The organism is Mangrovibacter plantisponsor (genome assembly GCF_003182475.1).
Classification (GTDB): domain Bacteria; phylum Pseudomonadota; class Gammaproteobacteria; order Enterobacterales; family Enterobacteriaceae; genus Mangrovibacter; species Mangrovibacter plantisponsor.
This window is the reverse complement of sequence record NZ_QGTS01000008.1, coordinates 1-57,671: the sequence shown is the minus strand read 5'-3', so window position 1 is coordinate 57,671 and position 57,671 is coordinate 1. Positions and strand designations below refer to the sequence as shown.

The 57,671-nt window shown below is 48.1% G+C and carries 56 protein-coding genes and 2 pseudogenes (1 of these 58 running past the window's edge); 33 read left to right on the top strand and 25 right to left on the bottom strand.

All coding sequences use genetic code 11. The annotated features are described in order from the left end of the window. The 4 genes from DES37_RS14125 to pabB form a co-directional block, all read right to left on the bottom strand. On the bottom strand, nt 1–443 hold the 5' portion of the coding sequence (locus tag DES37_RS14125) for an EAL domain-containing protein (protein ID WP_110026301.1). It extends 1,129 nt beyond the left edge of the window; only the first 443 of its 1,572 coding nucleotides appear in the window; it begins with the start codon at nt 441–443; its stop codon lies beyond the left edge, outside the window. 168 nt (nt 444–611) lie between these two features. Then, complete coding sequence (gene sdaA / locus DES37_RS14120) at nt 612–1,976, bottom strand: L-serine ammonia-lyase (protein ID WP_036107293.1); 1,365 nt, start codon at nt 1,974–1,976, stop codon at nt 612–614. Between the two features lie 165 nt (nt 1,977–2,141). Next, nucleotides 2,142–2,720 (bottom strand): CoA pyrophosphatase, encoded by a 579-nt coding sequence (locus DES37_RS14115; protein WP_036107296.1) that lies wholly within the window; start codon nt 2,718–2,720, stop codon nt 2,142–2,144. Between the two features lie 3 nt (nt 2,721–2,723). Continuing rightward, a complete protein-coding gene (gene pabB, locus DES37_RS14110) occupies nt 2,724–4,082 on the bottom strand; it encodes an aminodeoxychorismate synthase component 1 (protein ID WP_110026300.1) in 1,359 nt (452 codons plus the stop codon). A gap of 106 nt (nt 4,083–4,188) precedes the next feature. Between pabB and DES37_RS14105 the strand changes: the two genes are divergently transcribed. Next, nucleotides 4,189–4,377: a YoaH family protein gene (locus DES37_RS14105; protein ID WP_036107300.1), complete on the top strand. Its 189-nt coding sequence runs from the start codon at nt 4,189–4,191 to the stop codon at nt 4,375–4,377. A gap of 35 nt (nt 4,378–4,412) precedes the next feature. On the opposite strand, the gene DES37_RS14100 is transcribed toward DES37_RS14105, so the two are convergent. Then, complete coding sequence (locus DES37_RS14100) at nt 4,413–4,757, bottom strand: RidA family protein (protein ID WP_036107303.1); 345 nt, start codon at nt 4,755–4,757, stop codon at nt 4,413–4,415. A 142-nt stretch (nt 4,758–4,899) separates the two neighbouring features. Between DES37_RS14100 and yoaA the strand changes: the two genes are divergently transcribed. From yoaA to rnd, 5 genes are all read left to right on the top strand, one after another. After that, entirely contained in the window at nt 4,900–6,810 is a 1,911-nt protein-coding gene (yoaA, locus tag DES37_RS14095) for a DNA repair helicase YoaA (RefSeq protein ID WP_110026298.1), read from the top strand. Nucleotides 6,811–6,878: 68 nt separating this feature from the next. Next, nucleotides 6,879–7,574, top strand: a complete 696-nt coding sequence (gene tsaB / locus DES37_RS14090; protein WP_110026297.1) for a tRNA (adenosine(37)-N6)-threonylcarbamoyltransferase complex dimerization subunit type 1 TsaB — start codon at nt 6,879–6,881, stop codon at nt 7,572–7,574. Between the two features lie 31 nt (nt 7,575–7,605). After that, on the top strand, nt 7,606–8,193 hold the full coding sequence (locus DES37_RS14085; protein ID WP_036107311.1) for a Slp/YeaY family lipoprotein: 588 nt from the start codon (nt 7,606–7,608) through the stop codon (nt 8,191–8,193). A 216-nt stretch (nt 8,194–8,409) separates the two neighbouring features. Continuing rightward, nucleotides 8,410–10,095 (top strand): long-chain-fatty-acid--CoA ligase FadD, encoded by a 1,686-nt coding sequence (gene fadD, locus DES37_RS14080; protein ID WP_146211516.1) that lies wholly within the window; start codon nt 8,410–8,412, stop codon nt 10,093–10,095. Nucleotides 10,096–10,173: 78 nt separating this feature from the next. Next, nucleotides 10,174–11,292 carry a ribonuclease D gene (gene rnd / locus DES37_RS14075; protein WP_110026294.1) on the top strand — a complete coding sequence of 373 codons (1,119 nt, stop codon included), beginning with the start codon at nt 10,174–10,176 and terminating at the stop codon, nt 11,290–11,292. Nucleotides 11,293–11,372: 80 nt separating this feature from the next. Here the strand turns inward: rnd and minE are convergent, their stop codons facing one another. Genes minE through minC form a run of 3 tightly spaced genes read right to left on the bottom strand, consistent with a single transcriptional unit; the run spans nt 11,373 to nt 13,184 of the window. Continuing rightward, on the bottom strand, nt 11,373–11,639 hold the full coding sequence (minE, locus tag DES37_RS14070) for a cell division topological specificity factor MinE (protein ID WP_064594084.1): 267 nt from the start codon (nt 11,637–11,639) through the stop codon (nt 11,373–11,375). A 3-nt stretch (nt 11,640–11,642) separates the two neighbouring features. Continuing rightward, nucleotides 11,643–12,455 (bottom strand): septum site-determining protein MinD, encoded by an 813-nt coding sequence (minD, locus tag DES37_RS14065; RefSeq protein WP_036107324.1) that lies wholly within the window; start codon nt 12,453–12,455, stop codon nt 11,643–11,645. Between the two features lie 27 nt (nt 12,456–12,482). Continuing rightward, the gene (minC, locus tag DES37_RS14060; protein WP_036107325.1) at nt 12,483–13,184 is read right to left on the bottom strand and encodes a septum site-determining protein MinC; all 702 of its coding nucleotides are present in this window, start codon (nt 13,182–13,184) and stop codon (nt 12,483–12,485) included. Nucleotides 13,185–13,308: 124 nt separating this feature from the next. On the opposite strand from minC, the gene DES37_RS14055 reads away from it, so the two are divergent. The 5 genes from DES37_RS14055 to DES37_RS14035 all read left to right on the top strand — a co-directional run bounded on the left by DES37_RS14055 (nt 13,309) and on the right by DES37_RS14035 (nt 15,535). Further along, nucleotides 13,309–13,584, top strand: coding sequence for a YcgL domain-containing protein (locus tag DES37_RS14055; RefSeq protein ID WP_036107333.1), 276 nt, complete (start codon nt 13,309–13,311; stop codon nt 13,582–13,584). A gap of 137 nt (nt 13,585–13,721) precedes the next feature. Then, a complete protein-coding gene (locus DES37_RS14050; protein ID WP_110026292.1) occupies nt 13,722–14,381 on the top strand; it encodes a fumarylacetoacetate hydrolase family protein in 660 nt (219 codons plus the stop codon). An 83-nt stretch (nt 14,382–14,464) separates the two neighbouring features. Next, a complete protein-coding gene (locus DES37_RS14045; protein ID WP_036107488.1) occupies nt 14,465–14,911 on the top strand; it encodes a YcgN family cysteine cluster protein in 447 nt (148 codons plus the stop codon). Nucleotides 14,912–15,107: 196 nt separating this feature from the next. Then, nucleotides 15,108–15,281 (top strand): GhoT/OrtT family toxin, encoded by a 174-nt coding sequence (locus DES37_RS14040; RefSeq protein WP_072006924.1) that lies wholly within the window; start codon nt 15,108–15,110, stop codon nt 15,279–15,281. Nucleotides 15,282–15,301: 20 nt separating this feature from the next. Further along, nucleotides 15,302–15,535: a DUF3955 domain-containing protein gene (locus DES37_RS14035; RefSeq protein WP_036107339.1), complete on the top strand. Its 234-nt coding sequence runs from the start codon at nt 15,302–15,304 to the stop codon at nt 15,533–15,535. A gap of 65 nt (nt 15,536–15,600) precedes the next feature. Here the strand turns inward: DES37_RS14035 and dsbB are convergent, their stop codons facing one another. Beyond that, entirely contained in the window at nt 15,601–16,131 is a 531-nt protein-coding gene (dsbB, locus tag DES37_RS14030) for a disulfide bond formation protein DsbB (RefSeq protein WP_036107343.1), read from the bottom strand. Nucleotides 16,132–16,276: 145 nt separating this feature from the next. Further along, on the bottom strand, nt 16,277–17,839 hold the full coding sequence (gene nhaB / locus DES37_RS14025) for a sodium/proton antiporter NhaB (protein ID WP_036107346.1): 1,563 nt from the start codon (nt 17,837–17,839) through the stop codon (nt 16,277–16,279). 228 nt (nt 17,840–18,067) lie between these two features. Between nhaB and fadR the strand changes: the two genes are divergently transcribed. Continuing rightward, nucleotides 18,068–18,790: a fatty acid metabolism transcriptional regulator FadR gene (gene fadR / locus DES37_RS14020; protein WP_110026288.1), complete on the top strand. Its 723-nt coding sequence runs from the start codon at nt 18,068–18,070 to the stop codon at nt 18,788–18,790. A 171-nt stretch (nt 18,791–18,961) separates the two neighbouring features. Here fadR and DES37_RS14015 read toward each other — a convergent pair whose 3' ends face one another. Next, nucleotides 18,962–20,494 carry a SpoVR family protein gene (locus DES37_RS14015; protein ID WP_036107352.1) on the bottom strand — a complete coding sequence of 511 codons (1,533 nt, stop codon included), beginning with the start codon at nt 20,492–20,494 and terminating at the stop codon, nt 18,962–18,964. Between the two features lie 322 nt (nt 20,495–20,816). On the opposite strand from DES37_RS14015, the gene DES37_RS14010 reads away from it, so the two are divergent. Further along, nucleotides 20,817–22,133, top strand: coding sequence for a D-amino acid dehydrogenase (locus tag DES37_RS14010; RefSeq protein WP_110026287.1), 1,317 nt, complete (start codon nt 20,817–20,819; stop codon nt 22,131–22,133). After that, nucleotides 22,130–23,203: a catabolic alanine racemase DadX gene (gene dadX, locus DES37_RS14005; RefSeq protein ID WP_110026285.1), complete on the top strand. Its 1,074-nt coding sequence runs from the start codon at nt 22,130–22,132 to the stop codon at nt 23,201–23,203. The genes DES37_RS14010 and dadX overlap by 4 nt, the downstream gene beginning before the upstream one ends. Before the next feature lie 73 nt (nt 23,204–23,276). Here the strand turns inward: dadX and DES37_RS14000 are convergent, their stop codons facing one another. Next, entirely contained in the window at nt 23,277–25,013 is a 1,737-nt protein-coding gene (locus DES37_RS14000) for a potassium/proton antiporter (protein WP_110026524.1), read from the bottom strand. An 87-nt stretch (nt 25,014–25,100) separates the two neighbouring features. Further along, on the bottom strand, nt 25,101–26,018 hold the full coding sequence (gene ldcA / locus DES37_RS13995) for a muramoyltetrapeptide carboxypeptidase (protein WP_110026284.1): 918 nt from the start codon (nt 26,016–26,018) through the stop codon (nt 25,101–25,103). 133 nt (nt 26,019–26,151) lie between these two features. Here ldcA and emtA point away from each other — a divergent pair, with 133 nt between their 5' ends. Next, complete coding sequence (emtA, locus tag DES37_RS13990; protein WP_036107491.1) at nt 26,152–26,760, top strand: membrane-bound lytic murein transglycosylase EmtA; 609 nt, start codon at nt 26,152–26,154, stop codon at nt 26,758–26,760. A 1-nt stretch (nt 26,761) separates the two neighbouring features. Here emtA and ycgR read toward each other — a convergent pair whose 3' ends face one another. Further along, nucleotides 26,762–27,493: a flagellar brake protein YcgR gene (gene ycgR / locus DES37_RS13985; RefSeq protein ID WP_110026282.1), complete on the bottom strand. Its 732-nt coding sequence runs from the start codon at nt 27,491–27,493 to the stop codon at nt 26,762–26,764. A 233-nt stretch (nt 27,494–27,726) separates the two neighbouring features. Continuing rightward, nucleotides 27,727–29,514, bottom strand: coding sequence for an alpha,alpha-trehalase TreA (gene treA / locus DES37_RS13980; protein ID WP_110026280.1), 1,788 nt, complete (start codon nt 29,512–29,514; stop codon nt 27,727–27,729). 266 nt (nt 29,515–29,780) lie between these two features. On the opposite strand from treA, the gene DES37_RS13975 reads away from it, so the two are divergent. Beyond that, nucleotides 29,781–30,686 carry a LysR family transcriptional regulator gene (locus DES37_RS13975; RefSeq protein ID WP_110026278.1) on the top strand — a complete coding sequence of 302 codons (906 nt, stop codon included), beginning with the start codon at nt 29,781–29,783 and terminating at the stop codon, nt 30,684–30,686. Nucleotides 30,687–30,749: 63 nt separating this feature from the next. Here the strand turns inward: DES37_RS13975 and DES37_RS13970 are convergent, their stop codons facing one another. Beyond that, the gene (locus DES37_RS13970; protein WP_110026276.1) at nt 30,750–31,718 is read right to left on the bottom strand and encodes an aldo/keto reductase; all 969 of its coding nucleotides are present in this window, start codon (nt 31,716–31,718) and stop codon (nt 30,750–30,752) included. A 263-nt stretch (nt 31,719–31,981) separates the two neighbouring features. On the opposite strand from DES37_RS13970, the gene dbpA reads away from it, so the two are divergent. Next, a complete protein-coding gene (dbpA, locus tag DES37_RS13965; protein ID WP_110026522.1) occupies nt 31,982–33,355 on the top strand; it encodes an ATP-dependent RNA helicase DbpA in 1,374 nt (457 codons plus the stop codon). Between the two features lie 142 nt (nt 33,356–33,497). On the opposite strand, the gene DES37_RS13960 is transcribed toward dbpA, so the two are convergent. Further along, nucleotides 33,498–34,241 (bottom strand): alpha/beta hydrolase, encoded by a 744-nt coding sequence (locus DES37_RS13960; protein WP_110026274.1) that lies wholly within the window; start codon nt 34,239–34,241, stop codon nt 33,498–33,500. Nucleotides 34,242–34,272: 31 nt separating this feature from the next. Between DES37_RS13960 and DES37_RS13955 the strand changes: the two genes are divergently transcribed. Continuing rightward, on the top strand, nt 34,273–34,512 hold the full coding sequence (locus DES37_RS13955) for an alpha/beta fold hydrolase (protein ID WP_110026272.1): 240 nt from the start codon (nt 34,273–34,275) through the stop codon (nt 34,510–34,512). A 131-nt stretch (nt 34,513–34,643) separates the two neighbouring features. On the opposite strand, the gene DES37_RS13950 is transcribed toward DES37_RS13955, so the two are convergent. Both DES37_RS13950 and DES37_RS13945 read right to left on the bottom strand, forming a co-directional pair. Continuing rightward, nucleotides 34,644–35,123: a carboxymuconolactone decarboxylase family protein gene (locus DES37_RS13950; protein ID WP_110026271.1), complete on the bottom strand. Its 480-nt coding sequence runs from the start codon at nt 35,121–35,123 to the stop codon at nt 34,644–34,646. Nucleotides 35,124–35,182: 59 nt separating this feature from the next. Beyond that, complete coding sequence (locus tag DES37_RS13945) at nt 35,183–35,608, bottom strand: GNAT family N-acetyltransferase (protein WP_110026269.1); 426 nt, start codon at nt 35,606–35,608, stop codon at nt 35,183–35,185. A 105-nt stretch (nt 35,609–35,713) separates the two neighbouring features. Here DES37_RS13945 and DES37_RS25745 point away from each other — a divergent pair. The 3 genes and pseudogenes from DES37_RS25745 to DES37_RS13930 all read left to right on the top strand — a co-directional run. Next, nucleotides 35,714–35,902: pseudogene (locus tag DES37_RS25745) on the top strand (GntR family transcriptional regulator); the annotation flags it as partial. Nucleotides 35,903–36,068: 166 nt separating this feature from the next. Further along, nucleotides 36,069–36,329 carry a MarR family transcriptional regulator gene (locus DES37_RS13935; protein ID WP_110026267.1) on the top strand — a complete coding sequence of 87 codons (261 nt, stop codon included), beginning with the start codon at nt 36,069–36,071 and terminating at the stop codon, nt 36,327–36,329. A gap of 379 nt (nt 36,330–36,708) precedes the next feature. Continuing rightward, a pseudogene (locus DES37_RS13930) lies at nt 36,709–37,686 on the top strand (IS481-like element ISVch1 family transposase). 19 nt (nt 37,687–37,705) lie between these two features. Here the strand turns inward: DES37_RS13930 and DES37_RS13925 are convergent. Then, nucleotides 37,706–38,878 carry a MalY/PatB family protein gene (locus DES37_RS13925; RefSeq protein WP_110026265.1) on the bottom strand — a complete coding sequence of 391 codons (1,173 nt, stop codon included), beginning with the start codon at nt 38,876–38,878 and terminating at the stop codon, nt 37,706–37,708. Between the two features lie 679 nt (nt 38,879–39,557). Between DES37_RS13925 and DES37_RS13920 the strand changes: the two genes are divergently transcribed. From DES37_RS13920 to DES37_RS13905, 4 genes are all read left to right on the top strand, one after another. Beyond that, nucleotides 39,558–40,016, top strand: coding sequence for a MarR family transcriptional regulator (locus tag DES37_RS13920; RefSeq protein WP_110026263.1), 459 nt, complete (start codon nt 39,558–39,560; stop codon nt 40,014–40,016). 16 nt (nt 40,017–40,032) lie between these two features. Further along, nucleotides 40,033–41,211: an HlyD/EmrA/EmrK family protein gene (locus tag DES37_RS13915; protein ID WP_110026262.1), complete on the top strand. Its 1,179-nt coding sequence runs from the start codon at nt 40,033–40,035 to the stop codon at nt 41,209–41,211. Nucleotides 41,212–41,220: 9 nt separating this feature from the next. Next, a complete protein-coding gene (locus DES37_RS13910; RefSeq protein WP_110026260.1) occupies nt 41,221–42,762 on the top strand; it encodes a DHA2 family efflux MFS transporter permease subunit in 1,542 nt (513 codons plus the stop codon). A 387-nt stretch (nt 42,763–43,149) separates the two neighbouring features. After that, nucleotides 43,150–43,731: an NAD(P)H-dependent oxidoreductase gene (locus DES37_RS13905; RefSeq protein ID WP_110026259.1), complete on the top strand. Its 582-nt coding sequence runs from the start codon at nt 43,150–43,152 to the stop codon at nt 43,729–43,731. Nucleotides 43,732–43,856: 125 nt separating this feature from the next. On the opposite strand, the gene aaeR is transcribed toward DES37_RS13905, so the two are convergent. After that, nucleotides 43,857–44,780 carry an HTH-type transcriptional activator AaeR gene (gene aaeR, locus DES37_RS13900; protein ID WP_110026257.1) on the bottom strand — a complete coding sequence of 308 codons (924 nt, stop codon included), beginning with the start codon at nt 44,778–44,780 and terminating at the stop codon, nt 43,857–43,859. Between the two features lie 435 nt (nt 44,781–45,215). Here aaeR and aaeA point away from each other — a divergent pair, with 435 nt between their 5' ends. From aaeA to zwf, 4 genes are all read left to right on the top strand, one after another. Then, nucleotides 45,216–46,130 (top strand): p-hydroxybenzoic acid efflux pump subunit AaeA, encoded by a 915-nt coding sequence (aaeA, locus tag DES37_RS13895; protein ID WP_110026255.1) that lies wholly within the window; start codon nt 45,216–45,218, stop codon nt 46,128–46,130. Nucleotides 46,131–46,138: 8 nt separating this feature from the next. Further along, nucleotides 46,139–48,094: a p-hydroxybenzoic acid efflux pump subunit AaeB gene (gene aaeB, locus DES37_RS13890; RefSeq protein WP_110026253.1), complete on the top strand. Its 1,956-nt coding sequence runs from the start codon at nt 46,139–46,141 to the stop codon at nt 48,092–48,094. 579 nt (nt 48,095–48,673) lie between these two features. Continuing rightward, the gene (locus DES37_RS13885) at nt 48,674–49,312 is read left to right on the top strand and encodes a TetR/AcrR family transcriptional regulator (protein ID WP_110026252.1); all 639 of its coding nucleotides are present in this window, start codon (nt 48,674–48,676) and stop codon (nt 49,310–49,312) included. 82 nt (nt 49,313–49,394) lie between these two features. After that, a complete protein-coding gene (zwf, locus tag DES37_RS13880) occupies nt 49,395–50,864 on the top strand; it encodes a glucose-6-phosphate dehydrogenase (protein ID WP_110026250.1) in 1,470 nt (489 codons plus the stop codon). Between the two features lie 979 nt (nt 50,865–51,843). Here zwf and DES37_RS13875 read toward each other — a convergent pair. Further along, nucleotides 51,844–52,860: an SMP-30/gluconolactonase/LRE family protein gene (locus DES37_RS13875; protein ID WP_110026248.1), complete on the bottom strand. Its 1,017-nt coding sequence runs from the start codon at nt 52,858–52,860 to the stop codon at nt 51,844–51,846. A gap of 166 nt (nt 52,861–53,026) precedes the next feature. Between DES37_RS13875 and DES37_RS13870 the strand changes: the two genes are divergently transcribed. Beyond that, nucleotides 53,027–53,968 (top strand): helix-turn-helix transcriptional regulator, encoded by a 942-nt coding sequence (locus DES37_RS13870; RefSeq protein ID WP_110026247.1) that lies wholly within the window; start codon nt 53,027–53,029, stop codon nt 53,966–53,968. A 567-nt stretch (nt 53,969–54,535) separates the two neighbouring features. Here DES37_RS13870 and DES37_RS26240 read toward each other — a convergent pair. Further along, nucleotides 54,536–54,718: a hypothetical protein gene (locus DES37_RS26240; protein WP_146211515.1), complete on the bottom strand. Its 183-nt coding sequence runs from the start codon at nt 54,716–54,718 to the stop codon at nt 54,536–54,538. Beyond that, on the bottom strand, nt 54,711–55,451 hold the full coding sequence (locus DES37_RS13860) for an SDR family NAD(P)-dependent oxidoreductase (protein WP_110026244.1): 741 nt from the start codon (nt 55,449–55,451) through the stop codon (nt 54,711–54,713). The genes DES37_RS26240 and DES37_RS13860 overlap by 8 nt, the downstream gene beginning before the upstream one ends. Nucleotides 55,452–55,595: 144 nt before the next feature. Here DES37_RS13860 and DES37_RS13855 point away from each other — a divergent pair, with 144 nt between their 5' ends. Further along, nucleotides 55,596–56,186, top strand: coding sequence for a TetR/AcrR family transcriptional regulator (locus DES37_RS13855; protein WP_245930085.1), 591 nt, complete (start codon nt 55,596–55,598; stop codon nt 56,184–56,186). 55 nt (nt 56,187–56,241) lie between these two features. On the opposite strand, the gene DES37_RS13850 is transcribed toward DES37_RS13855, so the two are convergent. After that, the gene (locus tag DES37_RS13850) at nt 56,242–56,607 is read right to left on the bottom strand and encodes a TetR family transcriptional regulator C-terminal domain-containing protein (protein WP_110026240.1); all 366 of its coding nucleotides are present in this window, start codon (nt 56,605–56,607) and stop codon (nt 56,242–56,244) included. Nucleotides 56,608–57,025: 418 nt separating this feature from the next. On the opposite strand from DES37_RS13850, the gene DES37_RS13845 reads away from it, so the two are divergent. After that, nucleotides 57,026–57,439, top strand: coding sequence for an NmrA family NAD(P)-binding protein (locus tag DES37_RS13845; protein WP_110026239.1), 414 nt, complete (start codon nt 57,026–57,028; stop codon nt 57,437–57,439). A 29-nt stretch (nt 57,440–57,468) separates the two neighbouring features. Next, nucleotides 57,469–57,671, top strand: a 203-nt coding sequence (locus DES37_RS13840) for a transposase (RefSeq protein WP_146211514.1), incomplete at its 3' end; no start/stop codon positions are given.

Sequence of the window (57,671 nt, the reverse complement as noted above, 5' to 3'; positions counted from 1 at the left end):
AGTACCGGGTCATGCTGCGGTAACAGTTTGTCTTGCTGAAGCCAGATATACACAGATGCAGACGGGAACCAGGGCTGGCGGCTGTTAAGTGGAACGTGGCGTTCCCCAAACAAACTTGAGCAGCCTACTTCGCCATTCTGTACCAGCGCAACTGCCCGCAACGAGGGCCGGGCGACGACGTATTCACGTAACTTCAGCGATGCATCCGGGCAACTGCCAGTGAACAGTGAGGCGGGTAGTTGCAACGCCATTAGTGGCGCAAGTGTGGTATCCAGTGCGTGGCGTGTTTGCTGCTGTAAAGTGAGGCGCTCAGCCCGGTGAGTCGTCTTATTCAGGAAAAAACAAATAGCAAGTGTCGCCACCACCACCACTAAACCGAGGACCAGGCAGATAATAATCCGTTTACGTTGATGCTGATGAACCATCCGTTGGGCGTTGTGCATGCCGGTTTGCCTTAAGTAACCTGATGGTAATGCAGAATAATTTTAGTGTAGTGGAAATATTTACAGGGTTGAAAAATTATCCTGGCTTTGCCTGTACTGCCACAAAACGAAAATTGCCAGCCTGTATGAAGCGTTAGCAGGCTGGCAGGGCGGGAAAAATAAGTCGTATCAGTCGCACTGAACTTTGATTGCCAGCCCGCCACGGGAAGTTTCCCGGTATTTGGCATTCATATCTTTGCCGGTTTCGTACATTGTTTCGATAACTTTATCCAGTGAAACCCGCGGTTCGGAAGTGCGACGCAGAGCCATACGTGCGGCATTAATAGCTTTAACTGCCGCGATAGCGTTGCGCTCAATACAGGGAACCTGCACCTGGCCGGCAACCGGGTCACAGGTGAGCCCGAGGTTATGTTCCATACCTATTTCTGCGGCAACACAGACTTGCTCAGGGCTGCCACCCAATAATTCAGCCAGGCCGGCGGCTGCCATCGAACAGGCAACACCCACTTCGCCCTGGCAACCAACTTCTGCACCAGAAATAGACGCATTCATTTTGAATAATGTGCCAATCGCCCCGGCAGCCAGGAAATAACGGATGGCAATATCAGGGCTTACCGATTCAATGAAATGATCGTAGTAACTCAGTACGGCAGGAACAATGCCACAGGCGCCATTTGTTGGCGCGGTTACCACTCGCCCACCTGCGGCATTTTCTTCGTTCACGGCCAGCGCGAACATATTGACCCAGTCGATAACATTCATTGGGTCGTTAGACAACTTACCACTGGACATCAGTAAGCGGCGTAGTGCAGATGCCCGGCGGGGAACCCGCAACGGGCCTGGCAGCACACCTTCGGTATTCATGCCCCGGTCAATACAGGCGCGCATGGTGTGCCAGATAACATCGAAGTAGTCATCAATATCTTTGCGAGAATGCAATGACAGTTCATTTTTAAGCACCAAACCAGACAGCGATAACCCGGTCTCTTTACAGTGTGCCAGCAGCATTTTGGCTGAATCAAACGGATATGGGACGGTAACAGGGGAGACATCGGCCTGGCCAAAATGTTCTTCATCAACAATAAAACCACCGCCAATTGAGTACCAGGTTTTACTGTAAATAAGAGAAGTTTGGTCCCAGGCATGAATTTGCATACCGTTTTCATGAAGTGGCAGGTTCTCGCTATGAAAACGCATGCCATCATCTTTCGGGAAATCCACTTCAGCCTGGCCGCCCGCGATTAATAACCGCCCACGGTTTTCTACATCGCGAATAAATGCAGGTATGGAATCAATGTCAACGTTGTCTGGCTGGTTACCTGCCAGGCCCATAATAATGGCAATATCTGTGTGGTGCCCTTTGCCTGTCAGTGACAGGGAACCATAGACATCAACCGCAATGCGGCTCACCCGGTCAATCATCCCAAGGGTGACCAGGTCATCGGCAAATTGTTTCCCCGCCTTCATGGGGCCGACAGTATGAGAGCTGGACGGGCCGATACCCACTTTAAACATGTCGAAGACACTAATCACGAATTCACTCCTGAATAACCGCTGATGTATGGCAGAAAACTGGGCTAAGTGTAAGAGTTTATCGCTACCGGGAGGAAACTATTCACATGAATTTAACTAATGAATATGCTTAATTTGGCTAATAGGAAAACCTGCCCGTGTCAGGATCTCTGCCTTGCTACTAGTTCATGTATCCATGCCAATTTGTAACGCCACCTGGCGGATAATCCCGGCGGTCATTCCCCAGACAAAATAGTGCTGGTACCAGGAAAGCCAAACCCGGTGAGCATTGTTTTGGCGGTAAACATCCAGTGGGTGATAGCGGGCCAGGCGCAAGGCTTCTGCCAAAGGCATTTCGAACACATCAGCAACTTCGTCCTGGTTGGCGTGGTAATGAATACCGGGAGGAATAACGCCGACAACAGGTGTGACACTGAAACCGGTGACACTGTCCACTGCAGGCAGCACGCCAATAATGTCAACCACATCAGGAGGAATACTGACTTCTTCGCAGGCCTCGCGTAACGCCGTTGCTACCAAAGACGGGTCTGTGCTGTCGGCGGCTCCACCGGGAAAGGCAACCTGGCCTGCATGCTTACGCAGCCGGGGTGAGCGGCGTGTCAGCAACAACCCTGGTTGTTGACGGCGCACTACCGGCACCAGTACAGCTGCCTGGCGCGCATTGCGTGACATTTCGCCAGTGCCCGGCTGTAACAACTGAAAGCGCGATAAAAACATCTCCATGGATAACTCATTGAGGTGCATCAGTTACTCCGTTAATACGCCAAGAATACGGCTGACTTTATCAAATGTTTCCTGATATTCCGCGTCTGCTTCACTGTCCGCCACAATACCCCCGCCGGCACTACAATACAGGTAACCCTGCTCGGCAGTCAGTGTGCGAATGGTGATGCTGGTGTCCATCGAACCACAAAAACTCAGGTAACCGATACTACCGCACCATGCGTTTCTCCGCTGAGGCTCAAGGCTTTCAATAATTTCCATTGCCCGGATTTTCGGCGCACCAGTGATTGAGCCACCAGGGAAACAGGCGCGCAGCAAATCACATGCGCGTTTATCATCAGGTAAACGAGCCGTAATAGTACTGACCAGATGGTGTACTGCCGGAAAAGGCTCAACGACAAAAAGTTCGGGAACACGCACAGAACCCGGAACAGCCACGCGGCCGATATCATTACGCATCAAATCGACAATCATCAGGTTTTCTGCCTGATCTTTAGTGGATGCCGCCAGCCGCTCTGCCTGGCGTTTATCTGCTGCCGGGTCTGGCAGGCGCGGGAGTGTTCCTTTAATGGGGCGCGTCTGAATGTGATTGTCATGCAGGTAAATAAACCGCTCAGGTGAAACACTGAGTATGGTACTGCCGGGCAGGCGCAAAAAAGCACTGAATGGAGCGCGATTCGCTTCAGTCAGCGCCAGGTACGCCTGCCATTCGTCGCCCTGGTAACGGGCAGAAAAACGCTGTGCAAGGTTCACCTGATAGCAGTCACCACTATGCAACCAGTGCTGAATTTGGCTGAACTTTTGGCGATACTCCGCTTGTGTCATGTTTGACTGCCAGGCAGAGGTTAACTGAAAAGGCTCCGGGCTGCCTGGCTCCTGAGATTCAAGCCAGGCCAGGCGCGTGTCGGCATTCTGCCAACTGATAAGTGTGAGCGCCTGGTGCTGGTGGTCGGCAATCAGTGCCCAGTCATAAATACCTACCGCAATATCTGGAGTGTGCAAATCAGCCTGTGCATGAGAAGGCAACCGCTCATACTGGCGGCCAAGGTCATAACCAAATAAGCCCAGCGCGCCGCCCTGGAAAGGAAGTGACTCATCCACATCGGGAGTAAACGGAAAACGCTCAAGAAGCGTATTCAGGTGCGCCAGCGGGTCGCCATGAAGTGAAGAAGTGTTCAGCCCATCATAACATTCAGACAAGCCATTACGGCTTACCAGTGTGGCGCAAGGGTCTGCAACCAAAATATCGAACCGGCTGTATGGGTGTTCAGCATTCCCGGAATGGAGCAACATTGCCCAGGTTTTATTGCTCAACTTTGCAAAATAGTGGGTAATGGCATCTGCGTGCCAGGGAAGGGGCAGTTGGTGCAACTTAGCAGGCATGGTAGTTGTCTTCAGTACAATATTAATAAAGTAACAGCGTTCATGTTATCTGGCTTTGTACCGGGTAGCATGAAATAATCAGCCGTTAATTTATCAGGAGTTGATTATGTTTGCAGGTTTACCCGCGTTAAGCCATGAAGAGCAACAAAAGGCTGTTGAACGTATTCAGTCCTTAATGGCTCAGGGTATGAGTAGTGGTGAGGCCATTGCTCTGGTCGCGAAAGAAATACGTGAAACTTTCACCGGTGAAGCAATTCCGGTTCGCTTTGAAGACGATGACGAACAGCAAAGCTGACAGAGCCCGGTAACAGGCCCTGTCCGGGGCCTGTTTTAAATTGCTGCAATAACTTTAATTTCTACTTTCCAGTCTGGCTTCATCAGCAGTGCCTGAACGGTTGTACGTACCGGCGCTTTGCCGTGCACCACCCAGGCGTCCCACGCGCGGTTAAGTGCGGCAAAATCGTTTTTATCTGCAAGGAATACGGTAACATCGATCAGGCGAGTTTTATCCCCCCCGCGCTCCTGCAACATAGCTTCAATTTGTTCAAGGCAGTTCTCAACTTGCTGCTGCGCATCGGTCCCGTCAATTTCCGGGACTACAGTAAAATACATCGTTCCATTATTGATGATAGCGTCAGACCAACGGTCCTCAGCATTCAGGCGTACAATCGTCATCTTTTTTCCTCGATAACTCTTAAACAATCTCACAGAGTGCCACAATGTTTTGTCAGAATCACCATGACTGGCACAACTTTGCCGCCCCTGACATAATCGGCATCACTTTACGCCTGCCAGCCAGGCATTAGGGAGGACAAACGTGGCAGACGATTTTGCGTCAGACGGGCAACTTGCACAGGCCATCAACGGTTTTAAACCGCGCGAAGCACAAAGGCAGATGGCACAGGCCGTAAGTGCAGCGATTACCGGCAGCCATTCACTGGTCGTCGAAGCAGGTACGGGAACGGGTAAAACCTATGCTTACCTGGCACCTGCGTTGCGGGCAGATAAAAAGGTGATTATTTCCACCGGTTCAAAAGCCTTGCAGGATCAACTGTTCAGCAGGGATCTGCCCACCATTGCCCGGGCGCTGGGTTACACCGGCAGGCGGGCGTTACTGAAAGGGCGCAGTAACTATTTATGCCTTGAACGCCTCGAACAGCAAGTGCTGGCCGGTGGCGATTTACCAGTACAAATCCTGAGCGACCTGATGATTCTGCGCCAGTGGGTGAGCGAAACCGAAGACGGAGACACCAGCACTTGCCATGGCGTGGCGGAAGATGCGCCTGTCTGGCCTTTGGTGACCAGCACCAATGATAACTGCCTGGGGGCTGACTGCCCGCGCTACAAAGAGTGCTATGTGGTAAAAGCCCGTAAAAAGGCGATGGATGCAGATATTGTGGTCGTCAACCACCATCTTTTCATGGCCGATATGGTGGTCAAAGACAGTGGGTTTGCCGAGCTCATTCCCGATGCCGATGTCACCATTTTTGATGAAGCCCACCAGATACCTGACATCGCCAGCCAGTACTTTGGGCAGTCCCTTTCCAGTCGCCAGTTGCTTGATGTCGCCAAAGATATTGCCATTGCTTACCGCACGGAAGTCAAAGACACCCAGCAATTAATGAAGTGTGCAGACAGGCTCACTCAGAGCACCCTGGATTTCCGCCTGCAGTTAGGTGAGCCGGGTTTTCGTGGCAACCTGAGAGATTTACTGGCCGATACAGTCGTGCAACGCGCGCTGTTGCTGTTAGATGATTCTCTGGAACTGTGTTACGACGTGGCAAAATTATCCCTGGGCCGCTCAGCGTTGCTGGATGCGGCTTTTGAGCGTGTCACCCTGTATCGGGCACGCCTGAAACGCCTCAAGGAAACCAGCCAGACAGGCTACAGTTACTGGTATGAGTGTACCAGCCGTAACTTTACTCTGGCCCTGACACCGCTCAGTGTGGCAGATAAATTTACTGAAGTGATCAAAGAGAAAAAAGGGTGCTGGGTGTTTACCTCCGCGACGCTGTCAGTGAATGATGATTTGCACCATTTTACTGACCGCCTGGGGCTGGATGATGCGCAAACATTACTCTTGCCGAGCCCTTTTGATTACGCCCACCAGGCACTGCTCTGTGTGCCGCGTGGGTTACCAGAGCCTGGCAAACCAGGTGCCGGGCGCAGGCTTGCATCCATGCTTCGCCCACTGATCGAAGCGAACAACGGGCGTTGTTTTGTGTTGTGTACTTCTCACGCAATGATGCGCGACCTGGCCGAACAATTTCGGGCTACCATGACGTTGCCAGTATTACTGCAGGGCGAAACCGGCAAAGCGCAGTTGCTGGAGCAATTTATTTCAGCAGGTAATGCCTTGTTGGTAGCGACCAGCAGTTTCTGGGAAGGTGTCGATGTTCGCGGGGATGCACTGTCCCTGGTTATTATCGATAAACTGCCATTCACCTCTCCCGATGATCCGTTACTGAAAGCGCGTATGGAAGATTGCCGGTTACGGGGTGGTGAGCCATTTGATGAAGTCCAACTACCTGAAGCCGTGATTACGCTTAAGCAGGGTGTGGGGCGACTGATCCGTGATACCAGCGACCGGGGTGTGTTAGTGATTTGCGACCCGCGACTGGTGATGCGCCCCTATGGCGAGATATTTCTTGGTAGCCTGCCTGATGCGCCACGCACCAGGGATATAGAACGTGCGGCGGAATTTTTGCGCCAAAGGCCGGCGGAGTAATTTGCCCTGGGGTGTGCTAGAATGCGCGCCATTTTGTAATTGTCTTTGTCCTGAGGTTAGTACCACCCATGCGAATTTTGGCTATTGATACCGCCACCGAAGCATGTTCTGTCGCCGTGTGGAACGACGGTAAAACATACGCCCACTTTGAGCTGTGCCCGCGTGAGCATACACAGCGTATTCTCCCTTTGGTACAGGAATTACTGAACCAGAGCGGCGTTTCTTTGTCTGACGTTGATGCTCTCGCTTTTGGCCGTGGACCGGGCAGTTTTACAGGCGTGCGGATTGGTATTGGTATCGCACAAGGGCTGGCGCTTGGCGCGCAATTGCCTCTGGCTGGCGTATCGACACTGGCGACAATGGCACAGGGGGCGTTTCGTCTGTCGGGGGCAACCCGGGTATTGTGTGCCATTGATGCCCGCATGGGGGAAGTTTACTGGGCTGAATACCAGCGCGATGCAACAGGCCAGTGGCACGGGGAAGAAACAGAACGTGTCTGCAAGCCTGAGGCTGTGACTGCGCGTTTACAGCAACTCGATGGTGAATGGGTAACGGTAGGTACCGGGTGGGAAGCCTGGCCTGATATGGCGAAAGATACGGGTCTGTCCGTGGTACCCGGAGGTGTTTCTTTACCCATGGCGGAAGATATGCTGCCGTTTGCAATACAGGCCGTTTTGCAACAAAAAACGATAGCAGTTGAACAGGCTGAACCTGTATACCTTAGAAATGAAGTGGCCTGGAAGAAATTGCCGGGTCGGGAATAAGAGCGCCTGTTTGCGGAGTAAGGAGTTTTTTATGGCTGGTGGTTCAGTGCGTCGTGGTATTTATGGCCTGGGGTTAGTGGCCTGCCTGCTGTTAACCGGGTGTGTGAGTGTGCCGGATGCCATTAAAGGCACCAGTCCAACTCCGCAAATGGATTTAGTTCGCGTGATGAATGCGCCTTCATTGTATGTAGGTGAAGAGGCGCGTTTTGGTGGCAAAGTTATTGGGTTGCAGAATCTGGACGGTAAAACTCGCCTTGAGATTGCGGTAATGCCGCTGGATGAAGGCGCAAGGCCAGAGTTGGGGCAGGCCTCCGTAGGGCGTATTTACGCCGATGTCGCAGGTTTCCTCGACCCGGTTGATTACCGGGGGCACCTTATCACGGTTGTCGGGCCGATTACCGGAACCGAAAAAGGTAAAATTGGCCAGAGCCAGTATACCTGGATGGTCATGAAAGCGACTGGGTTCAAACGCTGGCGAGTGGTTCAGCAAGTGGTCAGCCCACCTGATGTCGTTGACCCATGGATGTGGGGGGCAGGCTACCATTTACGCATGCGTCCGGCGCCCTGGGGGTATTACAACTATGGTCCGGCACGTGTCGAATCAGTAGTGACTGAATAATCAGTTAAACAGAGGTCCGGGTTTGAGTATTTAGAAACAGTGACTTTGTCGCTGTTTCTTTGTTTTCATGGACGGAAAAATAAATTAGTGACGCGCTTCGCAACCTGCAAACAGCGTAACGGAGTTAACTGGTACGCTGAGTTAATATAATGTTAATTCTTTGTTTGTTTTTTTGGGGTTGCGATGACGATAAATACAACATACAGAGGTGATGCGTTGAAGAAGGTTTGGCTAAACCGATACCCGGAAGATGTACCGGCTGAGATCAATCCTGATCGTTACCAATCCCTGGTTGAATTATTTGAACACGCCTGTGTGCGTTATGCCGACCAGCCTGCATTCATCAACATGGGCGAAACCATGACATTTCGCAAACTGGAAGAGCGTAGTCGGGCTTTTGCGGCTTATCTCCAGGAAGGTCTTGGCCTGAAACCCGGAGACCGTGTTGCGTTGATGATGCCCAATTTGCTGCAATACCCGGTCGCGTTATTTGGTATTTTGCGGGCTGGCATGGTTGTGGTGAATGTTAACCCTCTCTACACACCGCGCGAACTGGAACACCAACTGAAAGACAGCGGTGCCAGTACAATCGTTATTGTTTCAAATTTTGCACATACCCTGGAAAAGGTTGTGGCAAATACCCCGGTGAAACATGTGATCCTGACGCGTATGGGGGACCAGCTTTCAACGGCAAAAGGAACGCTAATTAACTTTGTCGTGAAGTATGTAAAGCGGCTGGTACCGAAGTATCATCTGCCGGATGCTGTCTCTTTTCGACGTGCCATGCATCAGGGCTACCGCATGCAATATGTGAAGCCTGAAATCGAAAGCTCGGCACTGGCATTTCTGCAGTATACCGGTGGTACGACCGGTGTGGCGAAAGGGGCAATGCTCACTCACCGCAATATGCTGGCCAATATTGAACAAGTAAAAGCCACCTATGGGCCGCTACTGTTTAATGGCAAAGAACTGGTAGTCACAGCGTTACCGCTTTATCACATTTTTGCCTTAACAATGAACTGCCTGCTGTTTATTGAACTGGGTGGGCAGAATTTACTTATCACTAATCCACGCGACATTCCTGGCCTGGTAAAAGAGCTGGCAAAATACCCGTTCACTGCCATGACCGGGGTGAATACATTGTTTAATGCATTGCTGAACAATCCGGAGTTTCAGAAGCTCGACTTTTCTTCACTGCACCTGGCGGCAGGAGGCGGGATGCCGGTGCAACACGCAGTTGCAGAACGCTGGGAAAAACTGACCGGGCATTATCTGCTTGAAGGTTACGGGTTGACGGAGTGTTCACCTTTGGTGAGTGTAAACCCACATGATATTGATTATCACAGTGGCAGCATTGGCCTGCCGGTACCCTCAACGGATGTACGCCTGGTGAACGATGAAGGTGAGTGCGTTGTGCCTGGCGAACCGGGTGAACTGTGTGTGAAGGGTCCGCAGGTGATGGAAGGTTACTGGAACCGCCCTGATGCCACAGAAGAAATTATGCAGGATGGCTGGTTACGGACCGGCGATGTGGCTGTGATGGATGACGAAGGCTTTATGCGGATCGTCGATCGCAAAAAAGACATGATCCTTGTGTCGGGTTTCAACGTGTACCCGAACGAAATCGAAGATGTTGTGATGCAACATAGCGGTGTTCAGGAAGTGGCCGCCGTGGGTGTACCTTCGCAGGCCAGTGGCGAAATGGTGAAACTCTTTGTAGTGAAAAAAGAGGATTCATTAACGGAAGAAGCACTGATAACGTTTTGCCGCCGTCACCTTACAGGTTATAAAGTGCCTAAGCAGGTCGAGTTTCGCACTGAATTGCCCAAATCAAACGTCGGCAAAATTTTACGGCGAGAATTACGTGACGAAGTGCTGAAGGCAGGTGACAATAAGCCCTGAGAATTTAATCCATCTCCCATAACGCCGGGTGATCCTGGCGTTTTTTTTGGGTAATGCGCTAAAGATAGAGAAATTGTTTTGAACTATCAGATAATTACAAGTGATTCATCCCTTGAAGAAGTGTGCCAGGCAGCCAGAGTCCACTCAACCCTCGCGCTTGATACTGAATTTGTCCGCACCAGGACTTACTACCCACAACTGGGTTTAGTACAAATGTTTGACGGGGAACGTTTATCGTTAATTGACCCGCTCACTATTACTAACTGGCAACCTTTTATTGAGTTGCTTACATGCCCTGATATCGTTAAATACCTCCATGCCGGCAGTGAAGACCTTGAAGTGTTTCTTCACAGTTTCGGTACCATGCCAGTCAATATGATTGATACACAAGTGCTGGCCTCATTCACCGGAATGCCGCTTTCCACTGGCTTTGCCAAACTGGTGGAGAAATATGACGGGGTGGTGCTGGATAAAAGTGAATCCCGGACAGACTGGCTGGCTCGCCCACTCACCACCCGGCAGTGCGACTATGCGGCGGCCGATGTCTGGTATTTACTCCCACTGGCGGGCAAACTTTTCCAGGAAGCACAGCAAAGCGGCTGGCTGTCGGCTGCTCTGGACGAATGCCAGCTGATGATGCAGCGCCGCAGTGATATTACTGACCCTGATGAAGCCTGGCGTGATATTGGTAACGCATGGCAGTTGCGTCCACGTCAGTTGGGCTGCCTGAAGCTCCTGGCCGCCTGGCGTTTATGTGAAGCCCGTAAGCGTGACCTCGCGGTTAACTTTGTTGTGAAAGAAGAAAATTTGTTGTCCGTTGCCCGCTATTTACCCGGTACGCTGGGTGAGCTGGATGGCATGGGGCTCAATGGCAGTGAGATTCGCTATCATGGCAAAACATTGCTAAGCCTGGTTGAACAGGCTCAGGCAATACCTGAAGGTGATTTGCCTGCACCAATTAGCAGCCTGATAGATATGCCTGGCTACCGTAAAGCCTTTAAGGCGATTAAAGCCGTTGTGCAGCAGGTGGGGGAAGAGTGTGGGTTGAGCCCAGAGTTGCTGGCATCACGCCGCCAGATAAACCAGTTGCTGAACTGGCACTGGCAACTGAAACCAGGGTTAACGCCAGAACTGACCAATGGCTGGCGGGCAAATTTACTGGGTGAATCACTCAAGTCTTTACTGACAGAGTATTAAGCCGCAGCAAACACAGCCGGAACAGGTGCTTTCTGACCTGTTCCGGCTGGAACCCCGCGCCGCCTGGCACAGTGGCGGTGTTACTTGGTTTCTTCCGTCTCGGGAAGCGTTACGTTCAACTCAAGCACTGAAATATCATCACCTTTCTGATCCAACTGAACGGTGACCATCTCAGGATCAATTTTCACGTATCTGCAAATCACTTCCAGAATATCGCGTTTTAACTGGGGCAGATATTGAGGTTCCATTTCGCTACGGCGACGTTCTGCCACAATTATCTGCAAGCGCTCTTTTGCAATATTGGCGGTATTCTTTTTTCGCGAAAGAAAAAAGTCGAGCAATGCCATAATTTATCCTCCGAACAGGCGTTTGAGGAAACCTTTCTTCTCTTCTTCAATGAAGCGGAAAGGACGTTCTTCACCCAGCAGGCGGTCTACTGTATCGGCATAGGCTTTACCTGCATCTGACTCTGTATCAAGAATCACTGGCTCACCCTGGTTTGATGCACGTAAAACAGACTGGTCTTCAGGAATTAAACCGACCAGCGGAATGCGCAGAATTTCCAGCACATCTTCCATACTCAACATATCACCTTTGTTAACCCGGCCTGGGTTGTAGCGGGTAAGTAACAGGTGCTCTTTGATTGGGTCTTCCCCCGCTTCTGCACGGCGAGATTTCGATGAAAGGATACCGAGGATACGGTCAGAGTCACGCACAGAAGAGACTTCAGGGTTGGTGGTGATAACGGCTTCATCGGCAAAATAGAGCGCCATCAGTGCCCCGGTTTCAATGCCTGCCGGTGAGTCACAGACAATGAAATCAAACTCCATTTTTTTCAGTTCATCAAGAACCTTGCCAACACCTTCCCGGGTCAGCGCGTCTTTATCGCGCGTTTGCGAGGCAGGAAGAATGTGCAGGTTCTCAGTGCGTTTATCTTTGATCAGTGCCTGGTTGAGGGTGGCATCACCCTGAATAACGTTTACGAAATCATAAACCACACGGCGTTCACAACCCATTATCAGGTCCAGATTACGCAGACCGATATCAAAATCGATAACAACGGTCTTTTTTCCCTTTTGGGCCAGACCTGTAGCGATGGCCGCGCTGGACGTAGTCTTGCCAACGCCCCCTTTACCCGATGTAACAACAATAATGCGTGCCATAGAGGAGTTCCTTGTTAAAGGGCTTATTTAGTATAAAGGTTGAACCGTTAAAGCGCCGCCGACCAGTTTCAGCCGCGCCGCTTTACCATAATAATCAGTTGGAACCTGGTCACTCAGCCAGTAAACACCGCCAATTGAAACCAGTTCTGCAACCAGATGAGTACAGAAAATTTGTGCGTCTTTATCGCCCGCAGCACCGGCCAGAGCCCTGCCACGCATAGTGCCATAAACATGAATGTTACCATCGGCAATCAATTCAGCACCGGCGCTTACGTGGTTTGTGACGACCAGATCACTGTGCTGTGCGTAGATACGCTGCCCTGAACGCACCGGGGTATCAATCAAGCGTGTTCTGTGTACTGTGGCTTCTGGTACAACAAGGGGCGTGTCTTGCTTTGCTTCACGAGCCGGGCGGGTTGGTTTAACGCCCTCGGTTAGCAAAGGAAGGCCAGCCATTTCAACTTGCGCTTTTAATTGTGGGTTTTTACTACCGCTGACACCAACAACATGCAAACCTGAAGCACTGACTGCTTCATTAACCTGTTGCCAGATTATTGCGCCATCAACATCGGCGACATTAACAACGACGGGGGCATTTTTTAAAAAAGCCGGAGCCTGGGCCACTTTGTCTTCAAGAGCTTTGCGGATAAGCGCGGGGTTTGCATCATGCAAATGAACCACGGAGAGTGTAAAACTACTGCCTTTTAGTTCAATGGGAGAATTTGACATCCTGGCCTTACTCAATTCAGTTTAAATTCCCGAAAATACGGGATGATATCCCAAGCATAGCAGGCATGTTATAGTCCTGAATATGTTGAAGCAAGTCACCAGCGAATGATTCAGAGTAAAAAACATGTTTTGTGTGATCTATAGAAGTAGCAAGCGCGACCAGACCTATCTTTATGTTGAAAAAAAAGACGATTTTTCACGGGTGCCGGAAGCGTTAATGGCTGGCTTTGGTAAGCCAATTATGACCATGCTTTTACCGCTTAATGGTGATAAAAAGCTGGCTAATGCCAATATTGATACCGTAAGAGAAGCCCTGGAAACCCAGGGGTATTATTTACAGATCCCACCGCCTGTGGAAGATTTACTGAAACAGCACCGTGAAGAACAAGGTAAAAATTAATTTCCCGCCCGGCAGGCAGCGTATTTCACCGCTGCCTGTTTTCTTTCATCGCCTTACTATTTTGTCGTTGACACACTCCCCGCAGGCCGCAATAGTTGTTTTATCAACAAGGTAATAACATTTTACAGGGGATTAGCATGTATCAGCATCATGACTGGCAGGGCTGTTTGCTCGATTATCCAGTAAATAAAGTGGTTTGTGTGGGGAGTAACTACGCAAAGCATATTAAAGAGATGGGCAGCGCAACACCGCAAGAGCCAGTGCTGTTTATCAAACCAGAAACTGCATTGTGCGATTTGAAACAACCTCTGGCATTACCGCAGGGGCTGGGTGAAATTCATCATGAAGTTGAACTGGCCGTACTCATTGGTACCACTTTGCGCCAGGCGACAACTGAACAAGTGGTTCAGGGGATCGCGGGTTATGGCATTGCGCTCGATTTGACTTTACGCCAGGTTCAGGCGGAACTGAAAAAAACCGGGCGCCCCTGGGAAAAAGCAAAAGGGTTTGATAACGCATGCCCGATTTCTGGTTTTATCCCTGCAAAAGACTTTGGCAATGATCCGCAAAATACGGTTCTGGGTTTAAAAATTAATGGCGAGTGGCGCCAGCAAGGCAATACGGAAGATATGATTACGCCGATTATTCCGTTGATTGCATATATGAGTAAATATTTCACCCTGCGTCCTGGTGACGTAATACTCACGGGTACTCCGGAAGGCGTTGGTCCGCTAAACAGTGGCGATAACCTGGAAGTGGTCTTTGACGGTAAATCTGTGTCTACCCGGGTGTTATAGCCCATTGGTCACCGGTATAAAAACTTGCATCCTGTGGGCAGAGTGTTTATAAGGTGCAGCTAATTTTAATGGTGGGCGAAATAATGGCGGCAGAAGAATTTTGGGCAGTGAAAACCCTGGAGCAAATGAGTGATGCTGAATGGGAATCGTTGTGCGATGGGTGCGGGCAGTGCTGCCTTCACAAGTTGCAGGACGAAGAGACTGACGAGATTTATTTTACCAATGTCGCCTGCCAGCAGCTGAACATTAAATCCTGCCAGTGCCGTAATTATTCACGCCGTTTTGAATACGAGCCAGATTGTATCAAACTTACGCGTGAAAATTTGACCCAGTTTGAATGGTTACCGCCCACCTGTGCATATCGCCTGGTGGGTGAGGGCAAACCACTGCCTGCCTGGCATCCGTTGCGCACCGGGTCTAAAGCAGCAATGCATGGTGAACGCATTTCAGTTCGCCATATTGCAGTTCGTGAGTCAGATGTACGTGACTGGGAAGAGCATATCCTGAATAAGCCAGGATGGGCAAAATAACCCCGGTCCTACAGTTAATGCTTGTCTTATGGTGGCAGGCACCTTGCTTTGCCACCTTGCTTTTGTGAACTCTTGTTCTTTCCTTTTTATTTGCCAGCCCGTCTGCGTGACATAAATCTCAGAGTGTTAAACTTGATCTGCATCAACAAAACGCGCATATTACGCCTGCAAGTCAAGTGACGTTTTGTGTGAAATCATGACAATTTATCAAAAAATGTTGGTTTTTTATGGCGTAATGGCATTTATTTGTACGCTGATTACGTTTTTACTGGCAAAGGAAAGGCTGGCTATTCGGGGGTTGAGCGCGCTGCTGGTTGGGGCAACCTGGCCTATGAGTTTTCCTGTCGCGTTATTGTTTTGTTTGTTTTGAAACATCCAGGAGCGAAGAGCGTGCAAAAGTGGTTTCGGGGAATTTGGCTATTTGCTTTTTTAGTGGCTACTGTCGCATTTATGGCGGCGTATTATGCTTTTCCACCTGTCGCTGATGCGGCTGGTGTATTACATGACCCGTATCCGCTGATCCCTGTAGCTGCTGTCTGCATTATTATCGGGATGTGTTTTATGGTAATTGATGTGATAACCACACTACGCAATCTCGAGGCGAGAAATCGCAGCCACAGGTAGTTCTCGTGCATGGGACAAATAAAAAGGGAGGCCAGAGTGCCTCCCTTAAATTGATATTCAGTTACTCAGCGGCCAAACAGGTCGCGACGTTTCGGTTTAAAAGGTTGTGCGATAATAACCAGAACTGCCACAACCAGGTAAGCTGCGAAAATCCCTACCAGCCATTGCGGCATATCCAGTGTCAGGAATTCCCACTGGCGTACAGAACAGTCACCTGTCGCGACAAACACCTGCGGTACCCACTTATCAAGAGGCAACCAGGTTGGAAAGTCGGCCCTGAAAGGACAAACGGCAAAAGGTGATGGGTGAAGTTGCAACATGGTATGTTCCCAGGACAACTGTAACCCACGCACGGCACTGTATACCCAGATAATCATCGCCACAAAGCGCAAAGGGGTTTTTGGTGCAATAGCACCAACCAGTGCGGCACCTAAAATACCAAACAAAGCACAACGTTCATAAATGCACATAACACAAGGCTGCAGCTTCATGACGTGCTGAAACCATAACGCCGTTAATTCCAGCGCCAATGCCGTGAATGCCATCAATAGCCAGGCGCCACGACCACGCGAACACTGGTTTAAATATCGCAACATAATTTTTATCCCGGATGTATCACTGTGTGGCAGTCTACCCCAACTTACTGATAGCGCCAGCAAAATATCAAACAATAGAGTAAGAAAATCTGAACCTGTAGAAGAACCCCGTATAGGGGGTTCTTCTGGGATGCCTGGTGCTTTGTTATTCCACCATTGATAAGGTTGGAACTGTAAACCAGTGGTGTACCTGCATCCACTCGGTCACGGGGATCAGAGTAAACTCAACACAGAACAGCCCAACCAGAGTCAGAACAATAGTATAAGGCAATGCCATGATGACCATACGCCCATAAGACAGGCGAATCAGAGGAGCCAGTGCTGAAGTCAGCAGGAACAGAAACGCGGCCTGGCCATTTGGTGTGGCGACAGACGGCAGGTTAGTGCCGGTATTGATGGCGACTGCCAGCATTTCATACTGCTTAAGCGTGATAACACCCGCTTCAAGGGCGCTTTTGGCTTCGTTTATGTAAACCGTTCCAACAAATACATTATCCGAAATAGATGACAGCACACCAGTAAATAAATAAAACAGCGAGAGCTGAGCGTGGGGGCTGGCATTCAGTACAAACTGAATAATCGGCGTAAACAAATGCTGGTCGATAATAACCGCAACAACTGAGAAGAAGACGGTGAGCAAGGCGGTGAAAGGTAATGCTTCGGTAAAGGCTTTACCAATCGCATGCTCATCGGTAACCCCACACAGCGCGGTGGCGAAGATAATCACAGATAAACCAATCAGACCAACTTCAGCCAGATGGAAGGCCAGTGCCAAAATCAGCCATACGGCAATAATACCCTGTACAACCAGGCGGACGGTGTCCTGGCGGGTTCGCTTTTTGCTACTACGCAGTTCATAGTCCTGGAGGATTTGGCGAACTTTTTCGGGCAAGGGGTCACCGTACCCGAAGGTGCGAGTTTTTTCTAACAGTACACAGGTAATGACACCGAAAAAGAGTACCGGGACGGTAACTGGCGCCATACGCAGTAAAAAGTCCTTAAAATGCCACCCGGCAGCACTGGCAATGATCAGGTTCTGTGGTTCGCCCACCATTGTCATTACACCACCGAGAGCAGTTCCCACACCGGCATGCATCATCAGGCTGCGCAGGAAGCCGCGAAATTGTTCGAGAATAGTTCGGCTGTCTGTTTCCAGGCTACTGTCATCAAGAATATTGCCTTCTTCACCACTATTCGAAGCGACCTGGTGATAAATACCATAAAAACCAACAGCTACACTGATTATGACAGCCACAACTGTCAGGGCATCAAGAAATGCCGACATGAATGCTGCTGCCAGGCAGAATGCCATGGACAAGATTACTTTAGAGCGGATACCCAGCAGTAATCGGGTAAAAATCGTTAGCAGTAACTGCTTCATGAAGTAGATGCCTGCCACCATAAAAATCAGCAGCAGAATGACTTCCAGATTACCTGCTATTTCATGGCGCACACGCTCAGGAGTTGTCATACCAATTACCAGAGCTTCAAACGCCAGCAAGCCACCAGGTAACAACGGATAGCACTTGAGCGCCATAGCCAAAGTGAAGATAAATTCTGCAACTAACAGCCAGCCCGCAACAAAAGGGCTGATAAGAAAGAAGCAGAGCGGGTTGATAACCAAGAAGATGAGTAGTGCCAATTTATACCAGTCTGGGGACTGGCCCAGAAAATTGCGGTATAACGCACGGCCAATAGATATTTCCATGGATTAAATGTTATTCCTCGACATAAAATATTGCGTTGTTTTTTTACTTTCATCAGGTTACCCGGCAGCCACCGCTGGATCAAGGGCGAACCCTGTCTGGGCTGAATGTAAAGTTGGCAAAAATAATACCGTGATCCCTTTTTTCCTCTGGTGCCAGGGTATCTGGCGTTAGTGGCATCTGGTATGATGAGTCTATTTTGCAGAACTTGTGTAACTGGAAATCACTCTATGGTCATTAAGGCGCAAAGCCCGGCGGGTTTCGCTGAAGAGTACATAATTGAAAGTATCTGGAATAATCGGTTTCCTCCCGGTTCAATTTTACCGGCAGAACGTGAGCTGTCAGAGCTGATTGGCGTAACCCGAACCACTTTGCGTGAAGTACTGCAGCGTCTTGCGCGGGATGGCTGGTTAACCATTCAGCATGGTAAACCGACGAAGGTGAATAATTTCTGGGAAACGTCCGGGCTTAATATCCTGGAAACTCTTGCCCGTCTTGATCACGACAGCGTGCCGCAGTTGATTGATAACCTGCTGTCTGTGCGTACTAATATCGCCACTATTTTTATTCGTACTGCATTTCGCCAGCATCCGGATCAGGCTACGCAGGTACTGGATAAAGCCAGTGCAGTTGAAGACCACGCAGATGCCTTTGCCGACCTGGATTACAATATTTTCCGTGGGCTGGCATTCGCTTCTGGCAACCCTATCTACGGTTTGATCCTTAACGGGATGAAAGGGCTGTATACCCGCATTGGTCGCCATTATTTCTCAAGCCCTGAAGCGCGTAATCTTGCTCTTGGTTTCTACCATAAACTGGCTACCATCTGTAAAGACGGGTTGGTGGACCAGGTTTATGATGTTGTGCGCATCTATGGGCGGGAGAGTGGTGAAATTTGGCACCGGATGCATAAAACCATGCCGGGTGACCTGGCCATTCACGGGCGCCAGTAACCAGTTAGCGGTTCACAAGGGGTCATGGTCAAACAGGCGACTGTCGACTCATGGTAATTCTGGTTTAAGCGCCAGGCGCTACCATACCCTTGTGTAAAATAAAAACGGTATAAAATAAAACGCCAGCAGAAACTGGCGTTTTGTATATTGTGGCTGGTTACTTCACACGTATTAAGTATTACGTTGTGGGCAACGTTCCAGTAACTCAACGCTGCCATCCTCGTTTTGTTGCTCCAGAATTACATCAAAACCCCACAAGCGGTGAACGTGCTTCATCACCTCCCGGCGGCTTTTATCCAGTGGAGCCCGGCTTTGTGGGATATAACGCAATGTCAGTGAACGGTCGCCCCGCAAATCCACATTCCAGACCTGTATATTAGGTTCGAGGTTACTCAGGTTATATTGCGCCGACAGGCGATTACGGATTTCCCGGTAGCCTTCTTCATTGTGAATGGCCGCTATCTCAAGGAAGTTATTTCTGTCATCATCCAGCACGGCAAAGAAACGGAAATCCCGCATGAGTTTGGGTGACATAAACTGGCTGATAAAGCTTTCATCTTTAAAATCGCGCATGGCGAAATGAAGCGTATCCAGCCAGTCTTTGCCTGCAATGTCCGGGAACCAGTATTTGTCTTCCTCGGTAGGAGACTGGCAAATACGCTTAATATCCTGGAACATTGCAAAACCCAGAGCGTAAGGGTTTATGCCATTATACCAGGGGCTGTTATACGGCGGTTGGTACACAACATTAGTATGGCTGTGCAAAAACTCCAGCATAAAGCGGTCAGTGAGTTTCCCTTCGTCATACAGGTGATTCAAAATACTGTAGTGCCAGAATGTCGCCCAGCCTTCATTCATAACCTGGGTTTGCTTTTGTGGGTAAAAATACTGGCTGACTTTACGGACAATACGCAGAATTTCACGCTGCCAGGGTTCCAGCAACGGCGCATTTTTCTCCATAAAATACAGTAAGTTTTCTTGGGGCTCAGCAGGAAAACGGCGCTGGGTATCAGCCAGTTTTTCTTCGTCTTCTTTGCGCGGCAGAGTACGCCACAACATATTCACCTGGCTTTGCAGGTATTCTTCCCGGCTTTTCTGGCGTGCTTTCTCTTCCTGAAGTGAGATTTTCTGTGGCCGTTTGTAACGATCCACCCCATAGTTCATCAGGGCATGGCAGGAATCGAGCAGTTTTTCCACTTCTTCCACGCCATGGCGTTCTTCGCACTCGGTAATGTATTTCCGGGCAAAGATAAGGTAATCAATAATAGAACTGGCATCTGTCCAGCTACGGAACAGATAATTATTTTTGAAGAAAGAATTGTGCCCGTAACAGGCATGAGCCATGACCAGTGCCTGCATGGTCATCGTGTTTTCTTCCATCAGGTAAGCGATGCAGGGATTGGAGTTAATCACTATTTCATAGGCCAGACCTTGCTGCCCATGCTTGTACATACGCTCTGTTTCAATGAATTTTTTACCAAACGACCAGTGAGGGTAATTGATAGGCATACCAACACTGGAATAGGCATCCATCATTTGTTCTGAAGTAATAATCTCGATTTGGTGTGGATAGGTGCTAAGCCGGTAATGCCTGGCAACTCTGTCAATTTCTTGCAAATAGCTATCCAGTAACTCAAACGTCCAGTCGGGTCCATCACTCAGACGTTTCTCTTTCCGTGTTTCGGATGCTGTCAGTGTGACCATAAGCGCGCCCCTCAAGTTTCAGTTCCGGTAATAAAAGGAACCGTCTTCATAAGCATAGAACACACCAGCAACTTAGGGTGAGCTGGCACATATTTTTCATCATTAGTTAAACACAATTTTTTGTGGTTAATTGCACGCAGGCAGCATTTTCCTCTGCAAAAGAAAAACGGCAATATTTTTTCGGGATTTAGCGCTATATCTGGCTGGTGTGTGAGGTTGTGATAGTGCTCACCATAAAAAAGTCATATGTTGAATAACATTTTCATCTGGGTTATCAATTTGTGACCAGATGATTATTCTTTATCGACTATTGGGGTTGGATATGCGAGTGGTGGTGCTTGGTAGTGGAGTGGTTGGAGTAGCAAGTGCCTGGTATTTACGCCAGGCTGGCCACGATGTCACCGTGGTTGACCGTCAGCCAGAGGCCGCAGAAGAAACCAGCGCGGGTAATGCCGGGCAAGTTTCACCTGGTTATGCTGCTCCCTGGGCGGCGCCGGGTATTCCGTTAAAAGCGGTTAAATGGATGTTTCAGCGCCATGCTCCGTTGGCTATCCACCTTGATGGCTCTGCGGCGCAACTGCGGTGGATGTGGCAGATGCTGCGTAATTGCGATGCAACACATTACGCCCAAAACAAAGCGCGCATGGTGCGTCTTGCTGAATACAGCCGCGACTGCCTGCGAGCCTTGCGTGCAGATACCGGAATTCAGTATGAAGGCCGCCAGGGGGGAACCCTGCAGTTGTTCCGCACTGCCGCACAGTTTGCCAGCGCAGAAAAAGATATTGCTGTACTCCGGGAGGCCGGGGTGCCGTATCAGCTACTTGAATCGGCTGAACTGGGCGCGGTTGAACCCGCTTTGGCGGAGGTCGCTCACAAGCTAACCGGAGGGCTGCGGCTGCCGAATGATGAAACCGGAGACTGCCAGCTCTTCACGAAAAACCTTGCCAGAATGGCACAGGATGCCGGGGTGAATTTCAGGTTTAATACGGCAATTGACCAGTTGTTGGTAGAAGGTGACAAACTTGCCGGAGTGCGTTGTGGTAATGAAGTATTGCAGGCTGATGCCTGGGTACTGGCTCTGGGAGCCTGGTCTACCTCCATGCTTAATGAGATTGTTTCCATTCCTGTCTATCCGCTGAAAGGCTATTCGCTGACGATCCCCATCGCCAGTGAGTCCGGTGCGCCAGTTTCAACGGTGCTGGATGAAACCTACAAAATTGCCATTACTCGTTTTGACCAGCGCATTCGGGTAGGCGGTATGGCCGAGATTGTTGGTTTCAATCTGGATTTACCTGAGCGCCGGCGCAAAACACTGGAAATGGTTGTGCGCGATTTGTACCCTCGGGGCGGCCATATTGAACAGGCCTCATTCTGGACGGGGTTGCGCCCGATGACACCAGACGGGACACCAGTCATTGGGCCAACCCGGTTGCGTAACCTGTGGCTCAATACCGGGCATGGTACGCTCGGGTGGACGATGGCATGCGGGTCAGGGAAACTGATTACTGATCTGGTTTCCGGCCACCAACCGGATATCGAATCAGCCGACCTCGGGGTTGTGCGTTATCAGCCCGGTTTTCAAGTGCGGCCAGCTGGCTCATCTGTTAACCCAGGCGTGCACCACGGGGAGGGCGTATGACCCGGCCAATTAGTGCCACCATTGATTTACAGGCTATCGGCCATAATTTACGGCAGGTTCGCCAGCAGGCAGGGCATGCGAAAGTTTGGAGTGTGGTGAAAGCCGATGCCTATGGGCATGGCCTGAAACGTATCTGGTCAACACTGGCGGCAGGAACTGACGGGTTTGCTTTGCTGAATATTGAAGATGCATTGTGGCTAAGGCAGGCTGGCTGGCGTGGGCCCATCCTGCTACTTGAGGGCTTTTTTGATGCAGATGAACTGGCTCTGTGCCATGAGTACGGATTAACAACCAGCGTTCACAGTGACTGGCAATTCGCTATGCTGGCAGCCAGCCAGGCCCGTAAGCCGGTTAATGTTTATCTGAAAGTCAACAGCGGGATGAACCGCCTGGGATTTCGCCCGGAAGAAGTGAATGCCGTATGGCAACAATTGCAGTCGCTGGCACAGGTCGGGGAAATAACACTGATGGCGCACTTCGCTAAGGCTGACCAGCCAGGTGGCACTGACGGCGCAATGCGGTTAATCAGGCAGGCTGCTGAAGGCCTGAACATTCCCCGCTCACTGGCGAATTCTGCCGCGGTGTTATGGTGCCCTGAAACCCATTATGACTGGGTCAGACCTGGAATTATCCTGTATGGCGCCTCGCCATCAGCAAACTCACAAGATATTGCTCCCTTTGGCCTGCGGCCTGCAATGTCCTTGCGAAGCCGGATAATTGGTATCCAGCACCTCAAAGCGGGTGACACAGTAGGGTATGGCTGCCGTTACCAGGCAACCAAAACGCAGCGTATTGGTATTGTGGCCACAGGTTACGCTGATGGTTACCCAAGAACGGCACCTGATACCACGCCTGTTTGGGTTGATGGTGTTCTGACAACGCTCACCGGGGCTGTGAGCATGGACATGCTGGCCGTTGATTTAACGCCTTGCCCGCATGCCAGTATCGGTTCGCCTGTGGAGTTGTGGGGGGGCAATCTACCGGTGGATGATGTTGCTCAGGCAGCAGGAACTATCGGATATGAGTTGTTGTGTGCACTGGCACCACGTGTCCCTGTCGTGACAGTGTAACTTATTTGTTTTCTCCCCTAAGCCCCCGGCACAGCAGAGAAGCTTTTATGCCGGGGGCTACAGGCAGATAATCTTATTGTGGATCTTCGTCGGCGAAACGTAACCCGAGTTTGCTGATACGGTTGTTCTCTTTCTCTGCGATGGTCCAAATCATGCCCGCGTATTCAATCTGGTCACCCACCACAGGTTCCGCGCCAAGTATGTGGACAAACATCTCGCCCACGCTTTGCTCGTGGTCTGTATCGCCAGAGAGTTCCAAATCATAAATAACCGCGACATCGCCCAGGCGGGCGCTGGCATCCAGAACAAAGTCACCAAAGAAGCGCTGATCCAAAGAGACAGACTCAGGCGGCGTGCGGCTGAACAACTTCCCAAGGGCGGGTAAATCACCTTCACGGCCAATCACACACAAGATGTCGCCTTCTTCAAGCCGGGTGCTACCGGAAGGGTGCAAAAGGGTATTATTGCGAAACAGCGCAGCTATTCGGGTTTCTGGTGGCATTTGCAGGTCGCGCAGTGCTGCACCAATGCACCATTTCTCTGCGCTGAGTTGGTAAACAAACTGCTCCCATGGATTACGCGGGTGAATATCCAGCCCGATGCGCGAAATAGGCCAGCCAGTCAGTGGCACGATAACTTTGGCCTTCTTTGCTGCGAACCCCAGCGTACTGCCTTGCAAAAAAAGCGATACCAGTACCACGAAAAAGGCCACGTTGAAGAACAGAGATGCGTTATCCAGACCTGCCATCATCGGGAATACGGCCAGAATAATCGGTACAGCACCACGCAAACCAACCCAACTGATGAAAACCCGCTCACGTAAATTAAACCCACGGAAGGGTAGCAAGCCAATCAATACGGAGAGTGGGCGGGCGAAAAAAATTATCCACAGAGACAATAACAATGCAGGCAGGGCAATGGCCCACAAATTAGACGGCGTGACGAGTAACCCCAGCACCAGGAACATGCCAATCTGTGCCAGCCAGGCAAGGCCATCGAAAGTTTGCAGGATACCAAAGCGGCTGCGAATTGGCCGGTTACCCAGCAGGAAACCACACAAATAAACGGCGAGGATCCCGCTACCATTCAGTTCTGTGGTAATGGCGAAAATCATTATTCCACCGCTGAGTGCCAGTAGCGGATATAAACCGTGCGGCAGGCTGATACGGTTAATGGTCTGCAGTAATACCCAGCCACCGCCGAGCCCAAAGATAATGCCAAGGCCGAATTGCTGGATAATGTGTACCAGAAACATCAGGTCAAGCCCGGTCTGGTGGCGCTGGATCATTTCTATCAGGGTTATGGTTAAAAACACGGCCATTGGGTCATTACTGCCGGATTCAATTTCCAGTGTGGAACTGACACGCTCGTTTAACCCTTTACCACCGAGCATAGAAAACACCGCAGCCGCATCTGTCGAACCGACAATTGCACCGATTAACAGCCCTTGCATTAAATCGAGGTTAAACAACCATGCTGCAGCAATACCTGTCAGCCCGGAAGTGATCAGCACGCCCACAGTTGCGAGGGAAAGAGAGGGCCAGAGCGCAACCCGGAAAGAGCTTGCCTGGGTGCGCATTCCACCATCCAGCAGAATCATGGCCAGAGCCAGGTTACTGATGAGATAGGCAAAAGGATAGTTATCGAACGGGATCCCACCAATACCATCCACCCCTGCGAGCATCCCGATAGCCAGGAATATAATCAGAATAGGAATGCCAAGACGTGATGAGAATGAACTCAGTAAAATGCTACAGGTAACCAGTAACGACCCCAGGATAAAAAGCTTAAAAATAACATCAGCGTCCAAGACCACCTGTCTCCTTGCAGTAAAGCGTTCGTTTCTTAAACGCTATCACAGTTTTCACTAATGAAAACCGTGAAATAGCGTTTATTTTTACCGGCGTAATACGGGATGGTCTGAAAGTGTCAACATTGCCATGTCACCCTGGTGAGATAACCTTGCGCTGGCACCCAAAGGCAGAGTGACGGTACGGGCTTCATGGCCAAAGTTGAGCCCGGTCACCAGCGGCACTGTCAACTTGCTGCGCAAAAAGTCACACATGACATCGAAATTGTAGCCGTCATCATAAGTATTGAGAGTGGTCCCATTAAAACTCCCGAGAATGATGGCTTGCTGCTTGTTGAGAATACCGGCACGCAGTAGTTGCATCAGCATGCGTTCCACCCGGAAAGGGTGTTCATTCACGTCTTCCAGAACCAGAATGCCGCCTTCAATATTGGGTAACCATGGTGAACCAACCAGGGATGTAATCATGGACAGATTGCCACCCCACAACGTGCCACTGGCTTCAAATGGTGTATTGTCACTTACCCATTGCAATGTGAATTCAGGCTCCTGCAACGCCTGCCAGAAATGGTGCCAGGTGAAAGTGTTGAGATCGTCAGCGCCAAAATTACCCGCGAGCATTGGCCCACTGAACGTAATGGCCTGCGGGTGGCGGGCCAGCAATGCCAACTGAAACACCGTAAAATCGCTGTGCCCACAAATTGCGAGTGGAGCCTGTTCCAGGCGGCGGGCAATGGCGTCATAGTCGACAGACTCAAGCAGCCGGGTCATGCCATATCCACCACGAACAGCTAAAACGATATCTGTGCTTTCGCTTAGTTGGGCGATTTCGGAAAGATCGGAAAGTCGGGCATTGTCATCACCCGCAAAGCGTTGGAAACGGCGCGGGATAACTGCCTGGTTTTCTACCTCATGCCCGGCGCTGACCAGCCTTTCCACGCCACGGTGAGCGGCTTCCTGCTTAACACAATAACCTGAAGGGGCAATCAGATGAATAACTGGCATGCGAATTCCTTGCTGACTTGGCGATGTATTTGAGTATGATGCCGCGTACACCTTGCGTTGTCATCAACAGGTGTTCGTCGCCAGCGTAGTTGGTGCAATTATAAACAGGATGAAGGGAAGACGGATGCGGTATGTGAAGTCCAGGTGGTTACTGTTTTTGGTGGTGTTATTGGCTGGCTGTGCAGGCCATGAATATAAACAACAGCCCTGGGATCCTGAATTGCCTGTGGCACGGGCGAAACAGTGGATGCCAATAAGCCAGCAGGCAGGGAGTGCATGGGGTGTCAGCCCTGAGTTGATTACTGCGATTATTGCTGTTGAGTCTGGGGGCAACCCGAATGTTGTCAGTGCTTCTAATGCAGTCGGGCTGATGCAGATCAAAGCCTCTACAGCCGGAAAAGATGTCTGGCGGCGCATGGGGTGGGCAGGGCAACCCACTAACAGTGAGTTGAAAAACCCGGAGCGGAATATCTCGGTGGGCGCAGCTTACCTCAGCATTCTTGAAAAAGGGCCGCTGGCAGGTATTCAGGACCCGGAAGTGATGCAGGACGCGCTGGCAGTCTCGTATGCGAATGGGGCGGGGGCACTGCTACGCTCGTTTTCATCAGACAGAGCCACCGCGATTGAGAAAATCAACAAACTGGATCGCGACGCATTCTTTCAGCATGTAGTAAAAGAACACCCTGCAGCACAGGCGCCGCGTTATTTGTGGAAGATCAATAAAGCGCTGGATGCAATGTAACTTATTTTACGCGGTCAGCCTTTTGCCGGGCTGCCCGCTCCAGTTCGTAGATAACTTTCTGTAAATCCCGTTCCTGCGCTGGCCCCAGGTTCAAAAAACGAAAACTGAGGCGCGGCATGGTGACTGTCTCATTTTTGTTGTCGATAATTTTGCGCTCAGACAAAGCCAGTAATTGAGTATCAAACTTAAAAGTCCCCCATTCCTGCATATCAATTTCTACCTGGGGAATCATCATTCCGGCAGTAACCGTGCCGGGCAGGCTCTGGCGCAATAAAATTCCCATCCCGCCAAGTGAGATGTCCTGAATGACACCTGAAAATTTTTCTTCGCCAGGCAACAATATGTGGCAGAAATAAGGCGGGTGAGCCGGGGGAGTAATGCGAAAATATTCACGGCGCTGTACGTACCACAGGCTGTCGGGTAAAGGGCTGGTGAATGCCGGGAGATCCTGGTAAGTTTCAGCAACCATACCATTAAGGGTAAATTCGACTTTTGCACCCTGAGTTTCAGCAGTGACAGTGACGGACGTGGCTTTCAAGACTTCCTGGTTTTCCCGGTCCTGGCTGCCATAATCGATTACCAACCCACCAGTATCGACAGAAAGCATCCGGCTGATAAACTGCCCTTTAGACCAGGACACGCACACAGGCGCCTGGGATTTTACCAAATCCTTAAGCACACCAAGAACAGCAAGCTGCCCTTGCTTTAGAAATTGTTCACTATAATTGCCCACCGGTATTTCCTTGTAATTACACCTGACAGATGTTTTTTCGTTATCGGCGCGGTTGCCAGAAACTTAAGGCAAACTTACGCATGGCTGTGTGTATTAATCAGTATTAATGTAAATACGCAAAGTTGCCAGCCCAGGCAGGCCAGCCTGTGACACAGGAAAATAGTTGGTGAAAAGTGGCAAAAAAAGCACGTGAGAGCACCCCGCAGGCAGGCGGGGTGCTGGTGAGTGATGGATTATTTACCCGTTACCACAGTATTGGCTGCCTGTGGTTGCTGGGATCCTGTACTGGCAGGAGTAACGGCAGGTGTGCTGGCTGGTGCTGTACCTGAATTTGTTTCCGGAGTATTTGTGCCTGGAGTCATGGCCGGGCGAGTTTCCGGCACATCATTGCATGGCGATTTCTTACCACACAACAAGTCCAGCATTTTAAGTGTGACACCGTTGGTCCAGCCGAAGCCATCCTGGAGTGGATATTCGCCACCACCTCCACCAACACCGGTGGTGGTGACATCATATTTCTCCAGTAATTTGTGCTCACGGTTGTAGGTGTGCTGGACATTAGTCAGAAAACGCCAGGTTATCTCCATTGCAAGCTCAGGCTGGTTATAGTTCTTCAGGCCTTCAACCGCTACCCACTGTAACGGGGCCCAACCGTTAGGTAGATCCCACTGCTGACCACTGCGCACAAGCGTTGTAGCAATGCCGCCAGACTTGAGTAATTTTTCTTGCGTGATTTTCGCCATTTTTTGGGCACGGTCCGTTGCCGCTGCTTTGACATATAACGGGAAAAGTGCGGCGGCTGTTAACTGGCTGCGCACTTTGTGTGTTTTCAGGTCATAGTCTGCATACCAACCCTCTTTGCTATTCCACATGTGAGACTCAATAGCTTGCTGGCGCTGATCGGCAAGGCCGTCGTAGCGGCTGGCTTCGGCGTTGTCGCCTGCGGCTTTGCTGGCTCTGGACAGTGTTTTTTCCATCAGAAACATCATGGCATTCAGGTCGACCGGCACAATACTGGTGGTGCGAATTGACCCCAACTGCTCCGGGTCATCCATCCAGCGAGAACTGAAATCCCAGCCAGACTCCGCTCCAGCCCGCAAATCACGGTAAATATCGGTAGCCGGCCGTGAAGGGTAGCGCTTCGCTGTTGTCACATCATCCAGCCAGGATTCCGGGCGTGGTGTATCTTCGTCATCCCAATAACGGTTAAGAACCGCGCCATCTGCCAGTTTTACCACGCGGCGGTGCGCTTTGCCCGGAGCCAGTTGGTTGCTACCCGCCATCCAGTATGCGTACTCTTTTTTCATTTCTGGCAGCCATTTAACCAGGGCTTCATCGCCTTCGTAGCTTGCCAGTAATGAAACCATCAATGGGAAAAATGGGGGTTGTGAACGGCTAAGGTAGTAGGTTCTGTTGCCATTAGGAATATGCCCCCACTTGTCTATCTCAGAGGCAAAGTTTTCTACCATGTCGCTTACTTTGTCCCAGTGGCCACTTTCAGCAAGCCCGAGCATAGTGAAATAACTGTCCCAGTAATACACTTCACGGAACCGGCCACCAGGCACGACATAGGGTTTGGGAAGCGGTAATAATGAATCCCGTTCATCTACATTATCGGTGCTGCGCGTCAGTACAGGCCACAGGCTGTCGATATGTTCACGTAGTGACTGTCCGCTTGGTGGAACGTACTTTTCACTCTCATGGGGCATCATGAAGTTGAGCGCAACAAAGTGGCGTAAATCAAACCCGGACTGGTGCTGTTGCATGCGGTAATCCGCAAGGATCATCAGCGGGTCGCCTTTGGCAATTGCGTCTGTAAAGGTTTTTTGATCCGCAAAGAGTTTTGAACGCTGGACCTCGGTAAACAGTGGCCCCAGTGTTTGGTCGGGGGTTTGCGGGTAATTATTCATCCCTTCATCTGCCAGTGTGGGAGCAGGGCTTAAACCAAGTATTGCGCCACTGAGGGCTACCTGGATGGCAAGAAAAAGTGTTCGTGGGCGACGCAGAACGGACTTCATCATCAACCGGTCTCCTCCTGGTTATTGCCATCAACTGTATTCAAACATATGAAAACCTTCATTGATTATAAAAGAGAACAGGCAGTTATCAGGGTAAAACAGGAAATTTCCAGAAAATTTACCTTTGATGTATTTTGTTACAGCGTCCATTTGGCAAAAAATTTGTGTCAGGCACCCGCCTGGCGCACGAATTCACGTGACCGGGTTAAAAATGACGTTACCCTGTATCTTTGGCAATATTTGGAAAACAGTGAGCAAGGGCGCGCCGGATGCTGAAAGATAATTTTAACGACCTTTATTACCTGATTATTGTGGCCCGTGAGCGTAGTTTTACCCGCGCAGCAGCCCAACTGGGTGTTTCACAATCAGCCCTGAGCCATGCTATTCGGGGGCTTGAAGAACGCCTTGGTATTCGTTTATTAACCCGAACCACCCGGAGTGTTGCGCCAACCGAAGCAGGCGAGCAATTGATTAATGCTATTAGCCCTCGAATGGATGAAATCGAACTTGAACTGGTTTCACTCACTGATATGCGCGATAAAGTCGCCGGGAATATTCGCCTGACGTTGGGTGAACATGCACTGGAATCTACAGTCTGGCCTGCGCTGAAACCTTTCCTTGAGCAATATCCGGATGTGAATGTGGAAATGACCATTGATAACGGCCTGCGGGATATTGTCAGTGAACGTTTTGATGCTGGTATTCGCCTGGGTGAACATTTGGCGCGTGATATGGTTGCAGTGCGTATTGGCCCGGACTGGCGCATGACGGTGGTTGGGTCGCCTGGCTATTTTGCTAAACGGCGTAAACCGCAAACACCTTATGAATTACAGGAACACAACTGTATTAATATGCGCCTTCCAACGCTTGGTGGGTTGTATGCATGGGAATTTATGCGCGGGGAGCAGGAAATCAAAGTTCGTGTGGAAGGGCAACTGACTTTAAATACCCTGGCGTCACGCATGGATGCGGCAAAAAGTGGTTTTGGGCTGGCGTATGTTCCGGAAGATAGTGCCCATGAAGGTATTGCATCAGGGGAGCTGATTCCGGTGCTGGAAGACTGGTGCGACCCTTTCCCGGGGTATTTTCTTTACTACCCAAGCCGTAAACAACATACCGCTGCATTTGCAAAACTGATAGAAGCACTGCGCTATTCACCAGAATTGCCACGCTAGCCTGAGTTTGTGCAAAGAAGCCAGCAACAAGCGTGCTGGCTTTCGCGCGAGGTAACGGATAAATCAATAACGGTCGCCAACCACACTGATTGCAGACATCGCCTGGTTTATCTGTGCCAGGTGCTGTTCGCTCAGAGACAAAGCGGCTGCCGCAAGGTTTTCCTGAAGCCGTGGCAGAGAGCGGCTCCCGGGAATGGGCACAATCCAGGGTTTTTGGGCCAGTAACCAGGCCAGCGCAATTTGGGCTGGAGTTGCCTGGTAATATTCACCGATTTGAACCAAAAGGTCGACCACCACCTGGTTTGCGTCAATGGCTTCTGCGGTAAAACGCGGGTTGCGGCTGCGCAAATCACTTTTATCGTAAGTGGTTGCTTTAGTAATTGTCCCGGTGAGGTAGCCCCGGCCAAGTGGGCTGTATGGCACCAGTCGAATACCGAGCTCTTCACAAGTGGGTAAAATTTCCTGCTCGATATTGCGCCACCATACTGAGTATTCACTTTGCAATGCGGCGACAGGCTGGACACTGTGAGCCCGGCGAATAATATCGGCGCTGGCTTCAGATAAACCAAAATGCTTTACCTTTCCTTCCTGAATCAGGTCCTTCACTGCACCGGCGACATCTTCAATCGGCACGTTCGGGTCAACACGGTGTTGGTAAAATAAATCAATACAATCAACATTCAGGCGCTTCAGTGATGCTTCGGCAACACGCCTGATCTGCTCAGGGCGGCTGTCAAACCCTTCTGCAGGCGAGGGGCCAGTTTCAGGGTTGTGTTTGAAGCCAAATTTGGTCGCTATCACTAGTTTGGTTTTATCCACAGTGGCAAAAGCTTCACCCAGTAGCGTTTCATTAGTAAAAGGCCCGTAAACTTCGGCGGTATCGAAAAAGGTAACCCCCAGATCCACGGCCTGATGCAGCAGGGTTACCATTTCTTGTTTATTCGCAGGTTTGTCGGCAAAACTCATGCGCATACAGCCCAGGCCCAGAGCTGAAACTTCCAGCCCGCTTTTACCCAGTATTCGCTTCTCCATGACATCTCCCGTTTTTTAAATTAACCAGTTGGATGTTACGGCGTTTGGGCTGTGGCGATAATAGCGGGTGCGTGAATACACTATGCAGTTTGATTCATAAATTTCAAAATATGACAGACATAGTTATCTTTTATTCAGGCATATTTGGATCCACGTCTGGCGCTATCCATAAGCATTCATCACCTGAGTAAATAATTCGCCATGCAATTCAGGTGAGGGGTGGTATTATTGCCGCCCACTGGCTTTTATCCGGAATTATCACTGTGACCTCATTTGCTGAACTTAACGCTCTGTCTTCCCAACAACTCACAACGCTTGAAACGCTCGGCTACCTGGCGATGACGCCGGTTCAGGCCGCGGCATTGCCTGCCATTCTCAGTGGAAAGGATGTCCGGGCTCAGGCAAAAACCGGAAGCGGTAAAACAGCAGCCTTTGGTCTTGGTTTGTTGCAGCATATTGATGCGACACAATTTACTACCCAGTCGCTGGTGCTTTGCCCGACACGCGAATTAGCCGATCAGGTTGCGGGTGAGCTGCGCCGTCTGGCGCGTGCCACGCCAAATATTAAGGTGCTGACACTCTGTGGCGGAGTGCCGTTCAACGCGCAGCGCGATTCACTGACCCATGCTCCGCATATTATCGTGGCAACGCCCGGGCGGTTACTGGACCACCTGAATAAGCAGACTGTGAGCCTGTCTGCGTTACGTACTCTGGTGCTGGATGAAGCAGATCGTATGCTGGATATGGGGTTTGCTGACGCGATTGATGAGGTGGTTGCATTTGCCCCCGCTCAGCGCCAGACGCTGCTGTTTTCTGCCACCTGGCCTGTGGCAATTGCGGCAATCAGCCAACGTTACCAGCATGAACCACTGGCGATAGAAATTGATACGGCAGAAGCATTACCGGCGGTACAGCAGCAGTTTTATGAAGTCCCCAGGAATCAAAAAATTGCTGTACTGCAGGCGTTGCTGAGCCGTGAGCAACCAGCATCCTGTGTGGTGTTTTGTAATACCAAAAAGGACTGCCAGGCAGTGTGCGATGCCCTGACTGCCAGTAGCCAGAGCGTGCTGGCTTTACATGGTGATATGGAACAGCGCGACCGTGATCAAACCCTGGTGCGTTTTGCCAATGGCAGCAGCCGTGTGCTGGTGGCAACAGACGTAGCTGCGCGCGGGCTTGATATCAAAGCGCTGGCAATGGTGGTGAACTTTGAACTGGCCTGGGACCCGGAAGTCCATGTGCACCGCATTGGGCGTACTGCACGTGCCGGGGAAAGTGGCCTGGCAGTGAGCCTGTGTGCGCCAGAAGAAGCCACCCGGGCAAATGTACTGGAAGAGATGCTTCATATGGCGCTTAACTGGTGCCCATTGCCCACCGCTGGCAAGGTATTGCCACTTGAAGCGGAAATGGCAACCCTGGCTATTGATGGCGGTAAAAAAGCCAAAATGCGCCCTGGCGATATTCTGGGGGCATTAACCGGAGATATTGGGCTCGACGGAGCCGATATCGGTAAAATCGCCATTCACCCAATGCATGCTTATGTTGCGGTGAAACAGTCGGTTGCCCGTCATGCCTGGAAGCAATTGCAACAAGGTAAAATCAAAGGGAAATCCGTTAAGGTGCGTTTGTTGAAATAGCGAGTGGTTAGCTTATTTGGCTGGCAGCAAAATCACTCCACATTATGGTGTGGAGTGATTATTGGCAGATGCGGCATTTTTGAGTACAGTCGCTCAGAGATTACGAACAGGATGCCCGGCCAACCAGCCTGGCTGTTTCCGGTTAAAACTCACTTTCACAAAAGCTCTTTATTGCCTGGAAAGCCAGGTGGCGGTTCTTCTCCAGCAACAGAAGATGTGTTGCTTCACTGATTTCAACCCACAGCCGGTACCTTGCATTGGTTAGCTCTGCAAACAGAGCCTGCATCAGGTCTGTGGGTACATCGATATCCCACTCGCCATGAATAAGTAGCACAGGAACATGAATGTTGGCCGGCGAGTAATAGGCTCGTCCGGCAAGCCAGTAGTCCCGGATATCCTGAATGGGGCCATTACTCGCTCTGATTTGGTCTGGCGTACATTGCTGGCTCCATGGGTCTTCAGAGAGTGTGAAATCCGCCCATTGTTCAAACCAGCCTTCTGGTACCAGTGACTGGCGGGCGTGCTCCGGTGCTGTATTGAGCCATCGCGCCTTGCTTTCACGCACCGGCACCAAACGCCATGCATCAAGATGCCCGCCAGTATCTATAGGAATTGGCCGGTCACTCAGCCATTGCGGTGCAAGCAGAATCAGTTTGTGAACTTTATCATTGTTGTTGCTGGCATACGCACCGGCAACAGTTCCACCCCATGACATACCGAAGACTATGGTTTTGTCCAGGCAGCACTTGTTGAGCACATAGTCGACTACCCGCGCAAGGTCCGCCACACCGGTATCGGTGTTGACAAGAGGCAGGTTCTGGTTCGCAGGTTGCTCCATTTCAGGCGGACGGGAAGAGTTGCCGTAACCACGCCTTAAGGGAAGCATTCACGCCAAAAAAGCGTGGCCTGACGAAGCAATGCGAGAAGATATAACGGCCTGGGTAACCGCAATTAACGTACCCACTCTGGTGATATCTGGGGACCAGGATAAAGTAGAGCGCCTCAATGTACTCAAAGAAGAACTCCTGCCCCGGATACCCGAGGCCACTCTGAAAGTTATTCCCGGTGCCGGGCACCTGTTGCCACTGGAAGTGCCTGAAATCCTTGCCTCCCTGATAGCTGGCTTTGCCGCGGGAGTGGTAAAACAGGTAGATTAGGCGCCTCAGCGATAAACGGTTTCAGGTCATGCTGGATCAGAGCTAAATTAACACTTCTGCTCCGGTGTAAGTTTGCTGGAAGCCGTGTTGATAGAAAACCGCCAGCAAGGGAACCCACTGGCGGACAAACGTTAACTTAAATCAGCCCGATCCAGCCCATAAGCACTATCCAGTGATCCTGGCTCTGCCCGTGACAATATCTGCAGGCGGTTCCAGGCGTTAATAATGGCAATGCTGAAGGTTAGCGCTGAAATTTCCTCTTGCGTGAAATGCTCAGCTAACTCACTGTAAAGCGCGTCGCTTACCCCATGGTTATCGATGCGGGTCAGCGCTTCAGTGAGTGCCAGAGCCGCTTTCTCTTTAGCAGTAAACAAGGGGGATTCACGCCAAATTGCGACATGGTACAGACGCAGCTCACGCTCACCGTGTAGTTTTGCTTCTTTAACGTGCATATCAAGGCAGAACGCACAGTGATTCAATTGTGAAGCCCGGATATCCATCAGATGACGGAGCTTTTTGTCCAGAATGTTTTTGCCTGATGCCACGGATGCATCGCCCAGAATTTTAATGAGTGCAGGGATTGTTTGAAAATGATCAACGCGTGACGACATGATGTGTTCCTATTTTAAAGTAAACAGTTAAAGGTGTGCCGTATATAACGGTTTCTTTATCAGTTGAGTTCCCGATAAAAATGCAGGCCAGGTGCGCTGAAACCAGAGAATTGATAAAACGCCTGAGCCTGGGTATTGCTGATGGCGGTATCAAGCACTATCTGGCTGCAGCCGTATTCACGGACGATGACTGCCAGGTTATGCAGCAAATCTGCACCAACACCTTGCCTGCGGGCTGCCGGAGCGGTTACCAGATCGTCGATGTAGCAAAAGCGGCCATGAATAAAATTTTCCAGCAGGCGGTAACCTGCCAGCGCTACTGGTTTGCCGTTTTGTTCCATGCCAGACAGACGATAACCCTGCTTCTGTTGGCGTTGTACCTGGCTGATAAACTCGGCCTTACTCTTCAGCTTGCTGCGTAGTTTGCACATCAGTGCATAACAGTGGGCGAGTTCTTCTGGTGTGTCGTAATGTGCAATTCTCATCCTGGCTTGTACTGGTTTATTGAGTTGATGACAGTATTTTAAATTGGTATGTCTGGTTAAAAAGGGTCAAAATCAGGCAAAGCAAGTAGGACATTCAGGGCGATGATGGGATATAAAGAGATCTACAGGCGCTATCGCCAGCAAATTCTGGATGGGCGGTTAAAACCCGGTGAGCGTGTACCGGCAATTCGTGTGCTCGCAAGTGAGTTACAGGTAGCGCGTAAAACGGTGGAAGCAGCATATGAGATTTTGACTGGTGAAGGGTATTTTGTTAGCCAGGGCGCGAAATACACTCATGAGTGCAGGGAATATCAGCGGTACTGTAATTTAGGTTGGGAATATGGAGAGCCAGAAGATGCTGGTGCTGCGTATGATCTCTGGAATCATGCTCACACGGCCACACTGGAAGATTACAGGCTCAAAGGAAATTTCGAAGATTTATACCACCCGGATGCAAGTGATGATTACTGACATTGAACTCAACGTACTAAAAGTTATGGCCAGCAAACAACGTGACTGGAACTGGATGAATCTGGATCGTACCCTTTCTACCAGAGGGATTCCTGGATTCAGTAACGTGGTGAACATTGTAATGAATCTGGCGAAAGAAGGTTTCGTTAATATTGAAGACAGCGGACATCCCTCTATGCCTTTCTACCGGGTAACCGCTAAGGGACACCAGTTATTGGAAAGTATCAGTGAGCAACGTCATAACGATTGACCCTAATTTCGATGACATGTATTCGATACCTGGATAACAAGTCTCACAGGTGACGGCAATGTTTTTTAACTCACATGAAATCGAGATAATTAACCTGATTGATGTATTCATTACAGGGAGGATTACTGCCCCAGAGTTTGAGCATAAATATTTATACCGGGATTCATCAAAAAAGAAACGGGCTGAGAGATATGTGGCAAAAATCGTGTGTACCCTGGTACTGTAAGAGAAAAATAACTCTTACAGTATTTGTCAAATATCCCAGAGTGTAAAACGACAGACCTTCTTTATTTAAGAGTGAAGGACTGTCTGGGTCAGAAGAAACCTTAACTATTATTTGTGTGATTCATAGACATCCTTTCAACTATACTGGGTATCTATGGACAGAGAAATCCAGCAAAGACTACAGTGGGTAAAAATGTATGAGGAATGTGGTGATGCAGGCCTCGTATGTCGACGTTGTGGTATTTCTAGACCAACATTACGCAAGTGGGCTAAGCGATATAAGCAGTGTGGAATCGCTGGTCGGGAAAGTCAGAGCAGACGCCCTCATTCATCTCCAGATACCAAACTCACTGATGAGCTAAGAGCCTTGATCCTTACGATACGTGAGAAACGCAATTTAGGGGCGCGGCGTTTACAAACGGAATTAATTCGACTTCACCAAATACACCTAAGCACCGCGACACTCCATAAAGTTTTATCCGAAGCATCAGTCAAACCCATCGTAACTTACCGGCGCAAAAAAGATTTCCAAAGATATGAGCGCCCAATTCCGGGTGATAGAGTCCAGATGGACACCTGTAAAATAGCGCCTGGAATTTACCAATATACAGCTATTGATGACTGCTCTCGCTATCGAGTTCTAAGGTGCTACTCTCGGCGCACAGCAGCAAATACAGTCGACTTTATCGATTGTGTCGTGGAAGAGATGCCATTTCCTATCCAGCGTATTCAGACGGACAGAGGGCGTGAATTCTTTGCTGAGAAGGTCCAGAAACAACTCATGATTTATGGGATCAAGTTTCGCCCAAATAAGCCTGGCTCACCTCACTTGAATGGCAAAGTGGAACGCTCGCAGAAAACAGATAAAAGTGAATTCTATCCGACCATAGATGTCTCTGTGGGGCTGGAAGAACTGGATCTGTTACTAGCTGAATAGCAACACTACTACAACTGGGAACGGCCCCACAGCTCGTTAAATGGGCTAACCCCGATAGACAGGATTACTGAGATATCTGATCAAACCCCTTTGTCTGAAGAGGTATCTCAGAACTACCAGATCAAGAAAGAGCGGTTTCAAGAGCAGAATTACAAGCTCGATCTTCAGCTAAGAAAATTGAAACCATCTCTATGAATCACACATATTATTGTATCTAAGAAGATAACCCAAGTCGAAGACGCTCAAGTCCCTCCTTCAACGTGGCTCTTGGACAGGCAAAATTGAGACGTTCAAATCCATGTCCTTCTTGCCCGAACGTTTCTCCCCATGTCAGACCAACCCGAGCTTTATCAAGGATAGTTTGCCTGAGTGTATCCGGCGTAAGACCGAGTTCACGAAAATCCAGCCAGGCTATATATCCTCCCCCTGGGCGGATGAGTTTTATTTGCGGCAAGTTAACTTTAATGTATGACTCCATATAATCCAGGTTTGCCTGCAGGTAGCGATTGAGGCGTAACAGCCACTCTTTTCCGTCGCGGTATGCTGCTGCTGTGGCCTCGATGCTAAAAATGTTGGTAGCGAAATCAAAATCCATACCAATCCGCACCTGCTCCAGTTTCTCCCACTGTTCTTTGTTGGGTATGATACCGATTGCATACGTTAGTCCCTGAAGATTGAATGCTTTGGACGGTGAAGTGAGCGTCACTGAGTTCCCTCTGCTTTTGTCGGAAATGCTGCCGTAAGGAACAAAATCTGCATCATCGTAGATGAGGTAACTGTTGATCTCATCGGAGACGACCATGACACCCTGCCGGTCACAGATATCGGCAATCCGCATGAGCTCGTTCCGTGTGAACAAATACCCGGTAGGATTATGTGGATTCACAAGAAAAAACAAACTGACGTTCTCTGCGGTCAGGATGGTTTCAAAAGCCTCGGGATCAAAGCGATACCCTGCGCCGTCGAAATCCAGTCGTTGGGTGACAACCTTCCGTCCGGCCCCTTCAATCACACTGATGGCAGGATGAAAATGCGGGGCATGGATTAGTACTTTGTCTCCAGGCATTGTGTACGCTTGTAGACATAGAGAAAGTAGAGCCCACATACCGGGACAGTTAGTCAACCATTCTTGTCTAATCTTCCAGTTGTACCGCTCGCTAAACCAGCCAGTGACAGCCTGATAATATCCCTCAGGTTTATATTCGTAGGCATAGAGGCCGCTCTCTGCTTTTTTTATCAACGCCTCACGAATACACGCCGGAGATTCAAAGTCCATATCAGCTGTGCCGAACGAAATAATGTCATGCTGTTGGTATCGCCCCCATTTAATTGACGCGGAATCGGCCCGGTTAATTATTTTGTCAAAAATGCTTTTCTTCTCTTCCATTTTCACCTTTCTCACAAACAGACATGATGCTTTGTCCTGCTTATTTGAATGCAATAAACAATATGAGTTTATCACCCATTTATCCCTGCTTTACAGGAATTCACTACTAAGTAAAATTATTTAAGCCTATTTAGTGAGTCCCTCGTTTCCAGCGAGAACTACTGGTGCCTTGTAAAGCAACAGATTACAGGCGTTCACTAACTACATCAGGTGTAATTTCATATTTTAGGTAAGCAATCAAAAATTTTATTTCATTCTGAATTGTAGATGTAAGTCCAGTATGAAGATGACTGTAAAATTTATTTTTCAGGGGTCATACCTTGGCAGAATAGCACATTAATCTATCAGTCTTAAGGTGATCCTACCCACGTAATTTCGCCCGTAATCCCTGACGACGCAAACTGGCTGCGATGGTTTTGATGTTGTACTCAGGCAACTAATCAGCATGGCGTGGAGCACCATAGCGTTGTTTGCTGGTTGATGCTGGTTTTGTCATGAGTAATCACCTCTGGTTGAGAGCTTACTCACTGAGTCGTGTATCCACTAATGCTGGGTAGGCATCAGGATGCCCGATTCTGTTGTAGAGTGGTTTGTCAAAATGTGTCTTCAGCTTATCAATTCGTTGACAATAACTGCCTGGTCATCTATTTTCATCCTAATTACTGACTAGGCAGATATAATGCATATTAAAGAATATCCACAAACTCTTAACCTTAACCTTGCGCTTCTCTTTCACCTGACTAACCAGTACAAAGATCAGCTCATTGGCCACTATTTTTCTGGCGTAGGCGTAACTGCTGCACAGTTCAAGGTACTGATAAATATATATAAAGGGACTATTACGCCAGTAGAGATCTGCAAGCATTTGCAGATGGATACGGGGGCAATGAGTCGAATGATATCCAGAATGGTCAAGAGTGGGCTGATTGAGCGCCATCCAGATATCAATGACAAGCGTCAGGTACTACTCGGGCTAACGGAGAAAGGAATAATGCTGTGTAAAACCTTCGAGAATGAAGCCATGACTTCAATTCTCAGTGATCTTACAGCTAATTTGACACAGGATGAAGTGAATCAGTTAATGACATTACTACTCAAACTACTTCCCGATCATTTCACCGCCCGGCATCACGATTAAGCTAAGGTTCAGCATAATGTCTCAGAATAAAAATACTGTTCCGACTCGTTCGGGAAGAAGAAAACGCAATTTACTTATCCTGACGCTTATTTTGCTTTTGCTCTTTGCCGGAGTTCTGGCTTGGTATCTGTTATATGCTCGCTACTATGAAAGTACCGATGATGCTTATGTTAGCGGAAATTTAGTGACACTGACGCCGCAAATAGCTGGCACTGTTACCCAAATAACCGTCGATGACGGTGACTTTGTCAAAAAAGGGCAGCCTCTGGTGATGCTCGACCCCAGTGATACAGAAATTGCCCTCCAACAAGCCGAGGCTAACCTCGCCAACACCGTACGCCAGGTTCGCGGTTTGTATAGCACTGCTGACAATTTCCGCGCACAGGTCGCAGCCAGACAAGTGGAGTTGAAAACGGCGGAAAGTGACTTTTCCCGAAGAAAGAAAATTTTTGCCTCCGGGGCCATTTCCGCCGAGGATCTTGCTCATTATAGGGATGCGGTCACTTCCGCAAAAAGTAATTTGGCTGCAGCGGAACAGGCGCTTAAAACGAATCTGGCGAGGGTGGATGATACGGTTATCAACAGTCATCCAGAAATTAAGACAGCTGTTGCCACACTTCGTCAACGCTATCTGGATCATGCTCGTACGACCATCCTCGCACCTGTGAGTGGTTTTGTAGCAAAACGCGTCGTTCAGCTTGGCATGCGGGTAACATCAGGAACAACACTGCTCTCTGTCGTTCCTCTTAATCAGGTCTGGATTGATGCTAATTTTAAAGAGAGCCAGATGCAAAATATGCGTCTGGGTCAGACAGTCACTATGAGTGCTGATCTGTATGGTGAAGAGGTAAAATATCACGGTCAGATTGAGAGTTTGGGAATTGGTACAGGTAGCGCATTTTCACTTTTGCCTGCACAGAACGCGAGTGGCAACTGGATTAAGATTGTTCAACGCCTGCCAGTACGTATTGTTCTTACCTCTAAGGATTTAGAGAAGTATCCTCTTCGTATAGGGCTGTCGATGGATGTTAAGGTCGATATACGCGATAAAGCAGGACATTTACTGCCCCAGGAAACGGTCGAAACGCCTCGTTTCACTACTGATGTCTATGATTTACCCATGGCTGAAGCGGACAAACTGGTTGCGCAGATCCTTTACGATAACAGTCGTGCTGTAAACGCTGTCGAGCGCTAAAGAGGCATAATGTCAGAACAAAAAGCGGCCTTTACTCCCCCCAACCTTTTTCTCGCTACCCTGGCTTTGTCACTGGCAACGTTTATGCAGGTGCTGGACTCGACTATCGCGAATGTGGCGTTACCTACAATCTCAGGTAACCTTGGAGTCAGTTCAGACCAGGGCACTTGGGTTATTACCTCTTTTGCCGTATGCAATGCGATCGCTCTCCCACTTACGGGCTGGTTTACCCGGCAATTTGGTCAGTTGAAATTATTTATAGGCTCCGTTGTCTTTTTTACGCTGACATCGTTCTTGTGCGGTTTAGCTCACAGTATGACAGAGCTTATTATCTTTCGGGCATTACAGGGCTTTTTTGCCGGGCCGATGTTCCCAATGTGTCAGACGTTGCTACTTGTGATATTTCCGCCAATGAAACGGAGCATGGCACTGGCTCTTCTCTCTATGGTCACTGTTGTCGCTCCTATAGTTGGTCCTATTACGGGGGGATGGATAACGGATAACTATTCCTGGCCCTGGATCTTCTATATCAATGTGCCTATAGGAATCTTTGCTGCAGTAGCGGTCTGGTCACAACTGCGTGACCGTAAGGAGGAAACACAGTCTCTCCCCATTGACTATATAGGCATTGCGCTGTTAGTTCTTGGTGTGGGCCTGTTACAGGTTGTACTGGATAAAGGCAACGACGAAGACTGGTTCTCGTCTACCCCTATCCTGGTGATGTCAATTGTTTCTGCGATAAGTCTGATTACGTTTGTTATCTGGGAACTGGATGAGCGTCACCCAATAGTGAACTTGCGCTTGTTTAAAGACCGGAATTTTGCTATCGGTACGCTGGCATTGATGCTGGGCTATGCAGCTTTCTTCGCCATCAATATCATTTTGCCTCAATGGCTGCAAACACAGATGGGATATACAGCAACATGGGCAGGATTGGCTGCTGCGCCGATGGGGTTCTTACCCTTGTTGCTCACACCGATTATTGGTAAGTATGCCACACGCGTCGATTTGCGAATCCTGACGACGATTTCATTCCTGACCATGTCAGCCTCCTGCCTGATGCGCGCGCAATTCAATACACATGTCGACTTCAACACTATAGCCAGTGTGCAATTGTTTATGGGTATAGGTGTTGCGTTTTTCTTTATGCCATTAACCACTATTGTTCTGTCGAATCTTAATGGTAGTGAAGTTGCTGAGGGATCCGGTCTGGCTACGTTTTTCCGAGTACTGGGGGGCTCGTTTGCATCGTCATTAACCACATGGATATGGCAACGGAGAGAAATTATTCACCACGCAAATCTGACGGAAAATGTTTCACGCTACAGTCCGGAAACGCTGGACTATCTGAATAAACTAGGTGGCCCGAGTGAACAACACTTCGCAATGGTCGACAAAACCATAGAGACACAGGCTTACATGATGTCAACTATTGATTACTTCTGGCTATTGGGGTGGGGGTTTCTGGGGCTCATCGGTATTATCTGGTTTACCCGTCCACCATTTGTGAAGCCAAAATTATCAAACGAATCTCCCGTGTCAGGGCATTAATATGACTGTCTTGTAGTAAGTCAGACTGCATTACATGGGGAGGGTACTACTACCATTCCCCACCACCGAAAATCCTTCATCCCGCCAATTCAGGTTCTTCACATCTTCATTATCCTGTCTGCAAAACTGGTGGATGGTGGGGGCTGTTTATCGAAAAACCGCTGTTCTGGTATGCAGGGATATGCACCTGACATCTGGTTGCCTGTAATTTTACCTCTTAGGCAGAGGGGTGCCTCACGTGGTGAGCATGAATCACTCTTGTCGGCACACCATTTAATTAATATACTGATGAGTATATTAATTGTTTTTTTATCCAGCTTATCGGGTTGTTAAGGGTAAATGGATAGATTTTGTTATGTCCTCAATATTATGAAAAGGCAGTGATTTATGAGTAACATCCTGATTATCAATGGTGCCAAAAGTTTTGATTTTGCAAAAGGTGAACTGAACAAACTTTATGTGCATACTGCAAAAGAGGTTTTAAGTCATCTGGGGCACCATGTGTCTGTGACAGATGCTGACAGTGATTTTGATCCTCAGACTGAGATTAAAAAAATTCTTGATAATGACATTTTGCTTTATCAAATGCCGGGTTGGTGGATGGGTGAACCATGGACCGTTAAAAAATGGATCGATGAGGTGTTTACCGCGGGTCATGGTTCCCTGTATGAAAGTGATGGTCGTACGCGCACTGACGCTGCTCAGAAATATGGATCTGGCGGGCTTTTGAATGATAAGAAATACATGCTTTCACTGACCTGGAACGCACCATTGGAAGCATTTGTCGATCCGAAACAGTTCTTTGAAGGCATGGGTGTTGACGGTGTTTATCTGCATTTTCATAAGGCGAATCAGTTTTTGGGAATGAAACCGTTACCTACATTTATCACAAATGATGTGGTTAAAGCTCCAGATGTAGATAATGAGATTAAACGTTTTAGACAACATCTGGAAGGCACGTTTTCTTAAAATTTTCAAGCCCGAATACGGGCTTTTTATTTAAGAAAACTCTTGCAGGGTAGTATTCTGTTAAGTCCAGACGGCACCTAAGGGTATTCATTATTGCTGAAGGTGGCTACTCATTGGGTATTATTCTATTTATGTAATGACATTAGTTCTACACACTCTTTTTCTATATGAGAAAAATAGGTGATGAGATAGTTAATACAGGACTTCACCTTGACAGAGAGCCTGCCTCTTGCAGCATGAAGGGCGTATACAGGGCGTACTTCTGCTTTGTACTCACGAAACAGAATCTCTATATCTCCTTTTCGGACTTCTTCCAGTATCCAGGGTAAAGGGACATAAGCTAGTCCATTTCCTAATTTTAGCCAGTTAATAAGTGCAATTGGATCATTTGTAGAAAAACGTCCTTCCGGGGAAAGACAGATACTATGACCTTGTGGGGATATTAGTGTGATAATATTATCTGGCTTGACACAGTATTCAAGCCAGTCAAATTTATCAATAACGTCAGGGGACTCCGGCCTGCCATTTTTAATAAGATAACCCCGGGCACTGCAAATGACCATGGGCATTATACCAATTCTTTTAGAATATAATCCTGAATCTTCCAGTTCACCAAATCTGATTATCAGATCAAGACCGTTAGCGATAAGGTCTGGGGCAGGAACTCCTGTCATGAGGTTAAGACTTAGTCCAGTGAATTCACTGAGAAACTGTGTGCTCATCTGTGTGAGTACATATTGTGCCATTGTGGGTGAACAGCCAATGCGTAAAACGCCCACCGGGTTGTTATGAAATGCAAACATGTCTTCCTGGGCTTGCTTAGCTTCATCCAGCGTACGTCTACAGCCCTGATAAAACACTTTCCCAGCTTCCGTTAATGAGAGCTTTCGTGTGGTTCGGTTTAATAATTTTACCTGCAGTCCATCTTCAAGCTTCGCAATAATAATACTTACAGAAGATACGCTTAATGCGATTTGGCGGGCCGCCTCTGTAAATGAACCTGATTCGACTACCTTAACAAAGATAGCCATGCTTCGCAGCCTTTCCATTATTGATCCTGACTAAAAAATATGTTTGACAAGTTTCGATTATAATTTTCTGGCATGGACGCTATCCTCTCTCGGTCATGGTCTATGATTGACTATAATTTTGTGATTTATATCAATTGATTACATAAATCACGTGATAAAACACAAGCTGAAACTATATTTTATCATCTTCATTAGCAGTAACTGAAAATCTGACTGAACCTTAATGTATTTATGACTGTATGCAAAGTTGAAATGACCTTTAGTTAAGAAATTTAAACAATCTTCCATTCATTCTGTGTGGCCTCTTATCCATGCCTGAAGTGTGGGAATGTCATAATTTAACACTCCTCTGACCGTGTTCCCGTTCTCAAGGATATGCCATGGATTTTTCTTACCATTTTCTTTTTATGTGATTATTGACTTGAGGTGTGGGTGTCGTATTTAAAACTTAACATGCTGTTGCGAGCAGCTATTACTCTGACAATATCTCTTGTCGCCCTTATAGCTGTGTACAAGACCTGGATTTTTTATACCAAATCACCGTGGACTCGTGATGCGTATTTTGCGGCAGATATTGTTTCTGTTTCTCCTGATGTCAGCGGCCTGATAAATGACGTTTATGTGCATGATAATCAAATGGTTAAAGAGGGGGATATCCTGTACTCAGTGGACGCCAGTCGTTATACCCAGGCATTGAAACAAGCACAATCAACATCGGCTTACTATGCGGCAATTATGGCGGAAAAACGTCACGAATTTGCCAGGCGTGAAAAACTTGGTACATCAATTCTTTCTCGTGAAGCACTTGATAAGGCGTTGAGCGAAGCTCTGTCCAGTGAATATCATTGGGCAAAATCTGTGGCCGTTAAGAATCTCGCTAAAATCGATCTTGAACGGACCCTGATAAGGGCTCCTGCTGATGGGTGGATTACGAATCTGAACATCTACAAGGGTGAGTATATCCATAGGGGAAAAAAGGGTGTAACTCTGGTTAAGAAATGTTCTTTTTATGTTATTGCTTATCTCGAAGAAACGAAATTTGACGCTATCATGCCGGGTGCTGAAGCCCTAATAACTCCTCTTGGAAGTGCGGTCACTCTGTCAGGTGTTGTGGATAGTTACGCGGCCGGTGTCACGACGATAAACCTCGGTGCAGACACAAAAGGTATCTCAGAGGTGAATTCTAATCTTGAATGGGTAAGGCTGGCTCAGCGCATACCCATTCGAATCCGTTTGAACAAAGATCCTGGAAATACATTCCCTGCCGGCACCACGGCAACAGTCGTGTTTAACGAAAATAAAGGGCTGCAGCCCGGATATTCATTATCACTGACCTCTTTCCTGAAACGACTCCACGAGTTTGGCTGAATTCTGACATGTTTGATTATATAAGATTCCCTCTAAAACTGACTTTTTCCGTTCTTTCAGCAATGGTAATCGGTTTTTACCTTAACCTTGAGATGCCCCGTTGGGCGATAATGACAGCAGGCATTGTTGCCGGAGGGACTGCATTTGCAGCCGGGGGGGATCCATATTCCGGAGCCTTGCGTTACAGGGGCATTTTACGCATTGTAGGGACATTTTTTGGCAGTGTAGCTGCCCTGACGCTAATCATATTTACCGTACAGGCTCCCTTTCTGCTGATGTTACTGGCCTGTATATGGGCGGGATTCTGTGTATGGTTATCATCACTGGCCAGAATTGAAAATGCCAGTGCAATGGCAACAGCCAGCTACACCGCGCTCACTGTCATTGTTACTATCCAGTCCAGTGGGCACCTTGTTCTGGCCCCCATATACGCAATTGAGCGCTGTAGTGAAATTGTTCTGGGTATTCTATGCACAATGCTTGCTGACCTTATTTTCTCACCACGTTCAATAAAGCAAGCGATTGATAATGAAGCTGATTCTCTTCTTGTCATGCATTATCGGTTACTCAGGATTTGTGTTTGCCAGCACGACCGCGAAGAAGTTGACGCTGTCTGGGCTGAGCTCGTTCGTAGAACCCACACACTCAGAAACATGACAGACCAGCTCAGGCTTGAGTCTTCACGGTGGAGTAATGCCTGTCAGCGTCTGTCGGCTATTCAAGACCTGTCCCTGACGCTTATTACCCATGCTATAGAGATTTTTCTTATGCAGCGCGATACATCCGGGGTTATTCCACTTCAGTACAGTTTGCTTTTTGAGAAAGAAGCTAAAGGTGTCAATGACATACACAGTAGCATGAAAGTTCTGCGTCATATACTGACGACCGCTGACTCCGGAAGTAAGCCTGTCATGCTAAGTCGATGGGTGGGAGCGGCAACGGAATATTTGCTATTACTCAACGGTGTAAAATCAAATGCCAGAATTTTCACTCTTGAGAAAGATATCCTACGCCGGGAGGTCGTTAAATCCACACGCTCTGCAGAAACACGTCATGCAATGATTAACGGTATCAGAACCTTTCTTGCTACAGCAACGGCTGCACTATTCTGGCTTTATACCGGATGGACATCAGGGAGTAGTTGTATGATCCTGCTTGGGGTTGTTACAGCCCTTGCGATGAGATCCCCTAATCCACTCGCAGTCGCAAAAGACTTTGTCTATGGTATGACAGTTGCTGCACCAGTCGCTCTGGTGATTTACACGATTATATTGCCAGCAACACAACAAAGCATGACGTTATTGTGCCTTACTATGGGCGTCGTTGCATTTGTCTGCGGTCTTTTTTTGCAGAAACGGCAGCTGGGTACAATGGGGGCATTTGCGGGAATCCTGAATGCTGTTACGATCGACAAGCCAATGGCTTTTCATTTTTCGGTATTTCTTGATAACGTCCTCGGTCAGATTATCGGAAGCTGTCTTGCACTGGCTGTGATTCTACTGATACCTGATAATGCAAGAAAGCATACGGGGAGAAAAATTCTTAATAGATTAATGTATTCCGCAATATCTGCTCTGGGGTCAGATAAAAGTCGTCGTCATCGGAATCACCTCCCGGCCATGTATCAACAACTGGGCTTACTTCAGAATTTGTTCCCCCAGGATATCAATAAATATCGTATTGCACTGACTCTTATTCTCAGCTACCAGCAGTTCACAACCATTTCGGTTCAGGACAGTCAGGCGCTCTCACATCTACGGTCAAATCTACGAGTGATTGCCCGCAGGCTTGTCTCAGCTGACCAACCCCCTCAACGACGAGAGAGTTTTACAAGATTAATGTCTGAGCTTAAAGACTACTTAACCGGTTCACCTGGTCAGGGTGGCGAACAGTCATTGCATCAAAAGTTGGAGCGGATGGTTGTTCTTCTTGAGCAGTATGAGGATTCTTTTATCTATATTTAGAATCTCTCCGGTAGGGGAATGCGTGTGTTGTAAATATGACAAGGGTACTGTCAAGGGTAAAGTGAAGTGGCAAACTTCTGCCCTTGGCAGGAGTGCCGAAAACGATATCTTTCGAAAAACAGCACAATCGCTATTGTGTGATTGAATACATTGCTATTTAATATACTCACTGGTATGTTAATGATTGCAGCCTCTTTCATGACGTCGTTTTTGACGGGAAAATAATCACAGTATATTTCTCTTGTCATTCTGACTGACTTCTTCAGGTTCCCTGGTATGCATTGTTTGCTTTACATGGAGGTTCTCATCCTGGTTATGATTGACCCGACATCTGTGACCATATTTTTGCGATCATTGCCGTAAGCTGCCGGCTTGTTGGTCCGGTACTCATTGTATTTAATCTGAAGTAGTACCGTCAGTTAGGGGCTTGAAACTATATTGCTTTTACTTTGTTTACGGTACTGGCAGTACCATACATTTTTGATTTTCAAGAGCCCCGGACCTCCCTGAATTGTATATTTTTGCACACATTAGCCTTACTGGAGGATTGATGATGTCGGCTATCCTGGTAGTACCATTATGACTACGGCCCCACAACGACGAGGTAGACCCAAGGATTGGTCTAAAAAGACAGCAATTTTAAATGCTGCACGTGAGCTGTTCCTCCAACAAGGAATTGATGTGACAACTGAAGATATAGCAGCCGCAGCGGGCGTAGCAAAAGCGACGATATACGCTTACTTTGGAGATAAAGGTACGCTTCTTGAGGCGGTCATTCATCGGGAATCTGATCTTACAATCAGTGATGAACAATTCAAACAAAGCCTTGCTATGCCATTTGAGGATGCCCTTAAATTCTATGGCATGGGATATGTCAGTTTCATCCATCGTCGTGAAATACTTGGCTGGGATAAGCTCATTGCCAGTGCTGCGTTGAAATTCCCTGAAATTCCCGAAAGATTTTTTAAGGCTGGACCAGGCCGGGGGCAGGAGATGTTGATTTCACTTATCAAACAAGCAGTGCTACGCAAAGAAGTCAAGGTATGTGAACCCGTTATGGCTGCAGATGATTTAACGGGACTTTGGCTTGGATTTACTAATATTGAAGTCACTCTTGGGGTAAAACCTGAACTGACTGATGACGAAATTGAAAACCGCGTGGACCATGGTATCGCTGTTTTTATGTCATTTTACCGATATTCTGACAGATACCTGTAGTCTCATAGTCTGCTGAGCATCGAGTAGTCATTCTTAGGTAATTTTTAATTGCAGTTGTAATTGCTAAGAGTAAGGAAGTTGCATGATAACAGAAAAGTCAACACCGGCATGTAACATTGTTATATTCGGTGCTAAAGGGGACCTAACACGGCGTAAATTGCTGCCATCGTTGTATTCGCTTGAAAAGGCAGGTCTGTTGCATGCAGATACACGTATTATAGGTGTCGGCCGCGCGAAATGGAACAATGCGGATTATCTGTCGGTAGCAAAGGATGCCCTTGAGAGTTTCACCGATTTTGATATCGATAAAGCCACCTGGGAAGGATTTAGTCGCCGTTTAGCATTTTTCAACCTGGACGTAAATGATACTTCACGATTCAAAGTATTGGGTGAAATGCTAAACGGTGACAAGAATATCTATTATTTTGCGTTACCACCGTCAACCTTTTATGCGACATGTAAAGGACTGGGGGAAGCAAAACTGAACTATCCGACATCGCGGGTCGTTATGGAAAAACCTCTCGGCAGCTCACTCTCATCTTTCAAAAATATTGACGGTATTGTGAGTCAGTATTTCACTGAAAAGCAGGTATACCGTATTGATCATTATCTTGGTAAAGAGACGGTACTGAACTTGCTTGCTCTACGTTTTGCCAATTCCCTTTTTGTTAATAACTGGGATAATCGTGCGATTGAGCATGTCCAGATTACTGTTTCTGAGGAAATCGGCATTGAAGGGCGTTGGGGATATTTTGACCGGGCTGGTCAGTTGAAAGATATGATACAAAGCCATCTCTTGCAGATACTAACGTTGGTTGCGATGTCGCCTCCGGAAAACTTGTCAGCGGATGCTATTCGTGATGAAAAGGTTAAAGTGTTGAAGGCCCTTAGGCCAATTACGAAAAATGATATCCGGGATAAAACCGTTCGAGGCCAGTATACCGCTGGTTTTGTTCAGGATAAGAAAGTGCCCGGTTATATTGAAGAAACCGGTGCTAATCATGGAAGTCATACCGAAACTTTTGCAGCAATACGTGTGGATATCGACAACTGGAGGTGGGCTGGTGTCCCTTTTTATTTACGTACAGGAAAGCGGATGCCGATAAAATGCTCTGAAATTGTCGTCTACTTTCGGAAACCGCAAATAAATATCTTCGATTCATCTTTTAAGCAACTGCCGCAAAACAAGCTCATTATTCGCCTGCAACCCGATGAGGGCATTGAGATTGAGATCCTCAATAAAACTCCCGGGCTCGACCACAAGCACCACCTTTGGACTACCAGTCTGGATCTGAGTTATTCAGAGGCTTTTGGTAAAACGCCATTGGCTGATGCTTATGAACGTATATTGTTTGAAGCAATGTGTGGTGTGCAGACTTTATTTTTAAGACGTGATGAAATCGAAGCAGCCTGGTCCTGGGTCGATTCTATTGTCGATGCCTGGGAAAATGATGGTGAACGGCCAAAACCTTACCGGGCTGGTACATGGGGACCTGTTGCTTCGGATGCAATGATCACGAGAGAAGGGTATTCATGGAGTGAATGTAGTTAGGTATTGTTGATCTGTAACATCGAGCCGGTGCCTGGCTTTTTCCGGACATAAGCCAGTGATTCAGCAATCCCGTTGACCAGATCTCCCGGTCGAACCACATCACTGTGTTATCCGTTTGCCCCGAAAGATAACGGTATGCCTGGAAGGTTAAAAAAGACCATTCCCCACGGGGTGGGAATGGTCAAAAAGTCGTGCTCTGGTTCTGTGTATAGGTGCACTGGAAGGATATCCTCTACTGCTGGGGGGCAAACGTCCAATAAAACGCTTTATTGCCCCCCATTTTGGTTAAGGTATTGTTAATGTGCACTGTTGCAAACGGTATCATCAAATATTGCAATATATAGGGCTCAATGAGTAACCGTACGAAAACTACGGTAACAGCTAAATCGTTGTCCGAATAATCGATTAGTAGAAAATGGAGTCCGGTATGTGCCTTTTTTGATAAACAAGAGCTACTTTCTGACGTTTTTAGTGTCTATTATATTTCTATATATCAGTTGGTTACTTAATAAATGTTCATTTTCGTTACATTGGACTTCAGACACCTGTTAGGGCTGTATTTCGGTGAGACGAGGTGCACCATAACGCAGCTTTGCTTCAGCGAATGCCTGACTGACAGCAGTATCCAGACCCTCAATGCCGGGATTTCTGGTGCGGGCCGGGTTTGATAGCGACGTGTGAGTCTGGCATACCAGCCGCTTAGGGCAACCCGAAGCTAAACTCAGCCTGATATTTTTCAATAAAGACAACGTTAATTTTAGGCGCTTTGCTAAATATGTCGCAGTCTTTTGGATAACGGCCGGTTCTTTATCCCGTTCAGCCACCCAGTCTTTCTGAGCATGTACTCAGGACAGGCTGTTACAGGACTGCTGAAGTCGGGTGCCGGGTATCGGGCACCCTGAGGTTATGTAGTAAATTTATATAAACTATTACTAACTGGCAATATAATAACCGATTAGTTAACTATAAATAATGGCATTTATTTTATCCAGTAAGGTTTTAAGGATGGGGCAAAGGCATATGATTTAAATACACCTCCACCAGTGTTTAATTCCTCATCGTTACTTGATACTATATAAACTTCACGTGTACCTGGCCGAAAAGCAAGATTTGTAGAACGTAGGTAGTAACCTTTATCTTGTCCGTCAAGTATTATCTGCCCAATTGGAACTGCATTTTTGTTCAATACAACAACCCGCCCCTGCCCATGCATTGCAATGTAAAGATTTCCATCACTGTCCGCTTTCATTGAATCGGCTGCAAGTCCATTAAAGCGATAAGCAATGTTTTCACCAAATGCACGTATATGAGTTTTATCCTGCATAATAAGACGATGTAGCACGCCAGCAGAAAACTCAATTACCCATAGCGTTTTCCCATCGGGTGATAGTGCGATCCCATTTCCACCGCTAATATTTTTAAGTACTGGACTAATGGACTTAAAGTCAGAGGATATATAATAAACCCCACCAGTTAGATTGCCACTGTTCCCACTGGCATCAGTAAAGTATATCCCCCCCCATTCATCAAAAACCATGTCGTTTGGTTTAAAGCCTTTATCTGAACTTACAATAGTCCGGATGTCACTCCCATCTGGATTCATTGAAAATATTTTTCCTTTAGTCCCATCAAAGGAAACTGCGGCAATAATTAACTTATTGTTTTTGCTTATCAAAATTGAGCTTGGTGAAAAATCCTTGCTACGAAGAACAACAGAAAGTTGCTTTTCTTTATTAACTTTCAATACTTCGCCATGATAAATATCCGTTAAATACAGGTTACCCAACATGTCAAATGCAGGCCCCTCCAGGAGGGTTGTATTATCCGTTATAACTTTCCACATTTTCGCCTGAGCGGTTTGTAATTTATTCTCTGGGAATGTTATTTTTTCAGGATTTATCACACTGTTTTTATAGTCCAGCATTGGACCCGCCATCACTTGAATTGTGGAGGATAAAAATAGCAGGGTGGAAAAAATGATTCTTTTATTATTCACAAAAACTCCTTCATAACGCTTCAGCAAAGCTCACTTGAGTAGTGTTAAGTCATTTTGCTTAATACGCATGCTTTCATGGGTTGTTAATTCATCTCACTTAAAGAGTTGTTAATTTAACATAAAGAAAGTAACATATTTAATAGTTAAAAGTAGCAAAGGCTTTTTTATGAGTACCAATGATCCTCTATCTGACATCTTACAACTTCTGGATGCTCGCAGTTATGTCACCATAGGACAACGCGGTGGTCCTGCATGGTCTATAAGATATAATGGTTTTTCTGGCATGAAGTTCATTAATGTGAGAAAAGGTTATCTCTGGTTTCGTCTTGAAAACGAGCAGAGGTGGAAGAGTCTGGAGCCTGGTGATAGTGTAATTCTGACTCGTTTTTCGCCCTTTATAATGGCAACAAATCCTGATATTGAAAGCATTCATTTTGAGGATGTCCATTACGAAATTATACAAGGGATGGCTGAGCTGGGAGGAAACGATAATGTCATACTTTCGGGCAAAATGGAGGTTGAAAAGGTCACTGCGGGTTACCTGCTTGATATCTTGCCTGATGTAATATTTATTAATCACCATTCAGATTCATCATCGTCTCTTAGCTGGCTTATGAGTACGCTTCATAAAGAGATCCAACACCAGCGCCCGGGTTCATTATTAGCAGGTAATCATCTGATGCAATTAATCATGATCGAGAGTATCCGTAGTTGGATAATATCAGCAAATGCAGGGCTCAGTGGGTGGATGGGCGCACTGTTGGATGCTCGTATCATGCGCACACTTAGTGCGATACATTCAGATCCGGCCAGAAACTGGCTCCTGGCTGAACTGGCATCGTTAGCGGGGATGTCGCGTACAGGATTTGCGCGCTTGTTTATAAAATTAACAGGAACCACTGCCATACACTACCTGATACAATGGAGAATGCGAGTAGCAAGTAAGGCGCTCAGATTTAGTAACGAATCAATAAAACAGATAGCTTATCGTGTGGGATATGTTTCAGAGAGTGCATTTAGTACTGTTTTTAAGAGAACTTATGGTACTTCCCCGTCGGAACACCGAATATCATATCGTGATGGTTCATCGCTCAATGAACCCAAATAACTGACTCTTTCGGAAAAGCACTCTCTGTCAGATTTTTTAACGTAATTCAAGACAAATATTGGACCAGAGAAGATATGTTTTTCCCCTTGCTTCTCACTTCTCACCCATACGAACACGGTACCTGTTATCTTGGTGGCTGAAGGTCCGCCATAATCATGGCTTCTGGATACGTAATCCATTACATAGCAAGAATAATATGATTGCTAAACGGTCTCTGAAATATTTGACACTGCTGTTACCCGGAGCTTTCATAATCGGTTCATCAGAAATTAGAGGTCAGACCCACAGAAAAACGACGACCATCCACTACTGTATCGTCGGTATTGTACTCAATCTCTTATCAAGAACGTTCTACACTTCTGCAGAGACCCGCAGGTTATAATGCAGACCTAAATCCACCGAATATAGGATGGCGTCCCTTGCAAGAGGTCCAACTCAGATACCCCGAGGTACCCAGGTTCAGGCGACTTAAGAAGAGCACTTCAGGGGTTGCCTGCCAGTCCTGGGGGGGGGATTGAACATATTCTTCGGTAATTTGTTCAATGGAATATCTGAGTACTGATTGTTTTACTGTTCAGACTGCGTAAAGGTATAATTCGCTGTCCAGCGTGGATTTAGCGGTATCTTCCATCCAAAGGTCGATTCCACACTACGCATACTGGCTTTATCAACGTTGATTCGATCGCTAACGAAATCATCGCTGATGTTGCCGATAGTACAGGCGCGTTCAGCTCGGCTGTTGCTAAGCATTTGCACCACCATCTACAACGATTCCAGTCCCAGTGATCTGTCTGGCTGAAGGTCCGGCAAGAAAAACAACCGCTGCTGCAATATCCTCAGGTTTGCCAAAACGACCAAGTGCAGTTAGTGCGCGTTGGTGATCAGCAAAATCGCCTGTATCAGGGTTGAGCTCTGTATCAGTAGACCCTGGATGAACCAGATTTACAGTAATACCTTGAGGTCCCAGCTCACGAGCCAATCCCCGAGTCAATGCCAGCAAGGCTGACTTGGTCGCTGCATAGACGGACATGCCTGGAACAGAGACACGTTCGGCCGCACTCGAACCAATGGAAATAATGCGACCTCCGTCCCGTAAGTGTGATATGGCCGCTTTTGACGCGACAATGACGCTTCGTACATTCACATCAAGTAATGCGTTAATCTGGTCCAGGCTCATATCTGCCAACAAACTAGGCCGCCCAATACCGGCATTATTAACAAGAATGTCCAGTCCTCCCAACTGTGCAACAGCCTGTTCCACCGAATCTGAAACAGCCAGGGCATCTGCGCTATCGGCTTTAATAGCAAATGCCTTGCGTCCAAATGCTTCTATGGAACTCACCACATTTTGTGCTGCGCTATCAGAATTTTGATACGTAATAGCAACGTTTGCACCATGTTCGGCCAGCATCACTGCTATTGCTGCACCGATACCACGCGAGGCACCTGTCACAAGCGCTCGTTTACCTTCCAGTTGATACATACCAAACCTCTTATTGTAGTGATTACTACATATCTTATATAATCGATAACATCTGTAATCAACCAATTTATGTAGTGAACGATGAAGAAAATATTATCAAACGGTACATCAGTACCCAGAAATAAAGTAAGGGGAAGGCCGCGTGTGTTTGATCGTGATGTGGCACTAACTGCAGCTATGAGATTGTTCTGGCGTAAGGGGTTTTCAGCTACGTCTCTTACCGATTTAACTTCAGCGATGGGTATATCTCCACCGAGTCTTTATGCTGCATTTGGCTCTAAAGAAGCACTGTATGAATCAGCACTTGAGCATTATACGAAACACTATAAGGCACGCTCATGGGAGAGGTTTAATAAAGTAGCTACATTGCGTGAAGCAATAACGCACTATCTTATGGATTCACCCGCAATACATGGGGTGGCAGGAAATTCGGAAGATCCACCAGGTTGTATGCTGGCTTTGTCTTCTGTAGGCGAGGAAGGCAATGCAGTTCTGGGGAAAATTGTCCGCAATGCCCGTGCTCAGGCATTACAAAAACTGGAGGAACGGTTTGAAAAAGGCGTGTCAGAAGGTGAGTTACTTCCTGAACAGGCGGCTGGTCTGGCTCGTTTCTTTCTTGCTGTCCAGGGCGGCCTGTCTCTGCAGGCTCGTGACGGAGCAAGTTATGAAGAACTGGTAGCCATCGTTCAGAAGGCAATTCTCGTTCTGGATACCCATAGTGGACAATTATTATGATGAAAATACACCCATATACCTGAGAAGATGCATACTTGAACATCATTTTGAATGGTTATTCTCTCAGTTCTGGTGCAAGCCATGAAGGATACATACCCTCAATAGAAGACAAAAGTGTACTTTCATTTCGAGGGCGAGGTAACCGAAGCCAGGCCTCAATTGCTCCCACTGCACCATGACCAAGATAGGCGGCAACAAGTGCCTTCGTTTCCATTTCAGGCATTGGTACTTTAACAAAACCCTCCCCCAGAATAGCGAGCATGGAATGTTCAATATGTTCAGCAAGTACAATACGTAAGGCATAATTCGATGATTGCCCTGCGTAAATTGCTTCATGTTTGAGTACGTGTTGCAATATTCCACTCAGGGTGCTTCGGGTCAGATGACGAAATAACAGCCCCTCCTGACGTAATTGAGCCATTCCTGCCCTGCGAACATCGTCCAGCTCACACGATAATACTCGAGTTAACAGTTCAATTGGCGATTGAGCATGGTCGTAAAATGTACCGCGATTGACACCAGCCAGTCTTGTAAGGTCTGTCACTGACACTGTCGCAATATCGCATTCAGCTGCAAGTTTCAAGACCGCATCAGCTAACCGTGTACGCGTGCGCTCTATACGTACATCACAGACAGCTGTTTCCTCTTTACCTGTGTTTATAGACAATCAGACCTCAAATTAATTTGCAAACCGACAGTTGTCGATTATAGTTATCCGACATGTGTTGGTTTTTATACCATAATATCTTGATAGGGTAAAATGAACCAACTCAATGACCGGTCCAGAATGGGTATTGATTCTGGATTTTACCAACATGAAACAGTAATGAGAGGCTATTATGGCTGATACAAAAAAGATTGTTGTTCTGGCTGGTGCATCAGGTGTACTGGGGGCAGAGATTGCTCAGGCACTTCTTCGAAAAAAAGACATAAAGGTTAGGATACTGGTGCGCCCGGAGAGTGTCAGTAAGCTGGCAACCTTGAGAGAACAAGGGGCTGATATATTTGAGATTGACCTTCAGCAGGAGCGCAATGAAAAACGTTATGTAGATGCACTACAGGGGGCTTTTTGTTTCGTATCCGCGCTGAACGGTGGCAAGGATATCATCGTCGACACTCAGCTGAAAATACTCAAGGCAGCCCGCCAGGCTGGAGTTCGACGTTTCATCCCGTCTGACTTTTCTTATAATATTTTTGGCCTTGATGATGGCGACATGATCTTACCCAGCATTAGTGGACACGCGACTAAGTGAGTAAACTCTCAAGTAAGAGGTGATTACTCATGACAAAACCAGCATCAACCAGCAAAACAGCCCGTAAACAGTACACACCCGAATTCCGCGATGAAGCCCTGAAACTCGCTGAACGCATCGGTGTCGCTGCTGCTGCCCGTGAACTCAGCCTGTATGAATCCCAGCTCTACAACTGGCGCAGTAAACAACAGCAACAGATGACCTCCTCAGAGCGCGAGAATGAACTGGCGGC

Excerpts from the sequence above, each read along its gene's own strand:
- DES37_RS14115 (WP_036107296.1), bottom strand. The coding sequence starts at position 2,720 with ATGCACCTCAATGAGTTATCCATGGAGATGTTTTTATCGCGCTTTCAG.
- pabB (WP_110026300.1), bottom strand. The coding sequence starts at position 4,082 with ATGCCTGCTAAGTTGCACCAACTGCCCCTTCCCTGGCACGCAGATGCC.
- DES37_RS14105 (WP_036107300.1), top strand. The coding sequence starts at position 4,189 with ATGTTTGCAGGTTTACCCGCGTTAAGCCATGAAGAGCAACAAAAGGCT.
- DES37_RS14100 (WP_036107303.1), bottom strand. The coding sequence starts at position 4,757 with ATGACGATTGTACGCCTGAATGCTGAGGACCGTTGGTCTGACGCTATC.
- tsaB (WP_110026297.1), top strand. The coding sequence starts at position 6,879 with ATGCGAATTTTGGCTATTGATACCGCCACCGAAGCATGTTCTGTCGCC.
- DES37_RS14085 (WP_036107311.1), top strand. The coding sequence starts at position 7,606 with ATGGCTGGTGGTTCAGTGCGTCGTGGTATTTATGGCCTGGGGTTAGTG.
- minE (WP_064594084.1), bottom strand. The coding sequence starts at position 11,639 with ATGGCATTGCTCGACTTTTTTCTTTCGCGAAAAAAGAATACCGCCAAT.
- minD (WP_036107324.1), bottom strand. The coding sequence starts at position 12,455 with ATGGCACGCATTATTGTTGTTACATCGGGTAAAGGGGGCGTTGGCAAG.
- minC (WP_036107325.1), bottom strand. The coding sequence starts at position 13,184 with ATGTCAAATTCTCCCATTGAACTAAAAGGCAGTAGTTTTACACTCTCC.
- DES37_RS14055 (WP_036107333.1), top strand. The coding sequence starts at position 13,309 with ATGTTTTGTGTGATCTATAGAAGTAGCAAGCGCGACCAGACCTATCTT.
- DES37_RS14050 (WP_110026292.1), top strand. The coding sequence starts at position 13,722 with ATGTATCAGCATCATGACTGGCAGGGCTGTTTGCTCGATTATCCAGTA.
- DES37_RS14045 (WP_036107488.1), top strand. The coding sequence starts at position 14,465 with ATGGCGGCAGAAGAATTTTGGGCAGTGAAAACCCTGGAGCAAATGAGT.
- DES37_RS14040 (WP_072006924.1), top strand. The coding sequence starts at position 15,108 with ATGACAATTTATCAAAAAATGTTGGTTTTTTATGGCGTAATGGCATTT.
- dsbB (WP_036107343.1), bottom strand. The coding sequence starts at position 16,131 with ATGTTGCGATATTTAAACCAGTGTTCGCGTGGTCGTGGCGCCTGGCTA.
- nhaB (WP_036107346.1), bottom strand. The coding sequence starts at position 17,839 with ATGGAAATATCTATTGGCCGTGCGTTATACCGCAATTTTCTGGGCCAG.
- fadR (WP_110026288.1), top strand. The coding sequence starts at position 18,068 with ATGGTCATTAAGGCGCAAAGCCCGGCGGGTTTCGCTGAAGAGTACATA.
- DES37_RS14015 (WP_036107352.1), bottom strand. The coding sequence starts at position 20,494 with ATGGTCACACTGACAGCATCCGAAACACGGAAAGAGAAACGTCTGAGT.
- DES37_RS14010 (WP_110026287.1), top strand. The coding sequence starts at position 20,817 with ATGCGAGTGGTGGTGCTTGGTAGTGGAGTGGTTGGAGTAGCAAGTGCC.
- dadX (WP_110026285.1), top strand. The coding sequence starts at position 22,130 with ATGACCCGGCCAATTAGTGCCACCATTGATTTACAGGCTATCGGCCAT.
- ldcA (WP_110026284.1), bottom strand. The coding sequence starts at position 26,018 with ATGCCAGTTATTCATCTGATTGCCCCTTCAGGTTATTGTGTTAAGCAG.
- treA (WP_110026280.1), bottom strand. The coding sequence starts at position 29,514 with ATGATGAAGTCCGTTCTGCGTCGCCCACGAACACTTTTTCTTGCCATC.
- DES37_RS13975 (WP_110026278.1), top strand. The coding sequence starts at position 29,781 with ATGCTGAAAGATAATTTTAACGACCTTTATTACCTGATTATTGTGGCC.
- DES37_RS13970 (WP_110026276.1), bottom strand. The coding sequence starts at position 31,718 with ATGGAGAAGCGAATACTGGGTAAAAGCGGGCTGGAAGTTTCAGCTCTG.
- DES37_RS13960 (WP_110026274.1), bottom strand. The coding sequence starts at position 34,241 with ATGCTTCCCTTAAGGCGTGGTTACGGCAACTCTTCCCGTCCGCCTGAA.
- DES37_RS13955 (WP_110026272.1), top strand. The coding sequence starts at position 34,273 with ATGCGAGAAGATATAACGGCCTGGGTAACCGCAATTAACGTACCCACT.
- DES37_RS13950 (WP_110026271.1), bottom strand. The coding sequence starts at position 35,123 with ATGTCGTCACGCGTTGATCATTTTCAAACAATCCCTGCACTCATTAAA.
- DES37_RS13945 (WP_110026269.1), bottom strand. The coding sequence starts at position 35,608 with ATGAGAATTGCACATTACGACACACCAGAAGAACTCGCCCACTGTTAT.
- DES37_RS13935 (WP_110026267.1), top strand. The coding sequence starts at position 36,069 with ATGATTACTGACATTGAACTCAACGTACTAAAAGTTATGGCCAGCAAA.
- DES37_RS13925 (WP_110026265.1), bottom strand. The coding sequence starts at position 38,878 with ATGGAAGAGAAGAAAAGCATTTTTGACAAAATAATTAACCGGGCCGAT.
- DES37_RS13920 (WP_110026263.1), top strand. The coding sequence starts at position 39,558 with ATGCATATTAAAGAATATCCACAAACTCTTAACCTTAACCTTGCGCTT.
- DES37_RS13915 (WP_110026262.1), top strand. The coding sequence starts at position 40,033 with ATGTCTCAGAATAAAAATACTGTTCCGACTCGTTCGGGAAGAAGAAAA.
- DES37_RS13910 (WP_110026260.1), top strand. The coding sequence starts at position 41,221 with ATGTCAGAACAAAAAGCGGCCTTTACTCCCCCCAACCTTTTTCTCGCT.
- DES37_RS13905 (WP_110026259.1), top strand. The coding sequence starts at position 43,150 with ATGAGTAACATCCTGATTATCAATGGTGCCAAAAGTTTTGATTTTGCA.
- aaeR (WP_110026257.1), bottom strand. The coding sequence starts at position 44,780 with ATGGAAAGGCTGCGAAGCATGGCTATCTTTGTTAAGGTAGTCGAATCA.
- aaeA (WP_110026255.1), top strand. The coding sequence starts at position 45,216 with ATGCTGTTGCGAGCAGCTATTACTCTGACAATATCTCTTGTCGCCCTT.
- aaeB (WP_110026253.1), top strand. The coding sequence starts at position 46,139 with ATGTTTGATTATATAAGATTCCCTCTAAAACTGACTTTTTCCGTTCTT.
- DES37_RS13885 (WP_110026252.1), top strand. The coding sequence starts at position 48,674 with ATGACTACGGCCCCACAACGACGAGGTAGACCCAAGGATTGGTCTAAA.
- zwf (WP_110026250.1), top strand. The coding sequence starts at position 49,395 with ATGATAACAGAAAAGTCAACACCGGCATGTAACATTGTTATATTCGGT.
- DES37_RS13870 (WP_110026247.1), top strand. The coding sequence starts at position 53,027 with ATGAGTACCAATGATCCTCTATCTGACATCTTACAACTTCTGGATGCT.
- DES37_RS26240 (WP_146211515.1), bottom strand. The coding sequence starts at position 54,718 with ATGCTTAGCAACAGCCGAGCTGAACGCGCCTGTACTATCGGCAACATC.
- DES37_RS13860 (WP_110026244.1), bottom strand. The coding sequence starts at position 55,451 with ATGTATCAACTGGAAGGTAAACGAGCGCTTGTGACAGGTGCCTCGCGT.
- DES37_RS13850 (WP_110026240.1), bottom strand. The coding sequence starts at position 56,607 with ATGGCTCAATTACGTCAGGAGGGGCTGTTATTTCGTCATCTGACCCGA.
- DES37_RS13845 (WP_110026239.1), top strand. The coding sequence starts at position 57,026 with ATGGCTGATACAAAAAAGATTGTTGTTCTGGCTGGTGCATCAGGTGTA.